The organism is Trichocoleus sp. ST-U2 (assembly GCF_039961875.1).
Taxonomy (GTDB): domain Bacteria; phylum Cyanobacteriota; class Cyanobacteriia; order Cyanobacteriales; family FACHB-T130; genus FACHB-T130.
In genome coordinates, this window is sequence record NZ_JAMPJY010000013.1 from 1 (window position 1) to 57,671 (window position 57,671).

Sequence of the window (57,671 nt, forward strand, 5' to 3'; positions counted from 1 at the left end):
CGCCCGTCTGAAGGCGCTCGGATTGAGGACTTTCAACTGTTGGTAGAGCATGAGCAGATTCAGTAACGCTTACCTACTTTTGGCTCATTTTCTTGATTCATGCAAGAGGTCTAATAAATCCCGTGCTAGAAGAAAAAGTTATCCCCGTGCCGTCTTGTTCTGACCATAACCAGAGCTGCCCGAATATATTACCTTCTCGGTTTCCTGTCTCTGAACCAGTTGGGGGCATGATGACGATTTCCCCAGTTTTATTCCGTTCAATGCGTAAGTTGCGGTTAATTTGACAGAACTCAAAAAACTGTTCGTCTGTCATTGGCATTGATGGCGGAATTCGCACAACTAGGGGAGAAGAAAGCATTCTGGATTTCCTCGATTCAGTTAGAGTGGGCAACGCCTACTCCAAAATTTTACTGTTGGCTCACTCAAACCAATGAAAATAGCCTGACGGACGATTAGCTTTCGACCCATCAGGCTATTGTTAATTATCTAGTGAGCGATCGCGCACAGCGATCGCTCACTTACCCACTCAAAACTATTTGTCCGGTTGGGGAGTCATCCGCAGGTAAGGCTTGATTTCCGTGTAACCTTTAGGAAATTTCTCTTTTAACACTTCCGGATCTTTTAACGAAGGAACGATTACACAATCGTCTCCCTCTTTCCAGTTAACTGGAGTGGCTACGCTATAGTGATCCGTCAGTTGCAGCGAATCGATTACCCGCAGCAATTCATCGAAGTTACGTCCGGTGCTGGGCGGGTAGGTGAAGGTGAGACGCAGTTTCTTCTGCGGATCGATGACGAAGACCGATCTAACCGTTACGGTGTTGGCGGCGTTGGGGTGGATCATGTCGTAAAGGTCAGAGACCTTCTTATCCGGATCTGCCAGAATTGGGTAGTTAAGACCAACACTCTGAGTTTCTTCGATATCACCGACCCAACCTTTGTGGGAGTCAACATCATCGACGCTAAGTGCGATCGCCTTCACGTTGCGCTTGTCAAATTCTGGCTTGAGACGAGCGACTTCGCCAAGTTCTGTGGTGCAAACGGGCGTAAAGTCTGCGGGGTGAGAAAATAGCACTACCCAGCTATCGCCAGCCCACTCATAAAAGTTGATTTGACCGTGTGTAGAATCCTGAGTGAAGTCGGGTACTTGGTCGCCTAATCTAAGAACCATATCGGATTTCCTGTGAACTACCTTGAGGAACGATCTTCTATATTGCCACAAAACCCCAGTTTCCCGGTCGGAGTTTAGCTCTTTATTAAGATTTGGGAAAACTAGCCAACTTCCAATTGTTCCAGAGTTGAGGTGGAGTGGGTACCGAGAGGTAATAAGATGAGAGGATAGAAAACAAAAATTAAACTAATAGTTGAGGACATGGTACCCTCAATCATGCTGTGTCAGGAGGATTTAAGTTTATGAAACGATTGGTTCGTCTGCTGACAGTGTTGGCTATGTTGGTGAGCTGCTTAGGATGGATGGGGCTGCCCAAAAGCGCTATTGCAGCCGATTTGACGGGTGTAGCACTGCACTCTTCATCAGTGTTGGCAGCAGTCGAGGCACCCCTCCGGAATCGGGCGGACGATAAGCTAGCCACCGAGTTCGGGAAAAAGATTGACTTGAACAACACCAATGTGCGAGCGTTTCGGCAATATCCAGGGCTGTACCCCACTCTGGCTCGCAAAGTTGTCGATAATGCACCTTACAAGAAAGTAGAAGATGTCCTGCAAATTCCAGGGCTAAGTGACGGTCAAAAAGAACGGCTTCAAGCGAACCTGGATAATTTCACGGTGACAGAAATAGAATCAAGCTTCGTGGAAGGTGGCGATCGCTATAACAACGGCTACTACTAAAGCGCTTTAGTGATTTACTAACCGTGGTGAGTCGTGACTATCCGGGAAAAGATTCTGCAAGCTGGGTGAGATCAACTTAACCTTGCATTCAGAATCTAGACCCTCAAAAGAACCTTCGCCCCTAACGACTCGATTTTCATCACCCACTCCATTAAGGAGTGGGTTATTTATTATGAGTGGAAGTATTAAGGAACTTATCGTTGAACTCTATAAACTTAAAATCTTTATCCCAGCAGGAAATACCCATCCAGTTTGATGTCTTGGTAGTAGGCGCAGGTGCAGCAGGACTTTATGCAGCGCTTTGTCTACCAGACTCGTATCAAGTTGGTTTGATTACAAAGGATACTCTGCCCCTTTCTGCCAGCGACTGGGCGCAAGGCGGCATCGCGGCTGCAATTGACCCGACAGACTCATCTTTGCTGCACATTGAGGACACAATGCGGGCAGGGGCGGGTTTGTGTGACAAAGAAGCCGTACAGTTTCTTGTAGAGGAGGCTGCATCCTGCATTGATTCGCTAGTGGATATGGGCGTTGCCTTTGACCGCAAAGGAACCTATCTCGCTTTGACCTTAGAGGCGGCTCATTCTCGTCCCCGCGTGCTTCATGCTGCCGATACGACGGGTCGCGCAATGGTGAGTACCTTAACCGAACAAGTGCTGCGTCGTCAGAATATCCAGATTATCTCTCAAGCATTTGCCCTAAGTCTGTGGCTCAATCCTGAAACTGGTGAGTGCCAGGGAATTTGCCTGGTTTACCAAAATCAGATTAGCTGGATAAGGGCGGGTGCGGTGGTGCTGGCGACAGGCGGCGGAGGTCAAGTATTTGCTCAAACGACAAATCCATCGGTCAGTACGGGAGATGGGGTAGCGATCGCGTGGCGTGCTGGGGCTATCCTGCAAGACTTAGAATTTGTCCAATTTCACCCTACAGCCCTCACCAAGCCGGGTGCGCCTCGTTTTTTGATTAGTGAAGCAGTCCGGGGGGAAGGCGCTCATCTGGTCGATTCCCAAGGACGACGATTTGCCTTTGATTACCATCCCGCGGGTGAACTCGCACCGAGAGATGTTGTCAGTCGAGCGATTTTCAGCCACTTGCAGCAAATCGCAGCCGACCCTGCGACAGGCCACGTTTTCTTGGATTTGCGCCCAATTCCCGAAGAAAAGATTCGCCACCGTTTCCCTAACATTATCCAGGTGTGTCAGCGGTGGGGGATTGATGTCTTTCAGGAGCCAATTCCGGTTGCGCCAGCAGCTCATTACTGGATGGGAGGCATCGCCAGCGATTTAATGAATCGTACCTCGATTCCCGGTTTATATGCGATTGGGGAAACAGCTAGTACTGGCGTTCACGGTGCCAATCGTCTCGCCAGTAATTCCCTCCTGGAATGTTTGGTGTTTGGTGCCCAACTGGCTCATTTAGAAAGCAGTCAGAAGCAAGAAGGAAAGACTCGAAAGGATCAAACAGCAAGGATGCAGGATGAAACAACACAAGAAAAACCAGACAGTGGAAGCATGGGAGAACTTTCCCCTTTGACTCTCTCTCATCCCTCATCATTCATCAGCGATTCGACCGAACGAGACAAAATTGAAGCTTTACGGCAAGATTTACCGCGCTTAGTGTGGCAAAGTGCTGGAATTTGTCGATCGCAAGAGGTTTTAGAGAATGCGATCGCTCAAATCGAAGTTTGGCAACAGGAATTTGCTGCTCTGTCTCTAAGTCAGTACCTGATGAATTTAATCCCCGGTCAGCGTGCTAGTTTCGACTTACCCGATGCCGACCAACAACTGCGAACTTGGGGAGAAACTCACAACTTACTAGATGTGGCGTATCTAATTCTCAAAAGTGCTGCTTTTCGCACAGAGAGTCGAGGCGGACACTACCGAACTGACTTCTCTCAAACCTCGCCAAACTGGCAAGTTCACACCTTAGTTCAACATCAGCATTGGTGGAAATCTCCCCCTCTGCAAAACTAAACAGTTCTAAGAAAGAACAAACTTCTTTATCCTTGCCTTTTAACTTTTACTTGACCTTTACCTTTGCCTGGTTCAGCGCGTTCCTGCACCAGTGCCATCGCCAGCAGGAGGGCCGTTATCTTTCGGTTGAAATGCTTTCCCTTCCCCGCCAGATTTTAGTAAATTCTGGGTCTCAGCAGCACTCCAGAAGCTGTTTGACGGGCTGTTGTTGGGAAGAGTGGGGTCGATTCTGGCAGACACCATCTGGGGGCTGAATAGTTGCAACCCAATCAGTAAAGTTGCTGTTCCTGTGAATCGAAAGTAATTACTCATAACACCCGTTACAGTTCCTAGACTTTTGGGAGTGCCACTTTTGGGAGTGCCAGTAATATCAGTATATCCACTGAAAACCTCAGTAGCCAGTACCTTTATCAAATCTTTTTCTTTACGTTCTCTTCATGAAAACTTGAGCTTCTACAAAGAATTTGTAAAGTTAGAATCTGTAGTAAGGTATGCTAAACAAAGCTGTGGAAGTTGTTCGAGTGATTTTCTGACAATAGCAGGCGTTTCTGTGTAGTGGTCAACTAAACGTTTATTTGTAAGTTTAGTATTCAGTATTTTCAACGATAGATCTGGCAATGAATCCGGAAAATTTTCATAAGCTTAATATTTCGTATTTTTATTTTCTCGAAAAAGTTATTATCAAATCAAAAATGATTTAGGCTCTTCCTTTGGTATTAATTGGTAAAAGTTTGATTGAAGCTTTCAAGACAGGTGTTATACCTTTCATTTTTGGAGACTACATATCAGATATCCCCAGTCCTCTTTTAAAGGGGGACAATAGATGTCTCCATTGCAGACATGAAGTAAAATCGTCAGGACTTACGCATCTGTCACAAGCAATGGCGCGGCTATGCGTGCCGAGCGCCCAAGTAGAGGACAAACATGGTTCTATCCTCAGCTCATGACGCATCCCAAAAAAGTAGGCGGATTCACACCAAACTCTATTAAGTGAATTATCAAGGCGAAAAGCACAAGGCAGCACTGGTAAAGACTGTGTTTAAGAAAGGGCAGTTTCAGCGCTGGGTGTAGAGGTTCCAGCGATCGCGCCTTTTCACGCTTAGGATGGCAGGGCAAACTGGGATATACCTACCAAAGCAAATAAACTCTTGAGAGTCGATGAGTTTATCCGAAGAACCTGTAAACGATAGCTGCTGTTCAAAATGGCAGCAGTTCATCAGATGTTTCAGTTAGAGGTTCAGTATCAGCGTTACCAAATCCAGCTCTAACAACCTAGATCGAGACTGGATTGGAGTTCGCTGTACAGGAAAGCGCAGCATAAATTATTGTCTTTTTACCTAAATTTGCTCTGATTTGGCACAGAAACCCGTCTAGTAATCGTTAAGACAAACATCAACACCAAAAGCTGGACTTGCCAAGGCAAAAAGAGCAAACATAGAATCAAACTGACAGATGCTGCTGATGCAGCAAGCATGGCAACTTCATCGTGAGAATTCTCAAAGATAACGAAGGCTGATGCTATCGAGATTGCTAAAGGGATTAAAAAAAGCAAGGACATATCCAAAACCTCTTGAAATCGAATATGCAGGCTACTTGTTGTCAAGTTGCCCTGTTTAGGGTCATTCCATCAAGCTATTACCATGTTTCCCTCCTCACCTCCTTTACACATCACCCTAATGGGTAAACTTTTCTTAGGAAAAATACAGGGGATCGTCTGAGGGATTAGTATAGATCGAATTTAAATTTTACGCCCTAAGTCGCCGTCAATTTATAAAAACAAATTTAAATAAGAACGATAACGGCTATCAAATATAGCATTGTTGCGACCAAAACTACTGATACTATTTTGGGCGAATTTCGTTTAAGTAGCAGCTACGCTGGAGAAATTCAACTAACTATAGCAATCCTATTTGAGTTGTGGAATGCCAGCCCTTCAGCTTCTCAACTTCTCTAAGAAGCCGGGGAGCAAGGCTTCATGAATCCTTGAGGACTGCTATAGGTAGCAGGGATAGGAAGGAGGGGAGTTTTTTCAGTCAATCAGGCGAGAAAGCTCAATCTGCACACACTGCTTGAGAGATAAGCGATTTGGGTAGACAAAGTACAGCTCAAGTAAATACAAAGCTAACAGAAGCGATCGCTTAGTGTGTCTCTCAGTCTCTCTTGACGTCTAGGCTGTACGTAGGTTTCAAGGTATTGCTTTATCTGGATTGACTGCAAGCATCCTTCAACCCCCTTGATAAGGACTCTCGGCTAATCGCTCCCCCAAAATGTAAAGTTTTGTAACAACTTTTTTGGTGGTGAGGGGTGTGACCCCTCAGTGGGGTATATTGAATTTAGTAGATGCACCCTGATGATCGACGCCCTCAAGTTTTTGTTGGGCGTTTTTTGTTTTTAGGGGAGTAGCGATCGCGCAGGCTATGGGCGGCTACTCGGTTCTTTGAAGCTGGTAGAAGCAGCTTCTGGTAGTAATGTCATTTTGTTGTGCAAATCGTCTGCAACAGTTCCTTAACCCCCGCAATGGACGCACCGCTACACTACCTACCAAGGTGGGTAAAGAGGAAGCCCTGATGTAGCCGCTAATAAAGTGAAGGGGGATAACGCGCGACAGCCAGAACGTTTGGCTTTTTGAGGAGCGATTGAGAAGTTTTATAACAATCTTTTATTAGGGGTGGGGGGTGTGACCCCTCAGTGAGGTATATTGAATTTAGTAGATGCACCCTGATGATCAACGCCCTCAAGTTTTTGTTGGGCGTTTTTTGTTTGACTTAATACTCGTAACCGCAAGTTAATTTCCCTCCGCGCTTGCGGGGAGGGGTTCCAGGAAGTTCAGCCCCAGAGTCTTCTCAAACGGCGAAAAGCAATAAGATACAGCTTGTAAAAATTTCTTTTGACGCTGTAAGCGCAAGGCAATGTGCGCTTACAGAGCTAGCTAGGAGAATAGGCGTTACCCACGCTCGCGATAATTAGCGGCGTCTGCCACCAGAACCAAACGATCCCCGACTACGACTGGGACGCGATCGCGATCCGCTGCCAAAACTGGGACTTCTATTCGCGCGGCTGGGAGTCGATCCGTTAGAGCGACGCAGCGTGCTGGAACCATAACCCGATCCAGTAGAACGGTTTCCGCTTTGCGGGACTCGACGAATGCTGGTCGGTTGACTGGATGAAGGCGATCTTAAGCGCCCAGTGGTCCGCAAGGTTTGACGATTTCTAACAGCTGGTGGCGGTGCTTGGTAGCGGGTTTGGTATTGCTGAACCGCTTGACTATAAGTGTTGCCGTATCCGCCGTAACCTCTCATAATTCCGCCCGGTTGATACACTGGCGGCATATAGTAACGCGGCGTAAACAACAAACTGCCTACGGCTTGACCTGCCAATGCTCCTGCAAAAGGTGCCCAGAAGCTTGACTGCTGACGCACGACCACGGTCTGGGGTTGACCTGTTTGAGGGTCGGGTCGCGTTTCAGTGACGTTGTGAACGTATTCAATTTTGAAGTCTTCTGGAATGTGCAGAGATGCCTGACCGTTAGCTGCTTTCACATAACCCTTCTGACCAGACTTAATTTCTTCGTCTGTCAGACGTGCCATTTGCAAATCTGTAGAGCGATAAACAGCGGGCGTGCCCGGAGGGGTATTGAGCAACATGAGGGTGTATTCCCCATCGGCATCATTGTAGGTTGCCTGCTGGACTGGATATTGTCCATCAGGCAAACGACTTTGAGTGGTCGTTGTCTTAAAGTCCCGATTCTGAGATGGGGCTTGGGTTGTGGTTGAGGGACTACCACAAGCTACCGTTGTGAAGCACAACGTCAGGGACATGAAAAGAATGGTCAATCTACGTAACATAAACGGATGAATAATTTTGATGAGGAAGCTATTAGCCATTAAAGGGGAATCTAAAGAGGAATCAGTTCTGGAAAATTCAGCAACAATTGATCGTTTGTGAGTTCATCACCCAACTGCGCTGGAGAAAAGTGAACTTGTATTGCTCGCAGCCTTTCCTGATAGTGCAGATTAACCAAGGCTTTTAGACCTTCTTTAAGCGCACTAAGATTGGCGAGATCGCCTTCGAGTACCGGAAGTTCCCCCTCATAAGCCACCGTAATCATCACAATCAAGTTGCGAGTGACTGGCAATGACAAGGGTTCATTTCCGTGAGAGGGTTGGCTGAAGTCTGGTTCGCTCAAATAGCGCTCAGCAGAGTCTGTGAACAATTCATTCACATAGTCTCCAGCTTCACCTTCATTCCAGAAAACGTCGCCTTCATTCGCTGCGGATTGCCAGTAAGTATCGTACTGTAAGAGGTTCTGACAAATTTCAACCAGTCCTTCGCCCAAAATTTGCAGATCCCCGTCAGCTTCGACGGCTTCTCTAGCAGCACGATTTAAAACTCCCAACAGAGGCGCAACCTCTGCACCTGCTAGATGGACAAACAAACGACAGACTACAAAGCGGCTTTTGCCACTGATTTGATTGAAGCGATCGCGCCAAGAAGTCATGACTTATCTTGCTACCAAATGCCAATCTTAGTCAATTGAGCTACTTTTTTACTTTACTCGGTGGGTGCGATCGCAGCCGTCTACCCTCAGAATGGTTTGACTGCTCTAGCTGGGCTGGAGACTTCCTGGCCTTACAGGGTTGTATAAAGGCAATGTCACAGTGCAAGTGGTTCCCATCCCGACTTCACTCTTTACTGTAATTGTGCCGCCGTGTAAGTCCACACACTTCTTAGTCACGGTTAGTCCTAATCCCGAACCAGCGACATCTCCAACATTTTCCCCTCGATAGAACGGCTCAAATAGATGAAGTTGGTCTTCTAGCGGAATACCAATGCCTTTATCCCTAATTTGCAGAGTTGCCTCTTGGCGATCGCAAACGAGGGAAAAATGAATATGACTGCCTTGGGGGGAGTATCTAATCGCATTGGAGAGTAAATTGGTAACAATCGAGCGCAGAAGTTTTTCATCGATTGCTGAGTTTGGGCTATCTCCCTGGCTGACAAATATTATTGAATTCTTACTACCTGCAATTAACCGCATTTCTTCAGTTAAGTAGTAGCAAAGCTTTTTGATGTCAATAGACGCAGGATTAAATTCTAGTTTCCTGGCTTCCGCTCTATTGATGATTAGAATATCTTCTAATAGCTGAACCATGTGTTTGGCACTGGTTTGAATCCGAGCAATATTTTTCAATAATTTCTCTTTTGACCATCGCTCGAAGGAATGTTCTAAGGATTGCGAAGAGAGTAAAATCGTGCTGATTGGAGTGCGAAATTCATGGGAAACCATTGAAAAAAAGCGCATCTGAAGCTGACTGAGTTCTTTTTCTCTTTCTAGCGCCAGATGAATTTCTTCCGTTTTTTTAACATCGGTGATGTCTACTCCTGTACCTAGGATTTGTTCGGGTCTACCGTCAGCAGTTCTTGTAAAGACAACCTCACTGATATGAAACCAACGCCATTCACCCGTGGCGTTTTTCATCCGGTATTCTTTTTCGATTACTTGATCTTCTGTAGTAGTGGCAAACTCTTTGCTAAATTCCTCGATTTTAGCGAAATCTTCTGGGTGTAAAAAATCTGATAAAATCCGCGATCCGATTGCTTGAATTTCTGCCTGGGTGCATTGAAAAAAGTCTTCCGTTCGACGATTGGCATAAACATTACAATCTTGGATTATGTCATAAATGTAGAGCCAATTAGGAGTTGTATCGGCAATTTTCTGAATGAAACGTTGGCTTTCCTTCAGCGCTTCCTCGTTAGCTTTGCGCTCGGTAATGTCGATGCAGGTGCCAATGTAACCCGCAAAATCTCCTTCTGGGGTAAACCGGGGAACTCCTTTATCTACAATCCAACCGTATTCGCCATCAGCCTTTCTCAATCGATATTCTATACAAAAGGACATTCGGGAATTGAAAGCGGATAAGTAGCTATCTAAACAATGCTGAATATCTTCAGAATGCACGCCTTCCAACCAACTATTCCCAATTTCTTGTTCTAGAGTCCGTCCGGTAAAGTTTAGCCAAGTCTGGTTGAAAAACGTACAAAGTGCGTCTGGATCGGACATCCAGATCATAACGGGGGCGCTATCAGCCATCATGCGGAAGCGAGCCTCGCTCTCTCGCAGCGCTGCCTCTGCTTGCTTACGCATGGTGATGTCGCGTAACACTGATAGATTTCGCCCAGGAAGAAAATTAGCTCTAGCCGCATACTCAACTTCTCGCACGGTTCCATCTGGATGAAGGAGGCGCAATTCTCCGGTTGCCAGCCCTTGTTTTTGGAAGCTGTGCCACGCCTGTTCAAAATCGAAACTAGGCTCCAGAAAGTCTGCAATCCGCTTTCCCAAAAGTTCTGAAAGTTGCAGCCCCAGTAGTTGGCAGGCGGCTGGATTCGCCTCCACATAAGCGCCCTCGTCATCTGTAATTAATATCACTTCGAGTGCGCCCTCGAAGATTGCTCGCAGTTGTTCTTCCCTAGTACGGACGTCGGTAATATCCATCGCTGAGCCGGTAATGCCAATAACTTCCCCGGTGGGATTCCGCAACGGCTCTACGGTTAAATCGTAGTGGCGAACTTTTCCATTGAGTGTAATACACGTCTGTTGGCGCGTTCCAATTCCGCTTTCCAGCACCGGGCGTTTAATCGCTACCAGCTGTTGGGCATCTTCAGGCGAAAAGACTTCGGTTTCTAATTTTCCTAGTAAAACTTCGTCAACAACCCTTGAGGTGGGATGATGTACCCAGGTGTAGCGTAAATCAGTGTCTTGATTAAAGACAACGATGGGTGAATTTTTGAGCGCAATCCGAAAGCGTTCCTCACTAATTCTCAGTGCTTCTTCAGCAGCTTTGCGATCGCTAATATCGGTGGAAATACCACCAATTGCGTAGGGAATCCCTTCGGTGTTATGAATGAGAAACTTGAGCGATAAGTAAGTGCGGATACCGTCGGGGCAAGGAATAAGTTCTTCAAACTCAAAGGAACTTCCAGATTCAAGCACTCTTTTGTCGTTTGATACCAATCTATCTGCGATTTCCTTGGGAAATATATCGTAATCGTTTTTGCCGAGAACTTGCTCTCTAGTGAGGTGCAATAAATTTTCAAACTGGCGATTGACTAGAATGTGTCGGCAAGAAGTGTCTTTAAGGTAGATAATTGCTTGGGAGTTATCTAGAATTGCCTGGAGCCGTTGTTCGCTCTCTCGGAGAGCTAATTCTGCTTGTTGGCGTAGCGTAGCGTGCCGCAGGCGATCGCTGATATCGCGAGCAAAAAAACTAGCGTACTCCTTGCCCTTAAACTGCAAGTAATTGCCTGTCACCTCAATCGGGAATATCCTGCCATCTTTGCTACGATGATGCGACTCCAGGGAGAGAGAGCCGCGTTGCTTGATAGCTTGCCAAATATCTGGCCAGACTGCTGGGGGAATGTCCGGATTTACGTCATATAGACTCATCGAGAGTAATTCTTCTCGTGAATAACCGATGGAATGACAAAGGGCGTCGTTTACATAGACAAACCGCCCTTCCGGATTTATCCAAGCGATCGCATATACCGCCCGATCGACACAAAATTGGGTTAGATGTAACGCTTCTTCAGCTCGCTTGCGCTCGATAATTTCAGCCAGCAGCAATTCATTCGTACTAACGATTTCTGCGGTTCGTTCCTGAACTCTGATTTCTAGTTCCTCATTAACCTTTCTGAGTGCTTCCTCTGCGCGTTGACGCTTTGCATTTTCGCTATACAGAAGCAAGTAAACCCAGCATAAAAGCAAAAAAACCGAGCCTGTGCCAAGATAATGCATCAGGATTGTATTTTGAGCGCTGGTTGATACTGCTAGCGATCGCTGCTGTAAAAATGCTCGCTCATCATTCTGCATCTGCTGAATTAACTGGCGAATCTCACCCTGACGCTTTTGCTCCTCTTCAATCAGGGCAATCTGACCAGCCGCATCTTCATCATTGTTTTGTCGCAAGGAAACTAACTTTTCGACTACAGGGAGTTCCTTTGTCACTAAAGACTCAAGCACATTCAACTTTGTCTGTTGCAGGGAGTTATCGCCCGTCAACTTTCGGAGCTTTTGAATTTTCGAGCCAATTTCCGGACTAGCCGCGGGAGCGGTGTTTAGCCAAGTTTCGTCGCCCCTGAGGATATCGTTGCGTTCCTTTGCTTGAATATCTTTTAGCGTAGAAAGCATCTCATCAAGGTTCTGCACAACTTCTTCAGTGTGCTGTATCCATTCATGGCATTCGATCGGTTGAGTCATGCTCCAATACGAAGCTGTACTTGTTGCACCGAGTAGCAACAATGCCAACCCTAAACCGCTGATAATCATTGTTTTTTTAATAGGCCACTTCATCGCATTGTTTTCTTGCTAAGGTTACTGTTTATCCTGCGTTAATCGTCCGAATGATAGATGATATTCTATGAATAGGGCAGTTTAGCCAATTAGAGACTTTATCAATCATCTTTATTTCCCGTTTTTTATCAACTAAAAGCAATTTATGCAATGAGAATCCTTCTAATAGAAGATGATTTGCGTCTTGCAGAAGCTTTAGTAGAAGCTCTTACCGATCAAACTTATGTGGTTGATGTGGTGACAGATGGGGAAGCTGCTTGGGATCAAGTCCAAACCGTTACGTATGACTTAATTTTGCTAGATGTAATGCTGCCTAAGCTAGATGGCATAAGCCTTTGCCGTCGATTGCGCTCTCATGACTACAACCAGCCAATCCTCATGATCACTGCCCGTGACACTAGCGCAGATAAAGTCACCGGCTTAGATGCTGGAGCGGATGATTATATTGTTAAACCGATCGATCTGCCAGAGTTATTAGCCCGGATACGCGCTTTGTTGCGTCGAGGGAGTTCCTCAGCGTCTCCAGTGCTAGAGTGGGGCAGCTTGAGCTTTAACCCTAGTACCTATGAAGTTAGCTATGCTGAGCAATCTTTGCACTTAACCCGCAAGGAATATTCTTTATTGGAGCTATTCCTCCGCAATGGTCGGCGGGTACTCAGCCGCAGTAGCATCATTGAACACGTATGGTCTCTTGAGGAACCGCCAGAGGAGGAGACTGTTAAAGCCCATATTAAAAGCCTACGGCAGAAACTCAGAGCAGTAGGCGCACCGCCCGATTTGATTGAGACAATTCACGGTATTGGGTATCGCCTTAAACAGCTATCTTAATTTGATGCTTTGTAAACAGCAGCAAAATATTATTTGCAAAAGTTTACTGTTTTTTTCATTTCTTCTCGATTTCTTCCCGATTTCTCCTCTATTTTTTTACATTTGAGACGTAATCTTAGATTCAAAACAGGCTAGAGTCTGTTTCCCAATCTGACGACCTCCTTTTAATGCAGGCTGGGTTAGTCGGCATACGCTAGAAGCGATTAATCCAGTATGCTCTCTTTGCGCTATTAGATAGAACTGATATTAATCCAATAGAAGCTGAGTTTCCTGTTAATATTCATGCCTTGAGTTTGCAAAGCAGCCGATGTTAACAAAAACCTCTAAGCAAGATACCCGTAAACTTTATGGCTGGGGGAAATTATTACCTATTAGTCAGCCTATAAGTACTATTTTTGTCTCTTCATTTGCAAAGAAAGTAATTGAATTTTATCTGTGTTTTTACGTGAAAACTTCATAAATGAAATAAGAGAAAATCTCCAGTTTTAAAATTTGCCTTGGGCAACACCTTGATGTTTCTAAAAGTAATAATAGATATAAATTGGAAAATTAACTAAACAAAATCACAATTTTATTCGATAAAAAGTGAGGTTAAAATGGCTAATCGAACCATCAATTTAACAATGTTATGGGTTGCCGATGAAATTGCTCAAATCTTAGACAATGAACAAGAGTATTTTGAATACGGAGCTTTTTTAAATTCTAGATTATATAAAGAATTAATGACTTATACCCTGAGTCGAGTTCCTAACGTATACGCTGCGATCGAGGATGGCCAAAAAATTTCAGAGAAATGTAATCGCCGTTACTGCTCTGGAGAAAGAAAGCTGCACATAGAAACAGTAATTCGCCAAGGAATTTTTGAGATTCTCCAAAGGAAGAGAGATTGGATTAAACATCAACTTCCTAGCTCGTCTGAGCAGAGTTTTTCCCCATCTACTTGGTTTACCTAATTTGCAAAGGTTTAAAATGAAGAAAGCAAAAAAATTGAAAATGCGATCGCACCCTACTTGAATCAACAGGGCATTCCTTGCGATCGCATTCTTATTCCTGCCTACTCTTTGCTCAAGGAGCGCTCACCACGCCAATAGTTTGTGGAATTGTTCTTGGAGATGTAATATAATTTACACCCTGAGCAAGCAACTGTGAAGAGCCGCCACCATCGAGCATAACTACTTGATCTGCACCAAACTTTTTTAGTGTCTGTGCTGCATGAAACTGTGTTGAATCACTCGAATTAAAAATTAAAACTGTTTCGGAGATTCCATTAGAGTCTCTATCTAGGACTCCCATAAAAGTTCTACCTAAATTTTTGTTCATAAATTTATTCGCCTTTTCGCTTAAGCCAACAATGATATTGGGAGCTGAAGAAGAGTAAAGAGAGTTTTTACCATTAAAAACGCTAATTTCTGCACGATTATTCCAAACCGCAAGCATCAGCTTTTGGCTAGCAAATTCACTTTCGCCTGCATAGCCGTCACTCATAATGATTCTATTGGCTTTAACTGGAAAAGCTAAGTTAGTGATAGTGGCGGATTTAGTGTCATTTCTGAAAAACTGACCATTCGTTATCGAAAAAGCTTTTTTATTAAAAGAATAGAAATTTTTCCAGGCTTGTGTCAGCGTTTGGCGTCTCAACTTAGGATCGTTTCCTCCATAAGCGCCTTGTTTCTTACCGGGATTGGTAATCTCGCCATAAAGGAATTTGACAGACGCGCCTTGGCTCAAATCAACAACTTGCACATAATCAGATTTTTGGTTATAAAGCGTAACTCCTGGCGCACTTCTAATAGCTTTAAAACCAAGAGGAAAGAACTTTTGATTGCGATCGCTTTTAACAAATGGTGTTTGTGAGGAGATACCGTTTTTAGCATCCAACCCTAGAGAATGTTCCCGGTGAATAGAATTCGCGGCTACATAAGCAACAGGTAAAACGACAAAACCCCTCTGTGCGGTTTTTAAATACCTTAAGTCTGCGAAGGCGGAGTTCGTTGGTACTGTTGAGGCTGCTATTGGCTCGAACTTGGCTCGATCGTTCTCAGATTTAGACGCAGGAAGTTTGGGAGCGCTCAAGTGGATGCTTTGAGCGATCGCGCTAAAAATCAAATATGCAAACATGAACAATCTCTTCTCGAATTAATCTGGCTGACGATACCTGATTCGCTAGCGAAAGCTACATAGCGTTCGCGGCTGTCCTCCGAGCCGCTAATTCAGCCCCAAGTTGAATCGCTGCCTTCATACTGGTAGCATCGGCAATTCCCTGACTAGCGATATCAAAAGCAGTCCCGTGATCGGGGGAGGTGCGGATGAAGGGAAGACCGATAGAAGTATTCACCGCTCGGTCAAATGCCATCAGTTTAACGGGGATTAAACCTTGGTCATGATAGAGCGCCAAGTAAGCATCGTGAGCCGATGAGATGCCATTTGAACCGAACCAGGCTTGACCGGGCTTTACCCACATCGTATCTGGGGGAATTGGGCCATCCAGTTGCAGATCGGGTCGCCGTTGTTGCTCTAGCCAAGGGATTAACCAATCGATTTCTTCTCGTCCTAGTTGACCTTGTTCGCCACTGTGGGGATTTAATCCAGCGATCGCTATCTTTGCCTTTTCTATCCCAAAATCTGCTTTTAAGCATTCCACCAGCAAATCAAGCTTATTCGTCAGCAGTTGCGGTGTCAGCACCTCAGCGACTTGACGGAGGGGAATATGGGTAGTCGCAAGTAAAGTGCGGAGTGTCCAACCAGTATGCGGCGATCGCGCCACAAATAACATCCCAAAGCGCTGAACCCCGGAACGCTTGGCTAACAATTCTGTTTGACCCGGATAATCATATCCTGCGGCTTTCCAAGCAGATTTAGCAATCGGGCCAGTCACAATGCCTTGGAACTCACCCGAAAGCGTGTGCGCGATCGCTGTTTCCATATAAGCAAAGCTTGCCGCGCCACTCGCAGCATTCCCAGTCCCAATCTTGATTTGCCGCTCTATTTCCCCATCCAGCGGGACATCAAGAATTGATAACTGTGCCGGGTTTGCTAGCGGTGCTGACACCAACTCAGATGCCTCCCCACCCGCTTCTAAAGTCTGTGTAGGCAGGCTTTGTTCCTGTTGCTGGGAGCGGCACGGCACCGTGCCCTTACGTTGTCGGGTCAATCGATGATAAGTTTCTTGCAACAGTCCCCGACTGCCAACGACAGTAATCGCGCAATTTTCGGTAATCGGATCTGCCAACGCCTTCAGCACCACCTCTGGCCCAATCCCCGCCGGATCTCCCAGTGTTACCGCTAACCGAGGACGTTCTTGCCGTTGTGTGAGATTGGTAGGTGTTTGTGTAAAGAAAGTTTTCACAGCTTTCAGTTTAAAATACTCTAAACTTTTTAATTGATTCCGAAGGAGCCTACAACCGATGAGCGGTGAGATTTTTAATGCAGCTATATTGTCCTCTACCCTGATTTTAGTGGGTCTGGGTCTAGGCTTTTTGTTACTCAAAATCCAAGGCGGCGAAAACGAGTCCCTCTAAGGGCAACCCCTGAAAGCAAGGGCAAGCCACGCCGGGGCGTGTTCCATCAACGCGCCTAGCAGCTTGTCCGTTGCCATAAAAACGAATCGTTGATTTGTTCCTCGCCCGTTGCTTTGTCATCTGGCGAGAGTTTACTATTGGGCATTTTTATAGGATTAGCGAATGGCAATTGAGGTGCGCGATCGCTCTGATTACTAGTTTTGTAAACTTTCTTTGCGTTAATTCTGAGATTTCTGATAACATCTTATAGAAAGTTTAAGATTCCTTACTAATTACTAGATGACTTTATTAATTGTCGGTGCCACCGGCACCCTGGGCAGACAGGTGGCTCGTCGGGCAATAGAAGAGGGCTATCAAGTTCGCTGTCTGGTACGAAGTGCGAAGAAGGCGGCATTTTTAAAAGAATGGGGCGCTGAGTTAGTCGGCGGCGATCTCACCAATCCTGAAAGCCTGAAAGCAGCCTTTGAAGGTGTCACAGCCGTGATTGATGCGGCAACTTCACGACCGACAGACGCCACTAGTATCAAACAGGTAGACTGGGATGGCAAAGTAGCGCTGATTCAAGCCGCCAGCGCTGCCAAAGTAGATCGTTTTATCTTCTTTTCCATCTTGGATGCTGAAAAGTATCCCAATGTCCCGTTGATGGAAATCAAGCGGTGTACGGAGCTTTTCTTAGCAGAATCCGGGTTAAATTACACCATTTTGCGACCTTGCGGCTTTATGCAAGGGCTGATTGGTCAGTATGCAGTGCCGATCTTAGATGGACAAGCTGTATGGGTGACAGGGGACACCTCTCCGGTGGCTTACATGGACACTCAGGATATTGCTAAGTTTGCAATCAAAGCCCTGAAGGTTCCGGAAACTGAAAAGAAAACCTTCCCGATTGTCGGTTCTCGCGCTTGGGGTGCTTATGAAATCATCCGCCTGTGCGAACGTCTTTCTGGGCGAGAATCCAAGGTGACGCGGATGCCTTTGGGCTTACTGCGGACAGTGCGACGGATCGCTCGCTTTTTTGAATGGGGCTGGAACCTAGCAGATCGGTTGGCTTTTGCCGAAGTGGTAGCGACCGGCAAACCCCTGAATGCGTCGATGGATGAGGTTTATCAAGTCTTCGGGATAGACCAAGGTCAAATCACGACTTTGGAGGCATACCTGCAAGACTACTTCAGTCGCATCTTGAAAAAACTCAAGGAAATTGATTACGAAAAATCAAAAAATAAAAAGCAGAGTAAAAAGAAAATGCCCTATACCTCTTGAACTGATTACAGCCTCAAAGCAAAGTGAGTTGTTAGTTGTTGGTTTTTAATAGGTTACATACCTAAAAACCAATCCTCGATCGCTAACAATTAAGAATGAACTACTACCGGACTCGAAGCGTGCCCAAAGCAGGGATTATATACAATGACACCAAACCTGTAGCTTGTCGCGCTGCAACAGAGTTAAAAGACAAGCTGACAGCCGCTGGTTGGGAAGTTTGCATGACAACAGGTTCCGGTGGGATTTTGGGATATTCTCGCCCCGATCGTCCGGTATGTCATACTCCAATCGATTCCCTGGCTCCCCCCGGCTTTGATGAAGAGATGAAATTTGCCGTGGTGTTAGGGGGAGATGGCACGGTTCTAGCGGCATTTCGCCAAGTGGCACCTTGCGGGATTCCCTTGCTGGCGGTGAATACTGGGCACATGGGTTTTCTCACTGAAGCTTATGTGAACCAGATCCCGCAAGCGCTGGAAATGCTCATGGCTGGGGAGTATGAAGTCGAAGAGCGGGCGATGCTCGCGGTGCAACTATTTCGCGATAATGTCCGGCTGTGGGAAGCGCTGTGCCTGAATGAAATGGTGATTCATCGGGAACCGCTCACCAGTATGTGCCATTTTGAGGTGCTGATTGGGCGTCACGCGCTGATGGATATTGCCGCAGACGGGGTGATTATCTCGACCCCGACTGGCTCGACGGCTTACTCGTTGAGTGCTGGGGGGCCGGTGGTGACGCCTGGGGTGCCGACATTACAGCTAGTACCGATTTGTCCTCATTCACTGGCGTCTAGGGCATTGGTGTTTGCAGATAGCGAACCTGTGACAATTTTCCCCGCAAATCCTAACCGACTGGTAATGGTGGTGGATGGGAATGCTGGATGCTATGTATTGCCAGAAGATCGGGTGTATCTGGAGCGATCGCCTTTTTCAGCTCGATTCATCCGCTTGCAATCCCCTGAGTTTTTCCGAATTTTACGAGAAAAACTCGGTTGGGGTCTGCCTCACATTGCTAAACCGACATCGGTTGAATTGCCTTAAAAAAAGCCAGGAGTCATGAGTTATTCGTGATTTCCCAACGAATGACCCATGACCCATCAGCCGGACGAATTACAAAAGTTAACATAAACCAAGCCGTTAATCTCCAGCTTTGGGTATCCCCCCTCTGATAGACTTCTAACTGGAATCGCCAGATGAAACGACGCTAAATCAAGCAGTTGAGAGGATAATTTTTGTGGAAAACACGCTGGGATTAGAAATTATAGAGGTAGTTGAGCAAGCTGCGATCGCATCCTCCCGGTGGATGGGAAAAGGCGAAAAAAACATCGCTGACCAAGTCGCGGTGGAAGCCATGCGGGAGCGGATGAACAAAATTTATATGCGGGGTCGGATCGTCATCGGTGAAGGCGAACGGGATGATGCCCCCATGTTGTATATCGGAGAAGAAGTTGGTATCTGTACCCGCGAAGATGCCAAAACTTATTGCAACCCAGATGAATTAATTGAGATTGACATTGCCGTTGACCCCTGCGAAGGCACCAACCTCGTTGCCTACGGTCAAAATGGTTCAATGGCAGTTCTGGCAATTGCTGAAAAAGGCGGTTTGTTTGCCGCTCCTGACTTTTACATGAAAAAGCTGGCAGCGCCCCCAGTGGCACGCGGTCATGTTGATATTAACAAGTCCGCCACCCAAAACCTAAAGATTCTCGCAGAGTGCCTGGGTCGCTCGATTGAGGAACTGGTGGTCGTAGTGATGGATCGCCCTCGTCACAAAGAACTAATTCAAGAAATCCGGCAAGCGGGAGCCAGAGTGCGACTGATCAGCGATGGTGACGTTTCTGCTGCCATCTCCTGCGCCTTTGCCGGTACCAATATTCACGCTTTGATGGGAATTGGTGCTGCACCCGAAGGCGTCATCTCAGCAGCCGCTCTGCGCTGTCTGGGTGGACACTTCCAAGGTCAGCTGATCTACGATCCAGATGTGGTGAAAACTGGATTGATCGGAGAGAGCAGAGAGAGCAATATCGCACGGCTTAATAGCATGGGCATCACAGACCCAGACAAAGTTTACAGTGCTGAGGAACTCGCCTCTGGCAAGACAGTTCTGTTCGCAGCTTGTGGTATCACTCCTGGTACGCTCATGGAAGGCGTGCGGTTCTTCAAGGGTGGGGCACGGACTCAAAGCTTGGTCATTTCCAGCCAGTCGCAGACCGCCCGCTTTGTTGATACAATCCACATGTTTGAAGAGCCGAAGCAACTGCAATTGAGGTAGTCTGCGGATAATCGGAAATCGGGTTGCAGGTTGTAGGTTGCAGGTTGAAGGTCGTGCAGGTTAACTTTCAACCTTCAATCTTCACCCTTCAATCTTCAATCTTCTAATCTTTTAACCATCAACCCAATAAGCAATTAGTAATTAGCAATTAGCAAATGAATATTGCAGTCGTAGGTCTTAGCCATAAAACAGCGCCGGTTGAGATTCGGGAAAAATTAAGTATTCCAGAGCCAGCGTGTGAAGGTGCAACTCTTGCCCTCATGAGCTACCCCCACATTGCAGAAGTCGCGATTCTTAGCACCTGCAACCGCCTGGAAATTTACATCGTTGCTCATGAAACCGAACAGGGCGTTCGGGAAGTCACCCAATTTCTTTCCGAACACAGCAAATTTCCCCTCCATCAACTGCGGCAACACTTGTTTGTTTTGTTGCATGAAGATGCAGTCATGCACTTGATGCGAGTGTCAGCAGGTTTAGATAGTTTGGTGCTGGGGGAAGGGCAAATCCTGGCGCAAGTGAAACATACTCACAAACTGGGACAGCAATACAAGGGCATTGGTAGCATCCTGAATCGGTTGTTCAAGCAAGCACTGACTGCTGGGAAGCGAGTTCGGACGGAAACCAGTATCGGTACGGGTGCTGTCTCCATCAGTTCAGCAGCGGTAGAGTTAGCCCAGATCAAAGCCCAGAACTTGGCAGCTTGTCGAGTGATGATTCTAGGTGCGGGGAAAATGTCCCGGCTGTTAGTGCAACATTTACTGGCAAAAGGAGCGGTTCACATCTCGGTGTTGAACCGTTCTATGCAACGGGCACAGGAATTGGCGAATCAGTTCCCAGAGGCACAGTTGCAACTGTATCCACTGTCAGAAATGATGTCAGCGATCGCTTCCTCGGATTTAGTTTTTACCAGTACCTCTTCTACAGAACCCCTGTTAAATCGATCGAAACTGGAAATTCACCTGGAAGCGCACCGAGGTTTGATGATCTTTGATATTTCCGTGCCGCGTAATGTGGATGGGGATGTTAACGATCTGGACAACGTGCAGGCGTTTAATGTCGATGACTTAAAGGCAGTGGTGGCTCAGAATCACGAAAGCCGCCGCAAGATGGCAATGGAAGCCCAGGAATTGCTAGAAGAAGAGGTGGAAGCCTTTGATCTCTGGTGGCGATCGCTGGAAACCGTTCCTACCATCAGCTGCCTGCGCGATAAAATGGAAACGATTCGCACCCAAGAGTTAGAAAAAGCTTTGTCTCGCTTGGGTACGGAATTTGCCGAAAGACATCAAGAAGTTATCGAGGCACTAACGCGCGGAATTGTCAATAAAATTCTGCACGATCCGATGGTACAACTGCGATCGCAGCAGGATATCGAAGCCAGACGCAAAGCGATGCAGGCACTCCAAACTCTGTTTAACCTGGATATAGGCGAACAATTTAGCTAATCGTTCGGGGTTCATCGTTCAGGGTTCATGGCAAACTTCTATGAACAATGAACAACGAACAACGAACAATGAATAATGAATCGAATTTTTCCAGGACTTTTACTGCTACTAGGACTGTGGCTAGCCTTCGATCTAGTCGCTTACCTAGTAGCAGATGTTTTTTGGTTCCAGGAAGTCGGATATCTACCGGCGTTTCTTCTCAGGGTAAGCACTCAGGCGGGGTTGGGGGCGATCGCATTTATCGTCACCGCTGGCTTTTTACTAGGTAATCTATATCTTGCCCATCGTCTTAAGTATTCTAAAGAGATCCCCCCAACAGGGTTTAAAAAGGGGGAGGTTGATTCTCACTTTTTTCTAGAGAAGCAGCGCGTTGGTGCGGGAGTTAGGGGAGATAAAGTCTTAAGTGAAGAGTACCAAAGAGAATCTTTTTCTTCGATCCGTCCTCAGTCCTCAGCACTGAAATTGCGATCGCTTTTGCCTTTGCTAGGAGTACTTAGTTTAGCGATCGGGTTGATGCTGCTGCACTACAGTCAAATAGCCACGAGTTATTGGCATTCTAAGGTCGGGTTGCCAAGTGTATCTCCTCTGTTGCCAGTTTGGTTTCAGCCTGACTTGATCTGGCAGATGGGTAGAAAGATGCTCTCTAGCATCTGGCAGGTTGTCGTGGTGTTGGTATCGGCGGCGCTGGTGTTGATTTATCCGCAGTTTTTGTTAACTGCGATCGCGCTTGTCCTCAGTTTATTCTTTGGACTGGTGCTGTCAAGCCACTGGGCGCGGGTCTTACAGTATTTTCATCCCACCAGTTTTAACAGCGTTGACCCCTTATTTAGGCAAGATATCAGCTTTTATGTATTTCAGTTGCCTATTTGGGAGTTACTAGAATTTTGGTTTTTCGGACTATTTTTGTATGGTTTTGCAGCAGTCACTCTAATATATTTGCTGTCTGGAGATAGTTTTAGTGAGGGAAGATTTCTAGGGTTTTCCAAATCCCAGATGCGCCATTTGTGCGGACTCGGCGGTTGCCTGTGTACTGCTTTGGCTCTCGGTTATTGGTTATTGCGGTATCAATTGTTGTATTCCACCACCAGCGTTACTTATGGTGCCAGTTACACCGATGTCACCGTGCGATTGCCACTGTATACCGGATTGAGCGTATTTTTACTAGCGATCGCGTTGCTTTTGTTTTGGCAGACAATTCAATTAAAAATTAAAACTTTTAAATTAAAAATTGGTTTGTTGGGATTTTCAATTTTCAATTTTTTATTTTTAATTGGCTTACCTGTCGCAGTGCAACGCCTCATTGTTCAACCCAATGAGTTGGTGCGAGAAAGAACCTATATTGAACACAGTATTGCCTATACGAGGGAAGCATTTAATTTAGAGAATATTGACGTTCAAACCTTCGACCCTCAAGCAAATCTTACTGCCGTAGACCTCCAGCAAAATGAACTGACGATTCGCAATATTCGCCTTTGGGATACACGTCCCTTATTACAAACAAATCGCCAACTGCAACAGATTCGGCTTTACTACAAATTTCCTGACGCCGATATCGATCGGTATACTTTGAAACTAGAAGCATCTGCACAAAGCGATGGGACAGAAAAACGACAGGTGATTCTGGCAGCACGGGAATTAGATTACAATGCCGTTCCCCAAGAAGCTCAAACTTGGGTTAATAAACATTTAGTTTACACTCACGGTTATGGCTTTACCCTCAGCCCTGTGAATACAGTTGGCGCAGGTGGGTTGCCAGATTACTTTGTTAAAGATATTGGAACGAGTGCGGATTCTGGTGATAACAATGCCTTAAATGTATCCAGCGAACGCATTCGAGTCAGTATTCCGATTGGGATACCCCGGATTTACTACGGCGAACTCACGAATACTTATGTGATGACGCCAACGACAGTCGAAGAGTTAGATTATCCCAGTGGCAACGAGAATGTTTATAACACTTACGATGGTACTGGCGGCGTCTCCATCGGTTCGTGGTGGCGGCGTCTTTTATTTGCCGAGTATTTGAAAGACTGGCAGATGATGTTTACGCGGAATTTCACACCGCAAACCAAGCTGTTGTTTCGTCGTAATATTGCACAGCGAGTTCAGAAGATCGCGCCTTTCTTGCGGTTCGATAGCGACCCCTACTTAGTGGTTGCCAAGACCGATGCATCGAAGGAGCAAAATTACCTTTACTGGATTATTGACGCTTATACAACAAGCGATCGCTATCCTTACTCCGATCCTGGAGAAAACCAATTTAATTACATCCGCAACTCTGTCAAAGTCGTCATCGATGCCTATAACGGTTCGGTTAATTTTTACGTTGCCGACCCCCAAGACCCGATTATTAACTCCTGGACTGCTATCTTTCCCGACCTGGTAAAACCATTAAATGCAATGCCCACTTCCCTGCGGAGTCATCTCCGCTATCCAGTGGACTTTTTCAGCATTCAGTCGGAACGGTTGCGGACTTATCACATGACCGACCCCCAGGTGTTCTATAACCGGGAAGACCAGTGGCAGGTTCCGACTGAGATTTATGGCAGCGAACCGCGACCCGTAGAACCCTACTACCTAATCACAAGACTGCCAACTGCCCAGGAGGAAGAATTTATTCTGCTGCTTCCTTTTACACCCACCCAACGTAACAATTTAATTGCCTGGTTAGCAGCGCGTTCCGATGGGGAGAATTACGGCAAGCTGTTGCTTTATCGGTTTCCCAAACAGGAGTTGGTCTATGGCCCAGAGCAAATCGAAGCTTTAATCAACCAAGATCCGGTTATTTCTCAACAGATTTCTCTATGGAATCGGCAGGGTTCCAGGGCAATACAAGGTAATTTGTTAGTAATTCCAATTGAGCGATCGCTGCTCTACGTCGAACCTCTTTATCTAGAAGCAGAACAAAATAGTCTACCAACATTAGTGAGAGTGATTGTCGCTTACGAAAACCGTATCGTTATGGCAGAAACTCTCGAAGAAGCACTTCAGGCAATCTTTCAACCCGAAGAATCCGCTACCCCAGCAATTATCCGTCCAGTCGAACCGTCGGGTGCTCCTTAAATCGCTTATTTCAAGGATTTAACACTTTGTAAAAATGTTTTCTGGAAAGCATCTCTACAAAGTGTGAATTCTCAAAGAAAACGTAGTTATCAAATAAACAAATACCACTTTCTCTGGTAATGCTACATAGCAGAACCCTGACCAATATTCGATTAGGGTTGCGGTTGGAGATATAAAGCGAAAGGATATGAATCACTTAATAAGTAAACTTTCTATTAGTATCAAATTCAAAGATTTGATTTTAGTTTATAGCTTTCAGCTTAGGTTTTATCACGACTTCTCCAATAACAATCAACGATGAATAGATAGGCAAGTATTTCTAGAGAAAATAAATTAGGATAACCGATGAAATTACCGAAGCCGAAAACAGGTCTAGGATGCAATACTGGCGAGAACAGCGTTGTGTTGAAAACCTGCGATGATTTGCAGAGCGCATAATTTACGATGACATCATGCCAGGACTCAAATAGGAATAGTTCGACATATAAATTAAAAAAAGTATCTTACTGCAATTAATCTCCTGGAAATCTCAATAGCGCGATCGCTCTCATTGTCAAGCTTTAAAAATAAATTGAGACAAAAATACGAATAAACCTGATGACCTCAACACCATTGCCGACAATCATAGACTCTGCGCCTCCGAATCAGTACTCAGCCCCGCGCTTACCCCGCAGTCTTAGCTCTCTGGAAACGTGGGGCTTTGGTGTAACGGCTCATATCTCTTGGCCTGCCATAGCCCCCGTACTGCACATTGCTCTCGGTACGGGGGCTATTTTTGTCTGGTTGCCAGGAACGATCCTTGGCATCTTGCTAAACCTGCAAGTAAAACGCTTAGGCAGGCATTTTCCTGACGTAGCCGGAGGAACGCCCAACTATACCACCCGATTGCTAAAGCACTATCCGGGGTTAGCCCGTTACGCGGCAGTTGGTTACTTCTTCAGCTGGGTTTCGACGCTGGCGATTAACGTGGTTGTCCTTACAGAACTCATTAAGGTAAACCTGGAGCCTTTAGGAATTGCTTGTCCCGATACTCTTGTGAAAATTGGCTTGACGCTGATCGCGTTTATTTTGGCGTTTAGCGGCACCCGCGCTTTAAGTATCCTGCACTTATTTTTTGTTATCCCGGCAATTGGACTTTTACTCGCTTTTTGTCTATTTGGCATCGGCTGGTTAGCCATTTCCCCAGCAAGTCCTGGCTTTTTCCCATCCAGTTGGTCGCCTCCCTCTTTTGTGGATTGGGCGAAGTGGTTATTCTTCGTCACCTACACGACCTACGCTTGTGAATCTGCGTCTGCATTTGTTGCTGATAGCCGACGCCCTGATGAAACGTTGCGGTTTCTAAGCATCTCCTGTTGGATCATGCCGCCCATCTTTCTGGGGGGTTCCTGGGTACTGATGCGCTTAGCAACCGACCCAGGTTTGGGTAGTGACACTTTCTTAAATTTGTTAGCAGTTTCTACGCCGTTCTGGGGGCAGTCGGCAGCGATCATCGTTACCTTCTTTCTCGCTGCTGGGTCGCTTCTGAGTTGCGCGACGGTGCTTTCCAACTGTCCCCGGATGCTGTACCAACTTGCTACAGACGGACATTTATCTCCTGTGTTCGCTGTGGTGTCCCGACGGGGTGTATTCGGTCCCGCTTTGGTGCTGACGTTGTTGTTTACTTTCATTTGTCTAGCTTGGGGAGATGTCGCCCGGATTGCGGTGGTGAGTAACACCGGCTGGTTTGTGTCTATCATGTCGGTACATTTAGCACTGTGGCTGCGCCGAAAGAGACCGGAGGTATTTCTGCCTTGGTGGTCGGGGGTCTTCTTTTTGCTGGAAGTCGTTATCTTAGTGGTTGGGGGTTTGGCTTGGGGTTGGAAAGACTTCTTGATTGGGTTGCTATTTCCCCTAGGGATTTTGGCAGCAGATCGGGTGATACGCCGCGTCCGGTGGGCACCCTTTCATGCTGCTTGGTGGATTCAGCATTACCGAGGGCGATCGCAAACTAAAATATCCGATTTTGTAGGGTTTCAGGTAGTCATCCTGATCTTACTGATCTGTAGCGCTGCCACGATTAGCTGGATGTTTAGAGCCAGAATTGGGGCGGTAGACCTGGGTCAGAATGGCAACAATCTCTATGTGGTGATGCTGCTGATCGCTGCCTTTGTTGGGGTAGCGATCGCTTGCTGGACAAGTTTGCCCCAAGTCATGGCAATCGTCGAAGCCAGAGAACAGTCTGAGCATTTGTTTAATATTGCCATTGACGGGATTCTCGTCGTCGATGAAAAGGGCGTTATTCGGCAAGCCAACCCAGCCGCCGAGCAACTATTAAAAGCGATCGCTCCCAATCTCCTAGGATGTCGTCTCAACCAGATATTTCCCGCCTTGGCAGGTCAGCCAGATAATTGGTCGAGTCGGAGCGAACATACCCTAAAAACGCCCGAACATCCCACCATCGTTGAGGCAGCCGTCTCTAACCGTTTCAATCAGGACTTTCAAGAATATGTGGTACTGGTGCGCGATATTACCGAGCGCCAGCAAGCTGAGGAGGCGGTGCGGAATTACAGTCACACGTTGGAACAAAAAGTTGACGAACGCACCAGCGAACTCGCTCACGCCAACGCCGAGATTCTTGCCCTCAACGAACGTCTTCAAGCCGACAATATCCGCATGAGCGCTGAGTTAGCCGTAACCCGCCGACTGCAACAGATGCTATTGCCCAAACGGCAAGAACTTGAATCGCTTCCTGGACTGGAGATTGCCAGCTTTATGGAACCCGCCGAAGAGGTAGGCGGCGACTACTACGATGTACTCAATTATGAGGATAAAGTCAAAATCGGGATCGGCGATGTCACCGGACACGGACTCGAAAGCGGCGTCTTAACGATCATGGTGCAGACAGCAGTCCGGACGCTACTGGAAAACAACGAAACCGACCCCAAGAGATTCTTAGACGTACTCAACCGAACCATTTATCACAATGTGCAGCGGATGAGTTCCGATAAAAATCTCAGCCTTTCCTTACTGGACTACCAAGCGGGAACGCTGCGCCTGACGGGGCAACACGAAGAAATGATTGTTGTGCGTTCCGGCGGTCAGGTGGAACGGATAGACACGGTTGATTTAGGCTTCCCGATTGGGCTAGAAGCAGACATTACCAATTTCGTTGCCCAGATTCAGTTGCAATTGCACTCAGGGGACGTCGTGGTGCTGTACACCGATGGCATTACTGAAGCCGAAAATAGATTCAAGGTGCAATACGGGTTAGATCGGCTGTGCAACATAGTCAGCCGCAGCTGCCAACAGACCGTTGAGGAAATTAAACAAGCTGTGATTGAGGATCTGCGACGGCATATCGGTGAGCAAAAAATTTACGATGACATCACTTTGCTGATTCTTAAACAGAAATAAGCCGAGTTTGACTTCTTATCTGTTGTAGATGCAAAACAGCTTGCATTGCCTTCACACCAAAGGCTGTAGTCTGCGCTGTTTGTATAGAACTTGCACTTTATCTTTCGTGAGTTTGCTGCCGCTCTCAAACTCAAATTGCTGAAGCGAGAAGTTTTAACCAGTTTGTAAGTAAATGTTCTGTAAAGTTTGTTACAAAAGCCCCTAAGAAAGGGAATATTTAAATAGTGATACAAAACTCTAAAAATATCCCTTGCTAGGGTAATTCATTTTTTGGCAAAGATAAAAATTTATGGCAATTGAGGAAGAAAAATCATTAACAGAACAGCTCTTTTTGAAGATAGAAAGCTTGTCCCAAGAATTGGAAGACTTGAAAAGAGAAAAAGTTGACTTGGAAATCTTGCTGGAGAATACTACCGAACACTCGGATACGGTTGCAGCGCAGTTGTATGACAAGGCAGTGGAGGCGGGAAAACAAAGCGATCGCAGGCTGGCGCAATTTCTGGAAGCCCTGCCAGTGGGCGTCTTCGTGGTTGATGCTAGCGGTAAATCTTACTACGCCAATCAGACGGCACAGCAAATCCTAGGCAAAGGCATTATGTCAGAAGCCACTGTCGAGGAATTGCCAGAGACTTATCAACTTTATCTCGCAGGCACAGAGCAATTGTACCCCAGCGATCGCCTGCCGATTATACGAGCGTTGAGAGGCGAAAAAGTAACCGTTGACGATACGGAGATTTATCAAACAGACAAAATAATTCCCATAGAGGTGTGGGCGTCCCCCATTTTTGATGACCGGGGCGATATTGCTTATGCGATTGCTGCCTTTCAAGACACCACCGAGCGCAAGCGATCCGCGGAAGCGCTGCAACAAGCGGAAACGAGGTATCGCAGTATCTTTGAAAATGCCATTGAGGGGATTTTCCAGATTACATTAGACGGGCACTACATTTGTGTCAATCCGGCATTAGCAAAAATTTACGGCTATGAGTCTCCTGAGGAGATGATGAATAGCATCCCAGAAATCAAAGAGCAAGTTTATGTTGACCCGAAATGCCGCAAGAACCTCTTAGATTTATTAACCAAACAGGGTGAAGTGAAGGGATTCGAGTATCAAATTTATCGCCAAGATGGCAGCATCATCTGGGTTTCCGAGAATACTCGCGGGATTTGTGATGCCAACGGCACCTTACTCTACTACGAGGGAACCATTATTGATATCACTGAGCGCAAGCAGATTGAGCAATCTCTAAGGGCAAGCGAAGCGCGAGAACGAGAAAAAGCTCAACAATTAGCGCGATCGCTGCGCGATTTGCAGCAAGCTCAAGTTCAATTAATACAAAGTGAAAAAATGTCTTCTCTTGGTCAATTAGTCGCAGGAATTGCCCACGAAATCAACAATCCAGTCAACTTTCTATCTGGCAATCTCACTTATGTCTATGACTACACCTGCGATTTGCTGAGGCTGTTGAAACTTTACCAAAAGTATTATTCAAATCCAGCACCGGAAATTCAATCAGAGGTACAAGCGATTGATATTGACTTCCTAGCAGAAGACCTACCTAAAATACTTTCTTCTCTGAAAATAGGAATAGATCGTATCCATCAAATTAGCGTGTCTCTGCGAACCTTCTCTCGTGCAGATACATCCAGAAAGACACTTTTTAATATTCATGATGGCATTGATAGCACTCTACTAATTTTGAAGCATCGCTTAAATTCAAACGGAAATCGTCCAGGAATTACATTAATTAAAGAATATGAAAATATCCCGCTTGTTGAGTGTTATGCCGGACAACTTAATCAAGTGTTCATGAATCTCATTGCCAATGCCATTGATGCGCTAGAAGAAGCAATAGCTTCTGGAATTTTCAGTAAAAATCAAAACCTTGTGCCTACTATTCGGATTAGCACGGAAATAAAGCAGGATAATCTAAGGATAAAAACTGAAAATGAATTAGTTGCTTCTTCATTCTTTGGGCTTAATTTCTCTCATATTTTGATTCGGATTACAGATAATGGAGTTGGTATTTCAGAAGAGGCAAAGCAACATTTGTTTAAACCTTTGTTTACAACCAAGCAAGTTGGCAAAGGTACCGGATTGGGTCTATCTATCAGTCATCAAATTGTCGTAGAAAAACATGGGGGACAGCTTAAATGTATCTCTGAGCCAGGACAAGGGACAGAATTCTACATTGAGATTCCGATTAGCTCTACACAGGCAAATCAATGAGCCAATGTACAAGCAAATCATCTTCGCGCTGTTCAAGCAAAAATGCGTAATTGGTAATGAATGTTGAGTTAAAAGAAATTATTTATAGTAATTCTCTTTTGGATGCAGTACAGTTTAATCCCACCTCTGCCGCTGCCCGAAAAGTAGGGAGGAGTTTAATATTCCCTTTCTTCGCTTTTCGGAAAGGCACTTAAGAAGCAAGGAGCAGAATGTATTGTACGCGAGAGTACTAAGCACTTTAGTTCAAAACTTAAAACTCAAAAAAATTACCAATTACCAATTACCAACTACCAAATGGATATGATTCAAATATTCGGAGACTTTAGGGACGAGCTACCAAGCAGTCAGGAAGGCTTAACAATTGTATTTTCGCCTACCTCCATTCCCCTAAAGCAACGCTGGCGCAATAATGGTTTGTCGGCTGATTTTATGGCTGACTATTTTGCAACTTTCTTTCCTGGTAATAAAAATACGACCGAAACCGATCCAAAAGCAGAGATCAAAAGTGCTGTTAGTTTTATCGCTAATGAGTTGCTAGAGAATGCGATGAAATTTAACGATGACATATCAGTGCAACCTATTAGTATTCGGCTGCAAATGCATAACGATCGCTTGGTATTCCTCGGTACGAACAATATCAATCCAAGCGCGATCGCTAAGTTTCAGGCATTTATCACAGAGTTAACTACCTGCGATCCGAGCGAGTTGTATCTTCGCCAGCTAGAAAAAAATGCAGAAGACGAGAGCGAGAGCGAATCTGGGCTAGGCTTTTTGACAATGATGAACGATTATCAGGCTAAGCTAGGTTGGAAGTTTGAGACTATCCAAAAAGAGTCGGAGGCGGAAGCGATCGCCGTGACCACAATGGTGCAGTTGGCAGTATAGCTTACCGAGTTGTTCAGAATATGCAAGGAGTTGATGCGTAATGGAAATTAAGACCGAAGATTACAGCATTTGGTACGACTCGGTTACCGAGACAGCGATATTTCAGGGTTCGCTTCGACTTAGCGGAATGGAAGAATATGCACCAATCGTAAAGTTACTTAACGATCTAGTTGACTCAGAGCCACCAAAAATTACCTTGAACTTGCGGGAACTAGAATTTTTGAATAGTTCGGGAATCAATGTTCTGTCGAAATTTGTCATCAACGTGCGTCAAAAAGCAAGTATGCAGATGATTGTACAAGGCTCTAAGAATATCCCCTGGCAAAGTAAGTCGTTGAAAAATTTGCAGCGACTAATGCCTTCTTTGCAGCTGGAATTGGCATAAAAACTCCTACAAGGCTAAGATACTGGCACTTAAAACTAGATAAGTTCATTTTCGTCAAGTGCAAATCCTAAGGCGATGCAAGAAGAACAACCCTCAAGGGAACAGCTGTTTTTAGAAATCGCAAATCTGCGCCGGGAATTGGAAGACTTAAAAAACAAAAAAGCTGATTTGGAAATCTTGTTGGAGACGACGACAGAACACTCCGATATGGTTGAAGCCCAGCTGCATCAGTCCAATCAAAAGCTACAAGCCGAAATTGCCGAACGCCAGCGTACCGAAGAAGCACTACAAGCGAGTCAAGCAGCACTCCAGTCTCTTTTGACAATCGTTACTAGAGATAAGATCGATTTGGAAATTTTGCTGGAGACGACTACGGAACATTCCGATAGGGTGGAAGCTGAGTTGCATCAAAAAGCAGAGGAGGTAGTACGTGCCAGCGAGAGAAGGTTGGCTCAATTTCTAGAAGCCCTGCCAGTGGGTGTTTTCGTGATTGATGCGAGCGGCAAACCCTACTACGCCAATCATACGGCACAGCGGTTACTCGGCAAGGGCATCGCCCTGGAAGACACTACCGCTCAACTGCCAGAACTTTATCAAGCTTATGTGGCAGGGACAGATCGGTTGTACCCGAATGCCCAACAGCCCCTAGCGCTGGCGTTGAGTGGCTCCTGCTCGACTGTTGATGATATGGAGGTTCGCCAAGCAGACAAGATTATCCCGATAGAGGTGTGGGCAACGCCAATTTTTGATGAGAAGGGCGAAATTGTGTACGCGATCGCTGCCTTTCAAGATATCACGCGACGCAAGAAGGCAGAAGCAGAGCGAATTCAGTTAATCGATCAACTTTATCAACTTAACACTACTTACGAGCGGTTTGTACCCCGTGAATTTCTTCAGTTTTTGAAGAAAAAAAGCATTATTGATGTCACATTAGGCGACCAAGTGCAGCAGGAAATGTCGGTATTATTTGCCGACATTCGAGACTTTACTGCACTATCAGAAAAAATGACGCCGTCAGACAATTTTAAATTTATTAATGCCTTTTTAAGCCGCATGGAGCCTGCTATTACCGAGAATAACGGCTTCATTGATAAATATATCGGTGATGGGATTATGGCGCTGTTTAGCGGCAGTGCAGATGATGCGATTAAAGCAGCCATTACCATGCTACATAATCTTGCCGAGTATAATCAGCATCGCGCCCAAGCTGGTTATCATCCAATTCAAATCGGGATTGGCATCAATACGGGTTCTTTGATGTTGGGTACGGTGGGAGGAAATAACCGGATGCAGGGCACTGTCATTAGCGATGCTGTCAACTTAGCCTCCCGTATTGAAGGATTGACGAAAGAGTATGGAGTGTCATTATTAATCAGTCATCAGACTTTTTTACAATTACAAAATTCATCTGATTACTTCATCCGCATTATCGATCGGGTGAAAATAAAAGGTAAATCCGAAGAAGTAACAGTTTATGAAGTATTCGATGGGGATTTAGCGGAATTAAAAGATGGTAAATTAAGCGCAAAAACAATATTTGAAAAAGCTTTGTTATTTTACAAAAATCAAAAATTTCATGAAGCTGCACAACTCTTTCAAGATTGCTTATGGTATAATCCGATGGATAAAGTTGCTAAGATATATTTAGAGCGCTGTCAATTTGTATCTACTAATTTCAGGATAAATGAAGAGTAATCGAAGCAGAAGTATTTAGTTAAAAATATATTTTCAAGACTAGTATTTGTAATTTAAGTTACTTATCCATATAAAAATACAGAAGTTTTTCAATCAACTTTGGGTAAATAAGGGGGTAAGAGACGAAGAGACAGTAGAAACGACAGCAAAACTACGGCAGAAACTACAACAATTGCTTAAAAACTAACTGGTTTATTACTCAAATGAGCGAATGAGGCTGCCTAAATTTCTGAGGAGCGTGGTAGATTAGCCGAAGTGTCTACAGAAAGAATGCAGCCTCTAACGATTATCTCTTACAAGATTTTATCCAAGAATTGCTTAGCGCGATCGCAGTCAGGATTTGTAAAAAACTTACTAGGCGGTGAATCTTCAGCCAGCTTTCCACCATCAAGAAACAAAATGCGATCGGCAACTTCTCGCGCAAACCCCATTTCATGGGTGACAATTGCCATTGTGATACCAGTTTTGGTGAGGTCTTTCATCACCTCTAGCACCTCTTTCACCATTTCCGGGTCGAGTGCGGAGGTCGGTTCGTCAAACAACATGATATCTGGCTTCATTGCCAAGGAACGCGCGATCGCTACCCGCTGCTTTTGTCCTCCTGACAGCTTAGAAGGATAAACATCAGCCTTTTCTGATAAACCTACTTTATTCAGCAGTTCCATTCCTTCTCGCCGCGCCTCTTCCGAAGAAATGCCCTTTACCTTTTTAGGCGCATACGTCACATTAGAAAGGACGGTTTTGTGAGGAAATAAATGGAAATGTTGAAACACCATCCCGACATTTTGCCGAACCTTCATAATGTCGGTTTTTCGTGAGGTGATGTCTGCTCCTTGTATATAAATCCTACCCGAAGTTGGCACTTCCAGTAAATTCATGCACCTCAAGAAAGTGGACTTACCAGAACCCGAAGGGCCAATCACCGCAACAACTTCCCCATGTCCAATCTCAGTCGAAATTCCTTGCAAAACCTTCAGATTTCCAAAAGATTTATGCAAATCTTCAACCTTAACTGCTGCGTTGTAATCTTCGTTCGAGTACATAACCCCCCCATGTTAAACTCATGACCATTAAATAGTAAATCGCGCCTGCAAATAGCAAAGGTTCAAAGTAGATATATTGTTCTGCACCCACAATTTGGGCGCGGCGTAACAAGTCAGTTACCCCAATTGTAGAGACTAATGCTGAGTCTTTCAGTAGTGCAATACTCTCATTTACTAATGCTGGCAAAATATTTTTTATCGCCTGTGGCAAGATAATATCCAGCATCATCGGTCTGTAGGGAACTCCTAAAGACAAAGCAGCTTCCTGTTGCCCTTTATCAACGGCAAGAATACCGCCGCGAATTGTTTCAGAAATGTAAGCGCCTGAGTTGAGAGTAAAGGTAATGACACCGGCTAATAATGCCGGAATATTGTAGCCAATCAACTGAGGCGTTGCGTAATAAACTAAAGCGATTTGCAATAGTAGCGGCGTTCCTCGAAAGATAGAGGTGTAGGCTGTTGCAAACCAAACCAGTGGTTTAAAGGTAGAAATCTTAAATAAAGAGAGGATTGTCCCCCAAATAAAGCCCAAAATTGCTGAGATAGCAGTGAATTGGAGAGTTACTAATATTCCTTTTAGAATAAAAGGAATCCGAGGCGTTATCTTAGCAAAAGCCAAGCTGGAACTGCTGGCGGGAGTTTCAGTTTTTCCATTATTTTCAAACCACTTTGTCACCAACCTTTCTATTTCACCGTTCTGTTTCATTTCTGCCAGAACGCGGTTGAAGTCATTGACTAGAGGCGAACCTTTGGCGAAAGCGATCGCACTCCCTGCTTCCCCAGTATTCGGAACCGTATTAAATTCTAAATCTGGGTTATTGGCAATAAAACCTTTAGCGATGGTATCTTCGATAATTGCAGCGTCGATACGATTTGATTTAACTTCTTGGATAATTTCACCAGTCTTATTAAGGGCTACCAGATTCGCGCCCTTTATTTCTTTAGCAGCTTTTTCTTGAGTAGAACCCAATTGAACGCCGACTTTTTTTCCAGCTAAACTTTCAGGTGTCGTTAGGTTACTACCTTTTCTAGCAACAATTGTATTTTTAGCTTCATAGTAAATATCGGAAAAATCAACATTTTTTCTCCGTTCTGCTGTCGGTGTCATCCCAGCCATCGCAAAGTCAGCCCGACCGGATTGCACAGCCGGAATTATGCCGCTAAAATCTGTATCTTTAATCTCAAGTTGAAACCCTAGCTCTTTAGCAATATAGTTGGCAATGTCTACGTCGAAACCTACAATATCAGCGCTACCGCTAGCCGTATCTCGAAATTCATAAGGTGGATAGTCCGCTGACGTGACCATCACAAATTTTTTACCTTGATATTGTGGCGATTGTGCAAAGACGCGATCGCTTCTCCAACCCCCAAAAAGTAAACTTATCGATAATGTAATAGAAAATAGGATGGCAAAAAGCCATTTCCTTTTTGGCATGGCTAGTAAGTCCTTAATGTCTTAATGTATAAATATTTAACACTCAAACCACAAGACCATTTCTACTATCTTAAGGATGATATTTTGCTTACATAAAGTTACATTTTCAAAATTTTTATGATAAATAAGCTCATAAAAAAACATAGGTTTGTTAACCTTACTCCAAACCCTCTTCACCTCCCTCTAACCCTCTCCTAAGAGGAGAAAGTCAGCAGGTTAGGTTTGTTTGATTCTAAAAGACGAAACTCGTTCTCACCACACCAATCACAGCATCGGGATTTCGCTCATCGTGGTTAGGTGCTGTTAGCCAAAAGAAACCAGGAGTAATCGAAATATTTTCGGTTAATTGATATTTGTAGAAAGCTTCGATGTGATATCCGGTATCGCGATCGCTTCTTTGTCCGGGAGGTAAACCAATCGCCTCTGCTAAAGCACGATTGCTAGTCCCTGTTAACTTTGGTTGCATCCCTAACACAATGCCACCTAAATTTCCCTTTTTGCCCAAATCAGGGAAAGCCAGCGTTACCGCATAATTCCAGACATCTGCATCCCCCTTGATATTACCAAGAGCGCGGGCGGCAGTGTAACCCACCCAGCCACCGAGTTCAAAGCGGGGACTAAATCGGTAATTAACTTGTGCGCCATAACCATTACCAACCACAGGATTGCCATCAGGATCGGTGAGATCGATGACTTTGGCAGCGTTGCTACCTGCGAGAGTATCGACACCAAAAGCTTGAGAAAAAGAGTTTAGGTAAAGCAAGCCAAGTTTCAAGCGATCGCCACTATAAACCAACTGGGCAAAAGCACTGTAACCACCATTAAATATACCTGAATCTCTGCCTGGGTTACTAGGACCGTTAGGGGCGTCTTCACCAAAGTAACCAACATCTAAACTGAGGGCTTCGCTAAGGCTATAATTTGCTGCAATCCCCGCTCGATTTCCCAAGGGAAAATACACAGGATTGACTTGACCAAAATTAGAAATAGCACCCGTAGAAGTGTCGATAAAAGGAGCAATTGTATCTGTTACATACGACGGATCGATTGAACCCGCTTCAATATAAATTTTGAGTTTGTCTCCTACTGGAAAGCGATACTCTAATTGGCTAATTCTGGCTTCATTATTTTGAGATACGCTACTGGGAGTAAACCGAGTTTCACCTGTTAAGCCTGGATCTGGCCCTCCACCAAATGTTGCCCCAGTGTCAAACTGTCTTAAGTTAGTGATTTGAAATCGAGTTCTTAAACGGTCTTTTCCAGTGAAGCTAGTATTAAAATCAATGCGAGTCCGATGACCGAGAGTAGCGTTATTTACATCGCTAGCATTCTCACCAAAAGCATCACCTGCATAGGTGATAACCTCACCGCCTAATTTAGTGGTCGTAGAAAATTGGTGAGCTTCCAGTTGGGTTGTTCGAGCTTCCAAAGTATCCACTCGACCCCGCAGCGCCGTCAGTTCTGTTCCAAATTCATCAATCAGCCGTTGTAAGGTTCCTAAATCGTCTTTGGTGACAAAATCTGCTGAACTAGCAGCAATCAATTTCTCAATTTGCTGCAAGCAGGTATTTAACCCAGCCGCAAATTCATAACGACTCAGCGCCCGATTGCCACGAAAGGTGCCATCCGGATATCCTGCAATACAGCCATAACGTTCAACAAGCGATCGCAGTGCTTCATACGCCCAATCCCTCGGTTCTACATCTCGCAACTGCGATACGTTGCTGACTCGATCCATCGCGTCAGTCTCTTCAGTTCCCTGAGAAACGGCATCTGACCCAACTAGAGTGTCAGTATCCTGGGGAAAGGGATGAACGGTTTCCTCTGACACAGTTGGAAATTCTGCTGCTTGGGCAATGCTAGCGATCGCTAAAGCGTTAACTAGCACCGCGAGGCAAAATTTTAGAGGGGCACGAAACAGTTTCAAGACGGTCTCTCCTCACACTTTTTGGCATTCCTAATGAATTTTGTCACGTAAATGCCGATCGTGCTTGCTGAATTTACGCTGGATGCTGTTCAAATACTACATTTTTGCCTAGCAAGTAATTGTATATTCTCCTACTAAGAAGAAGTTCAACATATACTCTGGTTGATTATGCGAAAAACAACCCCGATTTCTTGGAGAAATCGGGGTTCTAAAAACTCAGGATTTAGTTATCTAATGTCCAACAATTCTACGTCGAAAATTAGAGTAGCGTTAGGAGGAATGACTCCACCCGCACCACGAGAGCCATATCCCAATTCAGGAGGGATAATTAACTGGCGGCGTCCGCCGACTTTCATGGTGCTGAGTCCTTCGTCCCAGCCTTTGATGACTTGTCCAACGCCGAGTTTGAACTCGAAGGGAGAATTGCGATCGCGGGAACTATCAAACTTCGTGCCATCCTTTAGAGTGCCGGTGTAATGCACTACCACCCTTTGACCTGTTTTAGGAGTTGCCCCCTCGCCTTCCTTTAACTCAGTGTACTTAAGACCAGAAGGCGTTGTCTTCACTTCGCCACTGGCAGTTTCATCACTTCCTGGGTTGGTATTCATCGTTATAAGCCTTGTAATATCAGCAGTAGGATCGTTACTGGGAGTTTTTGCAACAACTGCGGTTTCAGTTTTGGTTAGTTCAGCTGCTTTTGCATCTCCTTGATTGCTGCTCGTAACTTGAGCAAAAATCAAGAGTACTACACAGGTAAACATTACCCCAACGCTGATTAGAATTTCTCTCATTCATCCGTTCTCCGTACCTCTAAGACCTCAAAACTTTAGATTTTAGATTGAGAGAATTTTCGATTTAATCCAAAATTCCCCATCCAAAATCCAAAATTGATTGTCCCACTAGATTTTCAATCCTATCAGCTTTACTTACCGCCAGAGCTTATTTTCCATATCACGCACCTGACGTTCGAGCCGGTCAATGCGTCCCCGCAATTCATCCATTTCCGACTGGCGAGGAACCCCCAGATCCTGCAACATATTCCGCATTTGCCGTTGCATCTGGATCTCCAAGTTCCCCTGATCTGACTTGAGCTGCTGCATCAAATCATCTACCATCCCCTTAGCTTGCTCGGGGTTGATTTTGCCTTCCTTGACCCATTCATCGCTCACTTCGCGGATTTTGTCGGCTACCAAAGACGTAGTCCCCACACCCATCATTAGTAGCTGCTTAAGCCAGTTGTTATTATCCATTTTTCCTTCCTGTCACTCCGCCGCGACTTTGAGCGGCTAAACACTTATCATAAAGCGGTGCTAAAATCTTACCGATTTTTCGCCTACAGTTCTATTTTGTGACATTCTCTCAACAACTGCCGCCTATCTTCCAGACTTTGCTCGTGGCAAAATCAATCTGTCTGATGGATGATTGAAGAGTCTATTTACAGCTTCAAAGCAGCTTATACTCCAGCTCATGGTAATTGAGTGGCTTCAGGTAAGAGTCGCCCCCGAACTGCGGGAAAAATACATTCAGAAGGATGGCGAAATCTGGACAGCTTTCCTTACTACCTGTCCGGGTTTTTTGGGTAAAGAAGTCTGGCTCAACCCGAACGAGCCAACAGAGGTCATTTTAGTCATTCGCTGGGCGACGCGGGAACAGTGGAAGTCTGTTGAGCTAGAAAGCCTGGAAAAAATCGAGCAGCAGTTTATCCAAGCGATGGGAGAGGCTTTTCCCATCGTTCAGTTAGCAGAATATCAAATCCGAAAGTTTCCCCAAGCTTAAACTGGATCTAGAGGTCTTTTTAGATTGCGACTTGCTGACTGGATAGAAACCTAGAATTACCGTGCTGCTATCCATGCCGAACTGTCCAAAGTGCCATCAACCCGTCAATGCCCAGGTAACGACCTGCCCTTATTGCCGAACCGAGCTAAAAGCCTACGGTCATCCTGGCATTCCCCTGCATCGAGCAACAGGTGAGAAATTTCTGTGCGACACCTGCACTTACCACGAAGATGATACCTGTACGTTTTCCAAGCGTCCTTACGCCAAAGAATGTACGATGTATAGCGATCGCTCTCAAGCATCTCACCCGATGACTGCCACTCGCTACAGTCTCGGCTGGCGTCACTCGCTTCAGCTTTGGTGCCAGCGAAACCAGCCTTTGTTGCTGCTATTCGGTCTCATTGTAGTAAGTTTAGCGATCGCTTTCTATGCAAGCAAATAATCTAGACAACCTTCGCCGTAACCGAACTGGTTCCTGAAGCTTCTTTTGCTTCTTTTAGAGGCAACTCCTCAACGGGTGCTGCTTCTTGAAAAACCGTCAAGTCAAACCAGAAAGTCGTACCCACCCCGACCTCGCTAACCAAATGAACCCTGGTGTGATGCTTCTCAATGATATTTCTAACAATTGACAAACCCAAACCCGTCCCTTCAAGGGTGTGAACTCGGTTTTCTACTCGGAAAAAACGATCGAAGATTGCCTCTTGGTCTTCTGTATCGATGCCGATTCCCGTATCAGAAATTTCAATCCGCACTAATTTGGGATTGTTCGTTGCAGGAATTTTCCCGCGTTCCTCTGCGCCGGAAGGGAAGACTCCGCCTTGACTCCGCTCATCCCTCGACTCCAGCAAATAGGCGCGAATTGCCACCCGTCCACCCGTCTCAGTAAACTTCAGCCCATTGCCGACCAGGTTAGCAAACACCTGGAGCAACAAATCATAGTTGCCCCAGACTGCTGGCAAATTCGGTTCAATCTCTTGGATGAGTTCAATTCCTTTATCGCGGGCGTTTAGCTGGTAAGTCCGCAGCGTTTGCTCCACAGGTTGGGCAATATCTACAGGCTCAAAGTGATAGCGCTTGTGCGACTCAAGCCTAGATAAATCCAAAACGTCATTTACCAGGCGAGTCAGGCGGTCTGTTTCTCGATTCGCAGTGTCTAAAAATTCCCGACGTTCCTCTTCTGTCAAATCTTCGCCGTATTCGTGGAGCGTTTCAATAAACGACTTGATGTTAAAAAGCGGCGTTCTCAATTCGTGGGAAACATTGCTAATAAAATGACTTTTCGCCTCGTTCAGCTCTACCTCACGAGTAATATCCTGTACCGTCATCGCAATTCCCTTGATGGTTTCCCGGTACTGGTCGAGGACGGTCGTTAGGAGAATGCGGACGGTGCGGTTCGCCGGTTGGAATAGCGTCACCCGAAACTCTGCCCCTTCGCATTCGCCAGCAACAATTTGATGCAGGGGTCGCGCTAGCTCCAAGTTTACTGGAGAAGGCAAGCAATGCAGAGCATTAGATCCCACCACATCAACGCCATCCCACCCAAAAATTCGTCGCGCTGTCGGGTTGACTAAGATCACCTGAAAGTTGGTGTCGATCAGCACCGCTCCATCAGCAATCGTAGAAACCAACGTCTCTAGCTTGGCTTTCTCTGCTGTTAGTTCCTCGATATTTTGCTCTTCATAACTCTCCAGCCGTTCTGCCATCTCGTTGAAACTGGAAATCAGTTCGCCCAATTCTCCTCCGAGTGGCAGGTCAACTCGTTGCTTGAAGTTGCCAGCGGCAATATTTTTAACCCCAACGAGAAGTTCTTTAATTGGCTGAGTAATAGTTAAGGCATTAAAAACAGCGCCCAAAATCACCATCACCCAAATGGAAATAAATACCGCAATCGTGACATCTCGTGTCAGATGGGACGACGCCACCACGGTCGGATTGGCGTTAATGCCAATTGCCAAAACCCCTAAATTTTTGCCATCGTGCGACAGGGGAACAAAGACATCCGTAACTTCCCCATCCGGACTTAGGTGCTGCCGCACCATTGGTAAGTCGGAATTATCAGCGTAATCCTCTGGCAATTGAATCCGACGCTGAATTGTCAGCGAGTTTTGTACCTCGGACTCAGAGAAAGGAATTCCAAAATAGATTTTGCCAGTTTCGTCGGCGTAGAGCATATAGCGCACGCTGGAGGTGCTGCTGTAGAAGCGGTGAGAAAAACGTGCCACCTCCGTCAGATTCTTTTCAGCAATCTGAGGCGCGACATTCGCCGCCAACAACAAACCCAGGTCGCGCCCGAAGCGAGTATCATTCAGCCGAGCATCCTGCTGAATTGTATTCACTGCCCAGAAGGTCAGACCGCTCATCACCAAGGAGACGACTAAGGTAGCAGCCGCCATCAGGCGCGTCTGGAGAGTAAACTCAGACCACCAATGGGCAATAACTTCTCGAAGGGTTTTTAATAGAGCCAGCAAGGTAAATTTGCCACTAAAAATGGTAAAAATTAGAGATTTATCAAAAATTGTAGAGGATTCTTCCCAGGGATAGGTGGATTTTTGAACGTTTCTCAATTATATTTATCCACTTCTATTTTCTCAAGTTCCCCCTGGAACTCTCATGTATCTTTGGATGCAGCTTGACTAAGATTTTGAAGAAATTTAAAGATTTACGTGATGTGCAACTTTCCAAAACTCTCTAGCTTAGGCTACAGAGCTTTGGAAACGAGGAGCGATTGGATTGCAGTTGCACATGACGTTAAACGCTAAAGTTTCCCTGCCGTGCGGACGCGATAACCAATATCCCGTCGGTAGTACATCCCCTCAAACTCAATGCAATTAATCGCCGCGTATGCTTGAGCGATCGCTGCATCAAAATCCTCTCCAATGGCGGTGACTCCCAACACCCGACCGCCTTCGGTCACCACTTGTTGCTGCTTCTTCTGAGTGCCTGCATGGAACACATTCGCTCCTGCTGCCTCGGCTTGCTCAATGCCGGTAATGACGTGACCTTTTTTATAGCTTTCGGGATAACCCCCCGCCGCTACAACGACACAGGCGGAAGCGCCTGATTTCCACGCAATCGGAGGCTGTTGAGCGAGTTTTTGTCCGACGCAGGCAACCAGTAAGTCTTCTAGAGGGGTTTCGAGTAAAGGCAAGATCGCCTGTGTTTCCGGATCGCCAAAGCGACAGTTAAATTCCAAAACTTTCGGATCGCCTTGGGGGGTAATCATTAATCCAGCATAAAGGACACCCCGGTAGTCGATGCCCCTCGCTTTTAAAGCGGCAACAGTCGGCTCCAGAATTTCTTTCTGAACCCGCGCACTCAGGGCAGGTGTCAGGATGGGAGCAGGACAATAGGCTCCCATTCCGCCCGTATTTGCCCCTGTATCGCCCTCACCGATGCGTTTGTGATCTTGAGCCGGTAACAACTGGCGAACGGTCAAGCCATCCGACAGCGCCAAAACCGAGACTTCCTGACCCGCTAAGTATTCTTCAATTACTACAGTCTTGACTCGACTGGAGAATAAATCTGCGATCGCAGAGTATGCCTCTTCCACCGTTGCCGCTACCGTAACACCCTTACCCGCTGCCAAACCATCGGCTTTAACAACAATCGGTGCCCCTTGCGCTGCTACATAAGCTTTTGCAGCTTCTGGCTCTGTAAACACCTCTGAGTTGGCGGTTGGGATACCCGCTTCCCGCATCAAATCCTTTGCCCAAGACTTACTCGCCTCAATTTGCGCTCCCGCTTTGGTGGGACCAAATACCTTGAGATTTTGGCGTTGCAAGTAATCTGCGATCCCCAAAGCCAGGGGGGCTTCAGGCCCGACGACCACCAGCGAGATGTTATTCACTTGAGCAAATCGTGCTATTCCCTCAAAATCATCAACACTTAAAGGGAGATTCTGACAACGATCCAGAGAAGCTGTGCCGCCGTTTCCAGGAACACAGACTATCTGCCGAATGCGTTGAGATTGCAGCAGTTTCCATACCAGGGCGTGTTCGCGTGCCCCATTGCCAACAACCAAAACCTTCACGTTCGCCTCGCGCTCCTGTTTTTGTTTTCTTGAATCTTGCTAAATTGCAGGCTTTACGCCAACCCTGACTAAGGGCAGCGCCTCAATCCAGCAGCTTATCCTCAGGGACGATTTCACATCTGAAACCAAGTAAATTTACAGGGCAAATCGTATAAGGCAAGCAAATACTTCATTATGCCACGCAATTACCAAATGTCTAAGTTAGCCAAGAGATACCTGATGGATGGGAGCAAAGCAGGGCTAAATTTAATCATTTTGGGATTGAACCAGTGGAAATTATTGCCATTGTTCCAATTCCGACAACCAGTGCCGAACCAAAGCAATAAAGCGATCGCGTCGAGTTTCAAAATTAGCGGCAATCGAGATAAAACTGATACCGACTATCAACCCGATCACCCACTTGAAAAAGGAGTAACGGAAAACAAAAATCACTAACTGATAAAAAGCAGTCAGTAAAAAAGTGGCGGTACCAACGTAGAGAAATGCCCGGACTCGGAAAGCTAATCCAGCAAAAATGAATAAAATACTCAAAATTCCCGGTACCAATCCAGTTTCTTGGTGTAGCAAAAATGCCGCTCCACAAATTACCCCAGCGCCTAGGCAACGAAATAGGTGGCGAGTCTGTTTGCGGCTTGGTAGCGTCAACCCAGAATCGACTTGGGCAATATACAGCCAGGATAAGCCAATCGGCATAACGTACCACAAGTAATCGAAAAATTGTAATTCCAAAAACCACCGAAAAAGGGCCCAATTAATCAGTGCTAGGCTGATATAAGTAAAGCGAATTTGATTGGATAATTTGGCAGTAAAGATATAAAATGCCGCTGTAATCAGCAAGCTAATCGGGTGAATTTCTACTCTGGTTTCCCAAATCATCACCAGTGGCAGAATATATGCCGCGTGCTGCCAAGGTCTTTTAGGCCATCTCCACTTTTCCCAAGGCAAAATATACAGAAAATAAGCCCAAACACAAGAAATGGGGGCTTTCCAAGGAACTAATGGCCCAGCCCAGAACTGCCCAATGGCTGTATAAAGCCAAAATATTCTGATGACACCTACTTCTAATAAACCTAGGTAAACCCAGACTTCTGCAATGGTAATCCTCCAGCTTTCACTGAATAAGGAAGGTGCTGAATTTTCCTCTGTCTTTAAAGGGACTTGGGAACTTTCCCTGTTTTTTGGGAGGGAAGAAAGGGGAAATCTGCGACCTTGAAAAATCGCGTATCGGATTAAAAACAAGCCAGTTCCTAATCCGAGAATTCGGCTAGCTGCAATGGGATTACCAATCGCCGCGATGAGTAAGCAACTGCTCCAAGCCCAATGAAGATGGGCAATTACTTTCAGTTCTTCAGCAGTAAGGTGTAAGTAATTTAGAAGCCAGGGGAATAGCAGGCGATAGGCATACATGATGCTGGTGCCGAGGGCGGACATGACAATGAATCCATCGCCCAAAGCTCCACCTGATGCTTGTAAAAGTTGATAGAACAAAAGTTCGTAGGCAGAAATGGATACTCCCAGAAGTCCCAAATAGAGGATGGGTTTAAGTTCCTGCCGTCGTCTGCCAACTCCAATCGCAATAAACGCGATCGCAAGCGTACACAATCCCGTCCAACTGGTAAAAGTATCCCACCGCAGAAGTGCCCCCAACACGCCGTATAGTAGCGGCAGGATATGCCACCTGTTCGGAACACTTTCGATTTGCGATCGCCGCCGCCATGCTTCTCCCAAAAGCTGCGTGCTTAAACCTAAGACGATATTTGCGATCGCTAAATTCATCACCGAGTGTTCAAAGAAGCCCAACGTCTCGGCTGTTAACAGTTCTAAACCCCAACCCAGTCCATAAAATGCCCAATGATTCGGCTGTTGCCAACTGCGATAAGCGATCGCCCCAATTATCAACGTAACCGCAAGTAAATATTCCCCATCGGGCGAAGCAACCCCTTGGTAGACAAAAAGCGAATGCAGCGTTAGCATCAACAGCTCAAAACTACACAACGCGATCGCCCAACCCTCAACCGCTTGTGCATAAAGTGCCGCTAACGTCCCATGACGATGCATCAGCCAGGTTCTGGCAAGCCATAAACCCACCAGCGCGATCGCTCCGACTAAAAACCAACCCGGTACCGAAAGGGGCGGCACTCCAGGCACGCCATCCCCCAGCAGCACACCGAGAAAACTCAGGCTAAACCCGACGGTAATGACGGCTGCCGCCAGATGCCGCAAATAGCGCGTATTCACCAACATCAGCCCAGTTGCCATTCCTAAGCTAATGAATCTACCTCCAGGTAGCACGAATGTGAGAATTTGTAGCATTCCCAAACTGGCGACACTCAACCAACTCGCCAATGTGCGTTGCTTTCCAGCAGTTTGACTGGCAACTCCCGTCAAAGCCAAAGGTGTAATTAGCCAGAAAATTGCCCACTGCTGACGGCTAAAGGCATCGTCCCCGAATAAGGAAACATTCGCTAACAGTAATTGATAACTGAGTCCCGCCAGCCCTAAACCGATGTGCCAAGCACTTTGCTTCCACAGAAGTACTGAGGAGGGTAGTAGGACGTGAAGGGTCCATTCGGCAACCATCACCGCCAACAAAATGCTTGCCCAAACTTCTTGGTGCAGATTGGGAAAAAAGCGGTCAATTGTAGAGAATAGCGTCAGCAACCCCACCAAGTGAGTGAAATACACCAGACTGACCCTAGTGGGAAGTCGGCGCTGTGTCACAACTGCCAGTGTCACAGTCGAAAACAACAGATTGAGCGATCGCAATGTGGGATTTAGTAAACTAATTAAACTCAGCACCGCCCCAAAAGTGAGTGCCAGTTGTTCGCCAAAAGTGGCTAAATCGGTCTTAGAAGCTCGATGCAGCCAATCGCTTACCCCGACGATAAAAACAACGTAGGGAAATAAAACCAGGCTCAGCAACGCCAAAGGAACCGTTTGCGAACCCGTCAGTTGAGTGCCATTTGAGATCGCCCATTCTTGCACGGAACCTGGAACTAACCGCCAAACCAGCCAAATCGTCTGTAAGCCAATTCCTAAAAAGGCTGCCAGATCAACCTGTAGCCAAAAACGCTGCAATCGGCTGAAAAAAAACCACAAACCCAATCCGCTAACTGCTGTTGCTTGCCAGGGAACCGTTGTTCCTACCGAAACCAGCCAACCGAGGCACAACAAACTACCGCCAACTTTCTCCCACGGCAATTGGGGTGATTCGCTGGATGTTTCGGGTTGCTGTTGCGATAACCACACCACCAGCCAGCCACAAATGCCAAGGGCTAACCCCAATTGCGTTACAGGGACCTGGACAATAAAAATTGCTCGTACCAGCAGCACCACTAAGGCATAAATCACCACCCCGGCTGGCAACTCGATCCCGGATTTTCCCGTTTTTTCGATAGTCTCCACAGCCTGTTGGTGACGAACTTGATAGAACGCCAGGAGGGACGTTCCTACCATTCCCAGATAAACGGCGATGACAGGAAATCCTGACAAGTTCCAGCCCCAATGCAGGTAACTGAGTCCCAGGATATTCAATGCTGGTAACGCTTCTAGTAGCCCCAGCCGTCCAGAAGCAGCCAAGCGCCAATTTTTCAATAATTGGAAAGTAATCCCCGTCAGGACAACGGATGCGATCGCAACTACTATCAGATTGACGGGATTCTGCCACAACCCAAAGCTATCCATTGCCCAAAAATTCACGGGCATTAACAGTAGGGTGACAATTTGCAACGTCTGCGCCGTCAATTGCAAACTGGGTTGGCGATTCGTCCAAGCGCTTACCCGCCAAAAAATCAAGGTATACGCTAATAAAACCCCATACTGCCCAGCAGCAGGAAATCTTTCCCATTGAGTGGCGGCTAGCACCCCGGAGGACACCACCACCATGAACACTCCCAAAAACAGCAGCCACCGGACGCTGAGTTCTGCCATCAGCGACTGCCATACCCCTGGGATCGCTTTGGGATGTTGGCGAGAAGCATTCCTACCAGCAGCAGCTGGTAGTAACTGCGAATCAGAAGATATCGTAATTTGAGGCGTTACTTCAGGCGTTGGTTTGGGCGTTACCGCAGCGGGTGGCAACGCACAGACCAAGTATTTTTGACTTAAATCGCTAACCTGAGCCTCAGAAATCAAACCCAAGCGCAGCCAAACATCTAGTCCTTCCAATAACTGAGGCTGCGAATTGCTAATCGTTACTTTAATGTTGATGGAGCAGTCATGTGAAGATGACATCGGCAGCCACCCTAAAGATGAATACTCAAATCATCTTCTTGATTGAAGGGTTGGCTGTGGTGATTGTGACACTTTAGGGTATTGAAAGCACGCTTATCCGGCGGGCACTGTCCACCAGACGCTTACTCTTTATCTTTATCCCCTAGTGCTTCTTTTTGCTGCTGATAGCGCTGTTTAAACAGACGCTGCTGTAGCTGGTGTTCCACAATCGGGGCGGGATAATTACAGCGATCGCGTTCATTCGCCGGTATCTTCCCACTCACGAGATATTCTGTATTGACAGACCTGAGTTCTGGCACCCATTGCCGGATATATTCCCCGTCTGGATCGAATTTCTGCGATTGAGAAGCTGGGTTAAAAATTCGTACTGGCTTGGGGTCCATCCCGCTAGAAGCACTCCACTGCCAGCCGCCATTGTTCGCCGAAAGATCCCAGTCATAAAGCTTTTGCATGAAGTATTTTTCCCCCAAGCGCGGATCGATTAGCAAGTCTTTAGTGAGAAAACTGGCAACAATCATCCGACAGCGGTTGTGCATCCAAGCTGTTTGATTCATCTGGCGCATTGCTGCATCGACGATCGGGTAGCCGGTTCTCCCCTCGCACCAAGCTTGGAAATGTTCTGGATTGGTGTCGTAAGGGAAATTTTTGAGCGTTTCGCGGAAGGCACCCTCGGCTAATTCTGGGAACCAATACATCGCGTGTTGATAAAACTCTCGCCATGCTAGTTCCTGTTGCCATGTCCGGATATGGGTGTCTTCTGATTCGCTACGGCTGTGTTCTAACACCTTTAGCGTGGCATCCCAAACGGTGCGAATGCCAATTACACCAAATTTCAAAGCGGCGCTGAGTTGAGAGGTGCCGCTAACCGCCGGAAAATTCCGTTGTTCTTTATATTCTGCGATCGCTTGATCGCAAAATTCTGCCAGCTTTTCTTGCGCCGCCTTCTCCCCTGGCGCACTCACCAGTTCGTTTTCCCAAATAAATCCTAAATCCTGAGCCGTAGGCAGTTCACCCGCACCCGCTTGTCGTGCTTTCTGCTGTTCTTCTGGTGTAAGTCCCTCGGCATTTTGGAGTTCGGGTGCAGGTTTAGCCTTGGGTTTACTACTCCAATTTCTCCAGAACGGAGTATAAACTGTGTACGGCTGATTAGAACCTGAGCGAATCTCCTCTGGTGCGTGTAATAGCTGATCCCAGTGATTTTGGACAAAAATACCCTTTTCTTTCAGGACTTCGCTAATAGCGCGATCGCGTTCTTTTGAATAAGGCTCGACATCCCAATTCCAGAATACAGCCTTCGCATTTAGCGCCGCCGCCAAAGCTGGGATTGCTTGAGTCGGATTGTCATGAAGGATCAACAATTGACTACCAGCCTTTGCGTAGCGTTCTTGCAGTGACTGCAAACTGCCAATCATATAAGTCACTCTTGCCGGTGCCACATCATCCCTGTTCAAAATATTCGGATCTAAGCAGAAAACCCCTACCACCTTTGGACTTTGCTGCCGTGCAGCAGCCAATCCTAGATTGTCCGAAATGCGTAAATCGCGGCGGTGCCAAAACAAAATCAGGTCAGACATTCAATCCTTGCTTTTCAAATAACTCGCTTATGTTTGACAGTTTAAAAGGTGACAACACCGTGTGTATCACTCCTGCGAGTGACTGCAAACTAAACGGCTATAACAATCCTCAATGATTCGTGAAGGCGAGATCCGCGACTTCTTTAAAGTCGCGGATCTGAACCGCTGGTATCTTACAAATCAAACAAGATTCCTATATAGCGTTTCTCAGGTGGGTGGAATATATTGCAGTTCTAATGCTCAATAGAGACATAGCAATGCCATGTCCCTACTGATGTATCGCACCTAATTGAGAATTGAAATAATCTTATATCTGGCTATTAAAATATAAAAAATTAGCCAACTTAAACTGGCTAATTTTGTGTAGTCGCAGACTTTAACCTAACGAACTATTGTAAAAAAGGACGAGCTAAGAAAAAACTAGAAATCGATTTAGCATCTACTGGTTCACCCGCCAGAATTGCTTGCTCTAATTCCTGGGGAGTCATCAAAATCGTTTCAATATCTTCGTCAACATCTTGACTGGGAGGTATCTCCAAACGTTCTAAATCTTGCGCTAAAAAAGCGTAAATAAATTCATCTGAATAACCGGGAGCAAGGGAAAACTTACCTAAATTTTGCCATTTGTGAGCGCGATATCCGGTTTCTTCTTCAATTTCGCGCTTAATAGTCTCCTCTGGAGCTTCATTCGGTTCTATCGTTCCAGCCGGGAACTCCAAAAGACGCCCCTGTACAGCAAAACGATACTGCCTCAATAGGATCAACTTCCCTTCTGAGGTTACAGGAACAGCAAGCGCACCACCAGGATGCCGAATGCATTCCCAGTCTCCTTCTACTTGGTTCGGGAGGCGCAGACGGCTGACTTCAAAATTAAATTTACGCCCCTGGTAGAACAAGCGTTGTTTGAGGACTTCAGGGGGTTCTTGACCCAGTGCCATAGGAAACTACAAACGACGGACTTCTGAACAGTCTACAGCCTGAACGAGTTGCGCGATCGCACATCCAGAAACTGGCTCGAGCCAATCTGGTGCAATTTCCGCTAAAGGCACCAGCACAAACGCTCTTTCTCTCATCCGAGGGTGAGGCAACTGGAGAGGCGGAACCTCCCCACCCTGAGTGTCCAAAATCACATCATCAAAGAGCAATAAATCAAGGTCAAGTGTTCTCGCTCCCCAGCGCTCTTGACGGACGCGACCAAAGCGATCTTCAATTGCCAACAGGGTCTCTAACAATTGCTGAGGCTTCATCTGAACGTGCAGCAGGGCACATCCATTCAAATAATCTGGTTGAGGTGGCCCTACAGCCTTCGTTTGATACCAACTAGACTGGGCTTGCAGAGTAATTCCAGGAGTTCGGTTCAGCGTTTCTAGAGCAGCCTCTAGAGTGGCGCGGGAGTCGCCGAGGTTGCTACCAAGAGCAACTGCGCTTCGCCCACCCTTTGCTAACGCAGCTTTTGCGTATGTCATGATTCCAGCCTGACCCCTTCAGGTGCGGCTATAAAGAAACTTAGCCTGCCTACACAGGCTAAACAAACTCAGTCGAATCGAAGATTAGGACTCTTAGCTGTTTGAAGCTCCTCTGCCCAAAACTTGCTGTTTTAAGGTCTGGAAGTCTTGAGATAGTTCTTTGCGGCTTTCAGCAGTAAGTAGGTAACGATAAACAAACCAAGCCGTATATCCAATGCCAATGAGCTGTAGGGTTGGCGCTATCAACGGCAAGCTATGAATCGCCGCCAGCAAAGCTACTGTTATTCTTAATGTGACTAACACTGCTAAGAGTAGTCCAAGGGTAACGAGCGATCGCTGGTAGGAGGAAAAAAAGTTGCCCGCATAACTTGGCATCTTTTCTAAAAACCTAGCGATTTGTGCCCACACCTGCTGCACTTGCCCAGTATAGGCTTGAGTAGACGACACTTGTAACTCCGAAGGTGTTGCTTCTACGTTTTGTACATTGACTTCTACTGAAGGATTTTCAGATTCGAGCCTACTTTCAGAAGAGGGAGTTTCAGGATTCATATCAATTTTTGGGAATGACAACAACTTGATGTCTTGGTTGGTTATGGGAGTGTTTCTTCTAGTTCTGCTTTTTCTAATCAAAAAGTGAAGAACAGACTCTGCTACCAAGTTATTATCTATTGGGGTGATAAAAATCAAGCATCCTGAGGTACAAGTAGCAAAACTACCAAGCTGGAACACCGAACGCTCGTTTTCTCCTTTAAAAATTGACAAGCTTTCCCGCAACCGGCTGTAGCATTGGTTCAGCACTCTATAGAAAGCTCTGTGAAACTCACTCAGTCCACTATCGATCTCACTCAAGCAGCAGCTAGTGAAATAAAACGTTTGCAATCCAAGCGTCAAAACGCCAACGCTCTATTATTTCGTCTAGCAGTTCAATCAGGTGGTTGTTCTGGCATTTCCTATACTTTCAGCTTTGATGAAGCTGTGAAGCCGGACGATAGACTGTATGAATGCAATGGCATTAGAGTATTGGTTGATGCTCAAAGCCTAGCCTACCTCAATGGCCTCACCTTAGATTACTCAGAGGATCTCATGGGTGGCGGGTTTCGCTTCCACAACCCAAATGCTAAAGAAAGTTGTGGTTGCGGTAACTCTTTCTCTATTGATGAACCGCTTGCCGACTCTGCTACCCCAGAAGCTTAATCTCAGCTCTTTGAATTGACAGAACCCCTGACAGATGATAAACTCAGAATTTGTCTGCATTTGGAAGTAGCAAGGATTCAGTAACCCCAGTAACTCATGCCCACAATCCAGCAGCTCATTCGTAACGAGCGCCTAAGTACACAGAAGAAAACTAAATCACCAGCCCTAAAAAGCTGTCCGCAACGTCGTGGTGTCTGCACCAGAGTATATACAACGACGCCTAAAAAACCCAACTCAGCCCTCCGGAAAGTGGCAAGAGTTCGTTTGACTTCAGGTTTTGAAGTAACGGCATATATTCCTGGTATCGGTCACAATTTGCAAGAACACTCGGTTGTGATGATTCGGGGTGGACGGGTTAAGGACCTGCCCGGAGTCCGTTACCATATTATTCGCGGAACCCTAGATACCGCTGGGGTTAAAGATCGTCGTCAGGGTCGTTCTAAGTACGGAACAAAACGTCCTAAAGCGGCAAAGTAAGCGGAGTATCTATACTGCGTTTGGTACAGTCACGATCAATGACTTCCTTTTTGCAGAAAAGACAAAACGTTCATACGGCTCAAAACGTCCTAAATCTAGTGCCAATTGCACAGGAAATGTGTGGAAATATCCGTCTCCGAGCGGATGCCGATGAACCCCCGGTATAAATGGTAGAGTTGAATTGAGGATGTTTTTACTGGATTCCGTGCGGGAAGACGCATCAGAGATGTTGTAAACACGTAGAGAAGCACCCGTTAATGCGAGTGTATGCGAATCCAGTAGGATGTATCCGAATCTGTAGAAGGTTGCTTCAGTTCCTCAAACCTAAAAATTGGGAAATTAATGCGCTGGGGAGACAACCGTTGCTGGTATTTAGGGGAAACCTAAATGTTAGGTAGGGAAGAGTTTAACAGTCGGGCGAACTCTCTACCTTATGTAGTAAGCGGCTCTCTCAAACCCGCAAAGACTTGTTGAAAAAAATCCCATCTCAGGCACGAACATTGGGAGGGATCGTAAAAATTCTGTATTTTATTCATTGAAGGCTTAGTATGTCTCGTCGTACCGTTGTTAAAAAGCGTCCTGTTCCCCCTGATTCGATGTATAACAGCCGTCTTGTCAGTATGATGGTGCGGCGGATTATGCATAGTGGCAAGAAATCTATTGCGACTGGGATTATCTATGATGCGCTAAAAACCATCGAAGAACGGATTGGAGCAGATCCCCTAGAGACTTTTGAGAAAGCAGTTCGGAATGCGACCCCTTTGGTGGAAGTCAAGGCTCGTCGAGTGGGTGGTGCCACCTACCAGGTGCCAATGGAAGTCCGCCCTGACCGTGGAACTGCGCTAGCGCTGCGTTGGCTAATTCAGTTTGCTCGTTCTCGCCCAGGCCGCACAATGGCTGGGAAGCTCGCAAATGAGCTGCTTGATGCCGCTAATGAGACAGGGAATGCGATTCGCAAACGCGAAGAAACTCACCGAATGGCTGAAGCGAATAAGGCGTTCGCCCACTATCGATACTAAGCACTACTACAGACGCGAGATCGGTTATTGCGACTGTTTTGCTCGCGTCTGTACGAGCTGAAAATCTTAAATAAAGTATACAATTTTAAACGAGATAGAACGCATAGCACATTACTAGCTATGCGGCACAGAGGAAGGAGGTAGCTGTGGCACGTACCGTCCCGCTAGAGAGAACACGCAACATCGGAATTGCTGCCCATATTGATGCGGGCAAGACAACAACAACAGAAAGGATTCTGTTCTATTCCGGTATCGTTCATAAAATTGGCGAAGTCCACGAAGGCACAGCAACGACTGACTGGATGGAGCAAGAGCGGGAAAGAGGTATTACCATTACCGCCGCTGCGATTAGCACGAGCTGGCGGAATCACCAAATCAACATCATTGATACCCCTGGTCACGTAGACTTCACGATTGAAGTAGAACGTTCAATGCGGGTGTTGGATGGCGTGATTGCTGTGTTCTGCTCGGTGGGAGGCGTGCAGCCTCAATCTGAGACTGTATGGCGACAGGCAGATCGGTATAAGGTGCCTCGGATCGCTTTTATCAACAAAATGGATCGGACTGGAGCGAACTTTTACAAAGTTTATAACCAGATACGCGATCGCATGCGGGCAAATGCTGTCCCCATTCAAATTCCTATTGGTGCTGAAAGCAACTTTGAGGGAATTGTAGACCTAGTTCGGATGCGAGCCTACCTCTACAAAGACGATCAGGGCAAAGAAATTGAGGAAATAGACATTCCTGCAAACCTTCAGGAGGTAGCCCAAGAGTACCGCACTAAGCTCATCGAATCTGTAGCAGAAACCGATGATGCCCTGACGGAAAAATATTTGGAAGGCGAAGAACTAACCGAACCAGAGATTCAAAAGGCGTTGCGTAAAGGCACAATTGCTGGCACAATTGTCCCGCTGTTGTGTGGTTCTGCCTTTAAAAATAAGGGTGTCCAGCTGCTGTTAGATGCCGTGGTAGATTATCTACCCGCTCCTATTGACGTTCCTCCAATTCAAGGACTATTGCCAGATGGCACTGAGGTAGTAAGGCACGCTAGCGATGACGAACCAGCGGCTGCTTTAGCTTTCAAGATTATGGCAGACCCCTATGGACGCTTGACATTCATTCGGGTATATTCTGGCGTAATCAAAAAGGGCAGTTACATCCTCAACTCAACCAAAGATAAAAAGGAACGTATCTCCCGCTTGATCGTTCTCAAAGCTGACGAACGAATCGAAGTAGATGAAATGCGGGCTGGTGACTTAGGTGCAGCTTTAGGTCTGAAAGAAACCTATACGGGCGATACCATCTGTGACGAAAACTCACCAGTGATTCTGGAGTCTCTGTTTATACCAGAACCTGTAATCTCCGTAGCAGTGGAACCCAAAACTAAGCAGGATATGGAGAAGCTCTCCAAGGCTCTGCAATCGCTCTCAGAAGAAGACCCGACGTTCCGAGTTCACATTGACCCAGAAACTAACCAGACAGTAATTGCGGGGATGGGCGAACTGCACCTAGAGATTCTCGTAGATCGGATGATGCGAGAATTCAAAGTAGAAGCCAACGTTGGTGCGCCGCAAGTTGCCTACCGCGAAACCATTCGCAAAGCTGTCAAAGCTGAAGGGAAATTTATCCGTCAGAGCGGTGGTAAAGGTCAGTACGGTCACGTTGTGATTCAAGTCGAGCCAGGAGAGCCGGGGACTGGTTTCGAGTTTGTCTCCAAAATTGTTGGGGGTATAGTACCTAAAGAGTACATAAACCCAGCAGAGCAAGGGATGAAAGAAGCCTGCGAATCGGGTATTGTAGCTGGATATCCGGTGATTGACCTCAAGGCGACGATGGTGGATGGCTCTTACCACGAGGTAGATTCCTCAGAAATGGCTTTCAAAATCGCAGGCTCAATGGCGATTAAAGAAGCTGTAATGAAGGCTTCACCAGTGCTATTGGAGCCTATGATGAAAGTTGAGGTGGAAGCTCCAGAAAACTTCCTTGGGGATGTGATGGGAAACCTCAACTCCCGCCGCGGTCAAATTGAAGGCATGAACTCGGAACAAGGCATTACAAGAGTAACAGCCAAAGTTCCGCTTGCAGAGATGTTTGGCTATGCGACGGATATCCGGTCGATGACCCAAGGGCGGGGTATCTTCTCAATGGAGTTTAGCCATTACGAAGAAGTTCCTCGCAACGTGGCTGAAACCATCATCGCCAAGAGCAAAGGGAACACATAAATCGGTCTGTAGTCTTTGGTCAGTTGTCAGTAGAAAAGCCAACTGACAACTGACAACTGACAACTGGCAAAGGAAAAAGGAAAAAGGAACAGGTAATACATGGCACGCGCAAAGTTTGAACGCACTAAACCCCACGTCAATATCGGCACGATTGGTCACGTTGACCACGGTAAAACGACCTTAACCGCTGCCATTACGATGACTCTGGCAGCAATGGGTCGGGCGAAAGCAAAGGGTTATGCCGACATTGATGCAGCGCCGGAGGAAAAGGCTCGCGGTATTACCATCAATACCGCCCACGTTGAGTATGAAACCGAATCTCGCCACTATGCCCACGTGGACTGCCCAGGTCACGCGGACTATGTGAAGAACATGATCACGGGTGCAGCTCAAATGGATGGTGCCATTCTGGTGGTGTCGGCGGCAGATGGCCCCATGCCTCAGACGCGGGAACACATCCTCCTGGCTAAGCAAGTTGGCGTTCCCCGGCTAGTTGTCTTTTTGAACAAGCAAGACATGGTGGACGATGAAGAATTGTTGGAACTGGTAGAACTGGAAGTCCGGGAACTGCTAAGTTCTTATGAATTCGACGGTGACAATATTCCCATCGTCGCCGGCTCGGCGCTACAAGCGTTGGAAGCGATGGCTGCCAATCCCAAGACCCCACGGGGTGAGAATGAGTGGGTAGATAAAATCTACAAGTTGATGGATGAGGTCGATGCTTACATTCCTACTCCAGAGCGGGATATTGATAAGCCCTTCCTGATGGCTGTGGAAGACGTATTCTCCATCTCAGGGCGTGGTACCGTTGCGACTGGCCGGATTGAGCGGGGCAAAGTCAAAGTTGGGGAAACTGTTGAGCTGGTGGGAATTCGAGACACTCGCAGCACAACAGTAACTGGCGTGGAAATGTTCCAGAAGACCTTGGATGAAGGGATGGCTGGCGATAACGTCGGCGTTCTACTTCGGGGTTTGAAGAAGGAAGATATTGAGCGGGGTATGGTGCTAGCCAAGCCTGGTACAATTACTCCTCACACTCAGTTTGAGTCTGAAGTGTACATCCTTCAGGAAAAAGAAGGCGGTCGGAAAACACCGTTTTTTGCTGGCTATCGTCCTCAGTTCTACGTGCGGACAACCGACGTAACTGGAACCATCAAAGCTTTTACCTCGGATGATGGCTCTAACGCCGAGATGGTGATGCCAGGAGACCGGATCAAAATGACCGTTGAGTTGATCAACGCGATCGCAATTGAGCAAGGGATGCGCTTCGCGATTCGTGAAGGCGGTCGCACCATTGGTGCTGGCGTCGTCTCCAAGATCCTAAAGTAGGATTTTGACCAACAAATAAGGAGCAGAGAAGCATATGCTTTTCTGCTCCTTATCTGTGTCCTTGAAATCAGATGCTAAACTCCAAGAGCTGTACGTGTACGGCAAAAAACCGCCGTCCTAGTAACAACTAAAACCTAACAAATAACCACTAATTAGAACCTGGACAACTGAAAATGGCAACTATCCAGCAGCAAAAAATTCGCATTCGCTTGAAGGCTTTTGACCGGCGTTTGCTTGACACCTCTTGCGAAAAGATTGTCGATACGGCAAACCGGACACAGGCAACAGCTATTGGCCCCATTCCCTTACCAACCCGGAAGAAAATTTACTGTCTTTTGCGCTCTCCTCACGTTGATAAGGATTCGCGGGAACATTTTGAAACTCGGACTCACCGCCGCATCATTGACATTTATCAGCCTACCTCCAAGACAATTGACGCTTTGATGAAACTGGATTTGCCAGCAGGCGTTGATATTGAAGTCAAACTTTAAATACACGCTCTTGTGAGTCTGCATTTGACGAAGCCCTTTAGAGGTATCTCTAAAGGGCTTCGTCGTTGGGATTCTAGGAAAGAGATCGGTTAAAGTAAGTAAAGAATCGCACGTACAGCAAGTATAGGGACAATGGCATCCTCTTCCTCAATCGCAGTTCGAGAACTCCCCCTGTTTCCACTGCCCGAAGTGGTGCTATTTCCAGGGAGACCTTTACCGCTACATATTTTTGAATTTCGCTACCGAATCATGATGAACACGATTCTGGAGAGCGATCGCCGTTTTGGGGTTTTGATGTGGGACCCAGTTCAAAGTAAACCAGC

General features: G+C 46.3%; 46 protein-coding genes and 1 pseudogene (1 of these 47 running past the window's edge). 25 read left to right on the forward strand and 22 right to left on the reverse strand.

All coding sequences use genetic code 11. The annotated features are described in order from the left end of the window. Nucleotides 1-115 precede the first annotated feature (115 nt). Nucleotides 116-358, reverse strand: a pseudogene (locus NC996_RS11055) (Uma2 family endonuclease); the annotation flags it as partial. A gap of 174 nt (nucleotides 359-532) precedes the next feature. After that, nucleotides 533-1,171, reverse strand: a complete 639-nt coding sequence (locus NC996_RS11060; protein ID WP_190415478.1) for a peroxiredoxin — start codon at nucleotides 1,169-1,171, stop codon at nucleotides 533-535. Nucleotides 1,172-1,413: 242 nt separating this feature from the next. Between NC996_RS11060 and psbU the strand changes: the two genes are divergently transcribed. Further along, the gene (gene psbU, locus NC996_RS11065; RefSeq protein ID WP_190415476.1) at nucleotides 1,414-1,848 is read left to right on the forward strand and encodes a photosystem II complex extrinsic protein PsbU; all 435 of its coding nucleotides are present in this window, start codon (nucleotides 1,414-1,416) and stop codon (nucleotides 1,846-1,848) included. 200 nt (nucleotides 1,849-2,048) lie between these two features. Continuing rightward, nucleotides 2,049-3,821: an L-aspartate oxidase gene (gene nadB, locus NC996_RS11070; protein ID WP_190690233.1), complete on the forward strand. Its 1,773-nt coding sequence runs from the start codon at nucleotides 2,049-2,051 to the stop codon at nucleotides 3,819-3,821. Between the two features lie 72 nt (nucleotides 3,822-3,893). Here the strand turns inward: nadB and NC996_RS11075 are convergent, their stop codons facing one another. The 5 genes from NC996_RS11075 to NC996_RS11095 form a co-directional block, all read right to left on the reverse strand. Then, nucleotides 3,894-4,235 (reverse strand): hypothetical protein, encoded by a 342-nt coding sequence (locus NC996_RS11075; RefSeq protein ID WP_190440968.1) that lies wholly within the window; start codon nucleotides 4,233-4,235, stop codon nucleotides 3,894-3,896. A 641-nt stretch (nucleotides 4,236-4,876) separates the two neighbouring features. Beyond that, on the reverse strand, nucleotides 4,877-5,038 hold the full coding sequence (locus NC996_RS11080; protein WP_190428556.1) for a hypothetical protein: 162 nt from the start codon (nucleotides 5,036-5,038) through the stop codon (nucleotides 4,877-4,879). A 1,746-nt stretch (nucleotides 5,039-6,784) separates the two neighbouring features. After that, nucleotides 6,785-7,666 (reverse strand): hypothetical protein, encoded by an 882-nt coding sequence (locus NC996_RS11085; RefSeq protein ID WP_190415465.1) that lies wholly within the window; start codon nucleotides 7,664-7,666, stop codon nucleotides 6,785-6,787. A gap of 50 nt (nucleotides 7,667-7,716) precedes the next feature. Further along, nucleotides 7,717-8,319 (reverse strand): DUF1517 domain-containing protein, encoded by a 603-nt coding sequence (locus NC996_RS11090; protein ID WP_190525704.1) that lies wholly within the window; start codon nucleotides 8,317-8,319, stop codon nucleotides 7,717-7,719. A gap of 105 nt (nucleotides 8,320-8,424) precedes the next feature. Next, complete coding sequence (locus NC996_RS11095) at nucleotides 8,425-12,168, reverse strand: PAS domain S-box protein (RefSeq protein ID WP_190690237.1); 3,744 nt, start codon at nucleotides 12,166-12,168, stop codon at nucleotides 8,425-8,427. A gap of 150 nt (nucleotides 12,169-12,318) precedes the next feature. Here NC996_RS11095 and NC996_RS11100 point away from each other — a divergent pair, with 150 nt between their 5' ends. Continuing rightward, complete coding sequence (locus NC996_RS11100) at nucleotides 12,319-12,996, forward strand: response regulator transcription factor (protein ID WP_190415460.1); 678 nt, start codon at nucleotides 12,319-12,321, stop codon at nucleotides 12,994-12,996. 596 nt (nucleotides 12,997-13,592) lie between these two features. Then, on the forward strand, nucleotides 13,593-13,949 hold the full coding sequence (locus NC996_RS11105) for a hypothetical protein (RefSeq protein WP_190690240.1): 357 nt from the start codon (nucleotides 13,593-13,595) through the stop codon (nucleotides 13,947-13,949). A 112-nt stretch (nucleotides 13,950-14,061) separates the two neighbouring features. Here NC996_RS11105 and NC996_RS11110 read toward each other — a convergent pair whose 3' ends face one another. Together NC996_RS11110 and pdxA are read right to left on the reverse strand one after the other, a co-directional pair. Continuing rightward, complete coding sequence (locus tag NC996_RS11110) at nucleotides 14,062-15,114, reverse strand: phosphodiester glycosidase family protein (RefSeq protein WP_190690243.1); 1,053 nt, start codon at nucleotides 15,112-15,114, stop codon at nucleotides 14,062-14,064. 55 nt (nucleotides 15,115-15,169) lie between these two features. After that, a complete protein-coding gene (gene pdxA / locus NC996_RS11115; protein WP_339380550.1) occupies nucleotides 15,170-16,342 on the reverse strand; it encodes a 4-hydroxythreonine-4-phosphate dehydrogenase PdxA in 1,173 nt (390 codons plus the stop codon). Nucleotides 16,343-16,400: 58 nt separating this feature from the next. Here pdxA and NC996_RS11120 point away from each other — a divergent pair, with 58 nt between their 5' ends. Further along, nucleotides 16,401-16,514, forward strand: coding sequence for a PetM family cytochrome b6-f complex subunit 7 (locus NC996_RS11120; RefSeq protein ID WP_190415454.1), 114 nt, complete (start codon nucleotides 16,401-16,403; stop codon nucleotides 16,512-16,514). Here NC996_RS11120 and NC996_RS11125 read toward each other — a convergent pair. Next, nucleotides 16,476-16,634 carry a hypothetical protein gene (locus tag NC996_RS11125; RefSeq protein ID WP_190429786.1) on the reverse strand — a complete coding sequence of 53 codons (159 nt, stop codon included), beginning with the start codon at nucleotides 16,632-16,634 and terminating at the stop codon, nucleotides 16,476-16,478. The genes NC996_RS11120 and NC996_RS11125 overlap by 39 nt on opposite strands. A 159-nt stretch (nucleotides 16,635-16,793) precedes the next feature. Here NC996_RS11125 and NC996_RS11130 point away from each other — a divergent pair, with 159 nt between their 5' ends. The 10 genes from NC996_RS11130 (at nucleotide 16,794) to NC996_RS11175 (ending at nucleotide 33,132) form a co-directional block, all read left to right on the forward strand. Beyond that, a complete protein-coding gene (locus NC996_RS11130; protein ID WP_190674226.1) occupies nucleotides 16,794-17,771 on the forward strand; it encodes an SDR family oxidoreductase in 978 nt (325 codons plus the stop codon). A gap of 119 nt (nucleotides 17,772-17,890) precedes the next feature. Then, nucleotides 17,891-18,808: an NAD(+) kinase gene (locus NC996_RS11135; protein WP_190415730.1), complete on the forward strand. Its 918-nt coding sequence runs from the start codon at nucleotides 17,891-17,893 to the stop codon at nucleotides 18,806-18,808. Nucleotides 18,809-19,001: 193 nt separating this feature from the next. Beyond that, nucleotides 19,002-20,039 (forward strand): class II fructose-bisphosphatase, encoded by a 1,038-nt coding sequence (gene glpX, locus NC996_RS11140; RefSeq protein WP_190415450.1) that lies wholly within the window; start codon nucleotides 19,002-19,004, stop codon nucleotides 20,037-20,039. A 155-nt stretch (nucleotides 20,040-20,194) separates the two neighbouring features. Continuing rightward, entirely contained in the window at nucleotides 20,195-21,481 is a 1,287-nt protein-coding gene (locus NC996_RS11145) for a glutamyl-tRNA reductase (RefSeq protein WP_190429782.1), read from the forward strand. Nucleotides 21,482-21,556: 75 nt separating this feature from the next. Beyond that, complete coding sequence (locus NC996_RS11150; RefSeq protein ID WP_190690246.1) at nucleotides 21,557-24,544, forward strand: UPF0182 family protein; 2,988 nt, start codon at nucleotides 21,557-21,559, stop codon at nucleotides 24,542-24,544. 597 nt (nucleotides 24,545-25,141) lie between these two features. Then, entirely contained in the window at nucleotides 25,142-27,937 is a 2,796-nt protein-coding gene (locus tag NC996_RS11155) for a SpoIIE family protein phosphatase (protein WP_190690249.1), read from the forward strand. Between the two features lie 289 nt (nucleotides 27,938-28,226). Further along, a complete protein-coding gene (locus tag NC996_RS11160) occupies nucleotides 28,227-30,167 on the forward strand; it encodes a PAS domain S-box protein (protein ID WP_190690252.1) in 1,941 nt (646 codons plus the stop codon). Nucleotides 30,168-30,467: 300 nt separating this feature from the next. After that, nucleotides 30,468-31,052 (forward strand): DUF6272 family protein, encoded by a 585-nt coding sequence (locus tag NC996_RS11165; RefSeq protein ID WP_190690256.1) that lies wholly within the window; start codon nucleotides 30,468-30,470, stop codon nucleotides 31,050-31,052. 40 nt (nucleotides 31,053-31,092) lie between these two features. Continuing rightward, nucleotides 31,093-31,437: a hypothetical protein gene (locus NC996_RS11170; RefSeq protein ID WP_190532304.1), complete on the forward strand. Its 345-nt coding sequence runs from the start codon at nucleotides 31,093-31,095 to the stop codon at nucleotides 31,435-31,437. A 75-nt stretch (nucleotides 31,438-31,512) separates the two neighbouring features. Next, the gene (locus tag NC996_RS11175; RefSeq protein WP_190690259.1) at nucleotides 31,513-33,132 is read left to right on the forward strand and encodes an adenylate/guanylate cyclase domain-containing protein; all 1,620 of its coding nucleotides are present in this window, start codon (nucleotides 31,513-31,515) and stop codon (nucleotides 33,130-33,132) included. 293 nt (nucleotides 33,133-33,425) lie between these two features. On the opposite strand, the gene NC996_RS11180 is transcribed toward NC996_RS11175, so the two are convergent. From NC996_RS11180 to NC996_RS11200, 5 genes are all read right to left on the reverse strand, one after another. Further along, a complete protein-coding gene (locus NC996_RS11180) occupies nucleotides 33,426-34,175 on the reverse strand; it encodes an amino acid ABC transporter ATP-binding protein (protein ID WP_190690262.1) in 750 nt (249 codons plus the stop codon). Further along, a complete protein-coding gene (locus NC996_RS11185) occupies nucleotides 34,141-35,610 on the reverse strand; it encodes an ABC transporter substrate-binding protein/permease (protein ID WP_190690265.1) in 1,470 nt (489 codons plus the stop codon). The genes NC996_RS11180 and NC996_RS11185 overlap by 35 nt, the downstream gene beginning before the upstream one ends. Before the next feature lie 232 nt (nucleotides 35,611-35,842). Continuing rightward, complete coding sequence (locus NC996_RS11190; RefSeq protein WP_199292368.1) at nucleotides 35,843-37,537, reverse strand: iron uptake porin; 1,695 nt, start codon at nucleotides 37,535-37,537, stop codon at nucleotides 35,843-35,845. A gap of 227 nt (nucleotides 37,538-37,764) precedes the next feature. After that, the gene (locus NC996_RS11195; RefSeq protein ID WP_190525681.1) at nucleotides 37,765-38,328 is read right to left on the reverse strand and encodes an FKBP-type peptidyl-prolyl cis-trans isomerase; all 564 of its coding nucleotides are present in this window, start codon (nucleotides 38,326-38,328) and stop codon (nucleotides 37,765-37,767) included. Nucleotides 38,329-38,463: 135 nt separating this feature from the next. Further along, on the reverse strand, nucleotides 38,464-38,787 hold the full coding sequence (locus tag NC996_RS11200) for a phasin family protein (RefSeq protein ID WP_190415431.1): 324 nt from the start codon (nucleotides 38,785-38,787) through the stop codon (nucleotides 38,464-38,466). A 217-nt stretch (nucleotides 38,788-39,004) separates the two neighbouring features. Between NC996_RS11200 and NC996_RS11205 the strand changes: the two genes are divergently transcribed. Together NC996_RS11205 and NC996_RS11210 are read left to right on the forward strand one after the other, a co-directional pair. Continuing rightward, nucleotides 39,005-39,313, forward strand: a complete 309-nt coding sequence (locus tag NC996_RS11205; RefSeq protein WP_190690267.1) for a TIGR03792 family protein — start codon at nucleotides 39,005-39,007, stop codon at nucleotides 39,311-39,313. A 73-nt stretch (nucleotides 39,314-39,386) separates the two neighbouring features. Continuing rightward, nucleotides 39,387-39,755 carry a zinc ribbon domain-containing protein gene (locus NC996_RS11210; RefSeq protein ID WP_190674201.1) on the forward strand — a complete coding sequence of 123 codons (369 nt, stop codon included), beginning with the start codon at nucleotides 39,387-39,389 and terminating at the stop codon, nucleotides 39,753-39,755. Nucleotide 39,756: 1 nt separating this feature from the next. Here the strand turns inward: NC996_RS11210 and nblS are convergent, their stop codons facing one another. From nblS to NC996_RS11245, 7 genes are all read right to left on the reverse strand, one after another. Then, on the reverse strand, nucleotides 39,757-41,781 hold the full coding sequence (nblS, locus tag NC996_RS11215) for a two-component system sensor histidine kinase NblS (protein WP_190674659.1): 2,025 nt from the start codon (nucleotides 41,779-41,781) through the stop codon (nucleotides 39,757-39,759). A 287-nt stretch (nucleotides 41,782-42,068) separates the two neighbouring features. Next, nucleotides 42,069-43,343 (reverse strand): phosphoribosylamine--glycine ligase, encoded by a 1,275-nt coding sequence (purD, locus tag NC996_RS11220; protein ID WP_190690270.1) that lies wholly within the window; start codon nucleotides 43,341-43,343, stop codon nucleotides 42,069-42,071. A gap of 276 nt (nucleotides 43,344-43,619) precedes the next feature. Further along, nucleotides 43,620-47,576 carry a DUF2157 domain-containing protein gene (locus tag NC996_RS11225; protein WP_190690272.1) on the reverse strand — a complete coding sequence of 1,319 codons (3,957 nt, stop codon included), beginning with the start codon at nucleotides 47,574-47,576 and terminating at the stop codon, nucleotides 43,620-43,622. A 122-nt stretch (nucleotides 47,577-47,698) separates the two neighbouring features. Continuing rightward, entirely contained in the window at nucleotides 47,699-49,150 is a 1,452-nt protein-coding gene (locus tag NC996_RS11230) for a deoxyribodipyrimidine photo-lyase (RefSeq protein ID WP_190690275.1), read from the reverse strand. A 389-nt stretch (nucleotides 49,151-49,539) separates the two neighbouring features. Further along, the gene (locus NC996_RS11235) at nucleotides 49,540-50,088 is read right to left on the reverse strand and encodes an NUDIX hydrolase (protein ID WP_190441028.1); all 549 of its coding nucleotides are present in this window, start codon (nucleotides 50,086-50,088) and stop codon (nucleotides 49,540-49,542) included. A gap of 6 nt (nucleotides 50,089-50,094) precedes the next feature. Beyond that, on the reverse strand, nucleotides 50,095-50,616 hold the full coding sequence (folK, locus tag NC996_RS11240; RefSeq protein WP_190690277.1) for a 2-amino-4-hydroxy-6-hydroxymethyldihydropteridine diphosphokinase: 522 nt from the start codon (nucleotides 50,614-50,616) through the stop codon (nucleotides 50,095-50,097). 93 nt (nucleotides 50,617-50,709) lie between these two features. Continuing rightward, on the reverse strand, nucleotides 50,710-51,378 hold the full coding sequence (locus tag NC996_RS11245) for a CAAD domain-containing protein (RefSeq protein ID WP_190690280.1): 669 nt from the start codon (nucleotides 51,376-51,378) through the stop codon (nucleotides 50,710-50,712). A gap of 51 nt (nucleotides 51,379-51,429) precedes the next feature. On the opposite strand from NC996_RS11245, the gene NC996_RS11250 reads away from it, so the two are divergent. The 8 genes from NC996_RS11250 to NC996_RS11285 form a co-directional block, all read left to right on the forward strand. After that, the gene (locus tag NC996_RS11250; protein WP_339380552.1) at nucleotides 51,430-51,810 is read left to right on the forward strand and encodes an iron-sulfur cluster assembly accessory protein; all 381 of its coding nucleotides are present in this window, start codon (nucleotides 51,430-51,432) and stop codon (nucleotides 51,808-51,810) included. 96 nt (nucleotides 51,811-51,906) lie between these two features. Continuing rightward, nucleotides 51,907-52,287: a 30S ribosomal protein S12 gene (gene rpsL / locus NC996_RS11255; protein ID WP_190690283.1), complete on the forward strand. Its 381-nt coding sequence runs from the start codon at nucleotides 51,907-51,909 to the stop codon at nucleotides 52,285-52,287. 38 nt (nucleotides 52,288-52,325) lie between these two features. Further along, on the forward strand, nucleotides 52,326-52,454 hold the full coding sequence (locus tag NC996_RS11260) for a hypothetical protein (RefSeq protein ID WP_277879778.1): 129 nt from the start codon (nucleotides 52,326-52,328) through the stop codon (nucleotides 52,452-52,454). Between the two features lie 381 nt (nucleotides 52,455-52,835). Next, nucleotides 52,836-53,306 carry a 30S ribosomal protein S7 gene (gene rpsG / locus NC996_RS11265; RefSeq protein WP_190415409.1) on the forward strand — a complete coding sequence of 157 codons (471 nt, stop codon included), beginning with the start codon at nucleotides 52,836-52,838 and terminating at the stop codon, nucleotides 53,304-53,306. A gap of 146 nt (nucleotides 53,307-53,452) precedes the next feature. Continuing rightward, nucleotides 53,453-55,528: an elongation factor G gene (fusA, locus tag NC996_RS11270; protein WP_190441036.1), complete on the forward strand. Its 2,076-nt coding sequence runs from the start codon at nucleotides 53,453-53,455 to the stop codon at nucleotides 55,526-55,528. A 99-nt stretch (nucleotides 55,529-55,627) separates the two neighbouring features. Next, nucleotides 55,628-56,857: an elongation factor Tu gene (gene tuf / locus NC996_RS11275; protein ID WP_190415405.1), complete on the forward strand. Its 1,230-nt coding sequence runs from the start codon at nucleotides 55,628-55,630 to the stop codon at nucleotides 56,855-56,857. 173 nt (nucleotides 56,858-57,030) lie between these two features. After that, the gene (gene rpsJ / locus NC996_RS11280) at nucleotides 57,031-57,348 is read left to right on the forward strand and encodes a 30S ribosomal protein S10 (protein WP_190415403.1); all 318 of its coding nucleotides are present in this window, start codon (nucleotides 57,031-57,033) and stop codon (nucleotides 57,346-57,348) included. A gap of 132 nt (nucleotides 57,349-57,480) precedes the next feature. Further along, nucleotides 57,481-57,671 carry the beginning of an LON peptidase substrate-binding domain-containing protein gene (locus NC996_RS11285; RefSeq protein ID WP_190415401.1) on the forward strand. 451 nt of this gene lie beyond the right edge of the window, so only the first 191 of its 642 coding nucleotides appear in the window; it begins with the start codon at nucleotides 57,481-57,483; the stop codon falls past the right edge of the window.

Bases quoted from the DNA above. Each gene is read 5' to 3' on its own strand.
- NC996_RS11155 (WP_190690249.1), top strand. From the start codon at position 25,142: ATGACCTCAACACCATTGCCGACAATCATAGACTCTGCGCCTCCGAAT.
- NC996_RS11125 (WP_190429786.1), bottom strand. From the start codon at position 16,634: ATGACAAAGCAACGGGCGAGGAACAAATCAACGATTCGTTTTTATGGC.
- tuf (WP_190415405.1), top strand. From the start codon at position 55,628: ATGGCACGCGCAAAGTTTGAACGCACTAAACCCCACGTCAATATCGGC.
- NC996_RS11060 (WP_190415478.1), bottom strand. From the start codon at position 1,171: ATGGTTCTTAGATTAGGCGACCAAGTACCCGACTTCACTCAGGATTCT.
- NC996_RS11185 (WP_190690265.1), bottom strand. From the start codon at position 35,610: ATGCCAAAAAGGAAATGGCTTTTTGCCATCCTATTTTCTATTACATTA.
- psbU (WP_190415476.1), top strand. From the start codon at position 1,414: ATGAAACGATTGGTTCGTCTGCTGACAGTGTTGGCTATGTTGGTGAGC.
- NC996_RS11090 (WP_190525704.1), bottom strand. From the start codon at position 8,319: ATGACTTCTTGGCGCGATCGCTTCAATCAAATCAGTGGCAAAAGCCGC.
- rpsJ (WP_190415403.1), top strand. From the start codon at position 57,031: ATGGCAACTATCCAGCAGCAAAAAATTCGCATTCGCTTGAAGGCTTTT.
- rpsG (WP_190415409.1), top strand. From the start codon at position 52,836: ATGTCTCGTCGTACCGTTGTTAAAAAGCGTCCTGTTCCCCCTGATTCG.
- NC996_RS11170 (WP_190532304.1), top strand. From the start codon at position 31,093: ATGGAAATTAAGACCGAAGATTACAGCATTTGGTACGACTCGGTTACC.
- NC996_RS11175 (WP_190690259.1), top strand. From the start codon at position 31,513: ATGCAAGAAGAACAACCCTCAAGGGAACAGCTGTTTTTAGAAATCGCA.
- NC996_RS11105 (WP_190690240.1), top strand. From the start codon at position 13,593: ATGGCTAATCGAACCATCAATTTAACAATGTTATGGGTTGCCGATGAA.
- NC996_RS11260 (WP_277879778.1), top strand. From the start codon at position 52,326: ATGACTTCCTTTTTGCAGAAAAGACAAAACGTTCATACGGCTCAAAAC.
- NC996_RS11230 (WP_190690275.1), bottom strand. From the start codon at position 49,150: ATGTCTGACCTGATTTTGTTTTGGCACCGCCGCGATTTACGCATTTCG.
- rpsL (WP_190690283.1), top strand. From the start codon at position 51,907: ATGCCCACAATCCAGCAGCTCATTCGTAACGAGCGCCTAAGTACACAG.
- NC996_RS11160 (WP_190690252.1), top strand. From the start codon at position 28,227: ATGGCAATTGAGGAAGAAAAATCATTAACAGAACAGCTCTTTTTGAAG.
- NC996_RS11130 (WP_190674226.1), top strand. From the start codon at position 16,794: ATGACTTTATTAATTGTCGGTGCCACCGGCACCCTGGGCAGACAGGTG.
- NC996_RS11145 (WP_190429782.1), top strand. From the start codon at position 20,195: ATGAATATTGCAGTCGTAGGTCTTAGCCATAAAACAGCGCCGGTTGAG.
- NC996_RS11120 (WP_190415454.1), top strand. From the start codon at position 16,401: ATGAGCGGTGAGATTTTTAATGCAGCTATATTGTCCTCTACCCTGATT.
- NC996_RS11225 (WP_190690272.1), bottom strand. From the start codon at position 47,576: ATGTCATCTTCACATGACTGCTCCATCAACATTAAAGTAACGATTAGC.
- NC996_RS11085 (WP_190415465.1), bottom strand. From the start codon at position 7,666: ATGTTACGTAGATTGACCATTCTTTTCATGTCCCTGACGTTGTGCTTC.
- NC996_RS11195 (WP_190525681.1), bottom strand. From the start codon at position 38,328: ATGAGAGAAATTCTAATCAGCGTTGGGGTAATGTTTACCTGTGTAGTA.
- NC996_RS11205 (WP_190690267.1), top strand. From the start codon at position 39,005: ATGGTAATTGAGTGGCTTCAGGTAAGAGTCGCCCCCGAACTGCGGGAA.
- NC996_RS11110 (WP_190690243.1), bottom strand. From the start codon at position 15,114: ATGTTTGCATATTTGATTTTTAGCGCGATCGCTCAAAGCATCCACTTG.
- NC996_RS11100 (WP_190415460.1), top strand. From the start codon at position 12,319: ATGAGAATCCTTCTAATAGAAGATGATTTGCGTCTTGCAGAAGCTTTA.
- NC996_RS11095 (WP_190690237.1), bottom strand. From the start codon at position 12,168: ATGAAGTGGCCTATTAAAAAAACAATGATTATCAGCGGTTTAGGGTTG.
- folK (WP_190690277.1), bottom strand. From the start codon at position 50,616: ATGACATACGCAAAAGCTGCGTTAGCAAAGGGTGGGCGAAGCGCAGTT.
- NC996_RS11180 (WP_190690262.1), bottom strand. From the start codon at position 34,175: ATGTACTCGAACGAAGATTACAACGCAGCAGTTAAGGTTGAAGATTTG.
- NC996_RS11080 (WP_190428556.1), bottom strand. From the start codon at position 5,038: ATGAACTGCTGCCATTTTGAACAGCAGCTATCGTTTACAGGTTCTTCG.
- NC996_RS11200 (WP_190415431.1), bottom strand. From the start codon at position 38,787: ATGGATAATAACAACTGGCTTAAGCAGCTACTAATGATGGGTGTGGGG.
- NC996_RS11150 (WP_190690246.1), top strand. From the start codon at position 21,557: ATGAATCGAATTTTTCCAGGACTTTTACTGCTACTAGGACTGTGGCTA.
- NC996_RS11165 (WP_190690256.1), top strand. From the start codon at position 30,468: ATGATTCAAATATTCGGAGACTTTAGGGACGAGCTACCAAGCAGTCAG.
- NC996_RS11210 (WP_190674201.1), top strand. From the start codon at position 39,387: ATGCCGAACTGTCCAAAGTGCCATCAACCCGTCAATGCCCAGGTAACG.
- NC996_RS11235 (WP_190441028.1), bottom strand. From the start codon at position 50,088: ATGGCACTGGGTCAAGAACCCCCTGAAGTCCTCAAACAACGCTTGTTC.